This window comes from Solidesulfovibrio fructosivorans JJ], from assembly GCF_000179555.1.
GTDB classification, from domain to species: domain Bacteria; phylum Desulfobacterota; class Desulfovibrionia; order Desulfovibrionales; family Desulfovibrionaceae; genus Solidesulfovibrio; species Solidesulfovibrio fructosivorans.
Genome location: NZ_AECZ01000014.1, coordinates 1 through 55,708, shown reverse-complemented (window position 1 = coordinate 55,708; position 55,708 = coordinate 1). Strand labels below are relative to the sequence as shown.

General features: G+C 62.3%; 50 protein-coding genes, 1 tRNA gene and 1 riboswitch (1 of these 52 cut by a window edge). Of the genes, 17 read left to right on the top strand and 34 right to left on the bottom strand.

Annotated features, from left to right (window positions below):
* From DESFRDRAFT_RS11360 to DESFRDRAFT_RS11350, 3 genes are all read right to left on the bottom strand, one after another.
* Nucleotides 1-37 carry the 5' portion of a hypothetical protein gene (locus DESFRDRAFT_RS11360; protein ID WP_005994011.1) on the bottom strand. The gene continues 182 nt to the left of window position 1, outside the view, so only the first 37 of its 219 coding nucleotides appear in the window; it begins with the start codon at nt 35-37; its stop codon lies off the left edge, out of view.
* Nucleotides 38-300: 263 nt separating this feature from the next.
* Complete coding sequence (locus tag DESFRDRAFT_RS11355) at nt 301-858, bottom strand: SH3 domain-containing protein (RefSeq protein ID WP_005994010.1); 558 nt, start codon at nt 856-858, stop codon at nt 301-303.
* A gap of 13 nt (nt 859-871) precedes the next feature.
* Complete coding sequence (locus tag DESFRDRAFT_RS11350) at nt 872-1,411, bottom strand: hypothetical protein (protein WP_005994009.1); 540 nt, start codon at nt 1,409-1,411, stop codon at nt 872-874.
* Nucleotides 1,412-1,501: 90 nt separating this feature from the next.
* Between DESFRDRAFT_RS11350 and DESFRDRAFT_RS11345 the strand changes: the two genes are divergently transcribed.
* Complete coding sequence (locus DESFRDRAFT_RS11345; RefSeq protein ID WP_043794619.1) at nt 1,502-2,605, top strand: radical SAM protein; 1,104 nt, start codon at nt 1,502-1,504, stop codon at nt 2,603-2,605.
* A gap of 522 nt (nt 2,606-3,127) precedes the next feature.
* Here DESFRDRAFT_RS11345 and DESFRDRAFT_RS11340 read toward each other — a convergent pair.
* Both DESFRDRAFT_RS11340 and DESFRDRAFT_RS11335 read right to left on the bottom strand, forming a co-directional pair.
* Nucleotides 3,128-3,610, bottom strand: a complete 483-nt coding sequence (locus tag DESFRDRAFT_RS11340) for a GNAT family N-acetyltransferase (RefSeq protein ID WP_005994007.1) — start codon at nt 3,608-3,610, stop codon at nt 3,128-3,130.
* Nucleotides 3,607-5,139 (bottom strand): SDR family oxidoreductase, encoded by a 1,533-nt coding sequence (locus DESFRDRAFT_RS11335; RefSeq protein ID WP_005994006.1) that lies wholly within the window; start codon nt 5,137-5,139, stop codon nt 3,607-3,609. The genes DESFRDRAFT_RS11340 and DESFRDRAFT_RS11335 overlap by 4 nt, the downstream gene beginning before the upstream one ends.
* Before the next feature lie 141 nt (nt 5,140-5,280).
* Between DESFRDRAFT_RS11335 and DESFRDRAFT_RS11330 the strand changes: the two genes are divergently transcribed.
* Nucleotides 5,281-5,357, top strand: a tRNA-Pro gene (locus DESFRDRAFT_RS11330).
* 170 nt (nt 5,358-5,527) lie between these two features.
* Here DESFRDRAFT_RS11330 and DESFRDRAFT_RS11325 read toward each other — a convergent pair.
* The 11 genes from DESFRDRAFT_RS11325 to DESFRDRAFT_RS11280 all read right to left on the bottom strand — a co-directional run bounded on the left by DESFRDRAFT_RS11325 (nt 5,528) and on the right by DESFRDRAFT_RS11280 (nt 18,314).
* Nucleotides 5,528-5,953 (bottom strand): hypothetical protein, encoded by a 426-nt coding sequence (locus DESFRDRAFT_RS11325; protein WP_005994005.1) that lies wholly within the window; start codon nt 5,951-5,953, stop codon nt 5,528-5,530.
* 1 nt (nt 5,954) lies between these two features.
* Nucleotides 5,955-9,356 carry a CHAT domain-containing protein gene (locus tag DESFRDRAFT_RS11320; protein ID WP_005994003.1) on the bottom strand — a complete coding sequence of 1,134 codons (3,402 nt, stop codon included), beginning with the start codon at nt 9,354-9,356 and terminating at the stop codon, nt 5,955-5,957.
* A gap of 249 nt (nt 9,357-9,605) precedes the next feature.
* Complete coding sequence (locus DESFRDRAFT_RS11315) at nt 9,606-9,908, bottom strand: hypothetical protein (protein ID WP_043794617.1); 303 nt, start codon at nt 9,906-9,908, stop codon at nt 9,606-9,608.
* 307 nt (nt 9,909-10,215) lie between these two features.
* Nucleotides 10,216-10,602, bottom strand: a complete 387-nt coding sequence (locus DESFRDRAFT_RS11305) for a helix-turn-helix domain-containing protein (RefSeq protein WP_005994001.1) — start codon at nt 10,600-10,602, stop codon at nt 10,216-10,218.
* A gap of 1 nt (nt 10,603) precedes the next feature.
* Nucleotides 10,604-10,933: a hypothetical protein gene (locus tag DESFRDRAFT_RS22190; RefSeq protein WP_005994000.1), complete on the bottom strand. Its 330-nt coding sequence runs from the start codon at nt 10,931-10,933 to the stop codon at nt 10,604-10,606.
* Nucleotides 10,934-10,942: 9 nt separating this feature from the next.
* Nucleotides 10,943-12,478 carry a toprim domain-containing protein gene (locus tag DESFRDRAFT_RS11300; RefSeq protein WP_005993999.1) on the bottom strand — a complete coding sequence of 512 codons (1,536 nt, stop codon included), beginning with the start codon at nt 12,476-12,478 and terminating at the stop codon, nt 10,943-10,945.
* A 314-nt stretch (nt 12,479-12,792) separates the two neighbouring features.
* Nucleotides 12,793-14,226 carry a DNA primase family protein gene (locus DESFRDRAFT_RS11295; protein ID WP_233489603.1) on the bottom strand — a complete coding sequence of 478 codons (1,434 nt, stop codon included), beginning with the start codon at nt 14,224-14,226 and terminating at the stop codon, nt 12,793-12,795.
* A gap of 226 nt (nt 14,227-14,452) precedes the next feature.
* Nucleotides 14,453-14,686, bottom strand: a complete 234-nt coding sequence (locus tag DESFRDRAFT_RS11290) for a hypothetical protein (protein WP_005993997.1) — start codon at nt 14,684-14,686, stop codon at nt 14,453-14,455.
* 488 nt (nt 14,687-15,174) lie between these two features.
* A complete protein-coding gene (locus DESFRDRAFT_RS22185; protein ID WP_144005017.1) occupies nt 15,175-15,702 on the bottom strand; it encodes a hypothetical protein in 528 nt (175 codons plus the stop codon).
* Nucleotides 15,703-15,852: 150 nt separating this feature from the next.
* Nucleotides 15,853-17,076, bottom strand: a complete 1,224-nt coding sequence (locus DESFRDRAFT_RS11285) for a Fic family protein (RefSeq protein WP_005993995.1) — start codon at nt 17,074-17,076, stop codon at nt 15,853-15,855.
* The gene (locus DESFRDRAFT_RS11280) at nt 17,073-18,314 is read right to left on the bottom strand and encodes a tyrosine-type recombinase/integrase (RefSeq protein WP_005993994.1); all 1,242 of its coding nucleotides are present in this window, start codon (nt 18,312-18,314) and stop codon (nt 17,073-17,075) included. Before DESFRDRAFT_RS11280 ends, DESFRDRAFT_RS11285 begins: the two co-directional genes overlap by 4 nt.
* A gap of 695 nt (nt 18,315-19,009) precedes the next feature.
* On the opposite strand from DESFRDRAFT_RS11280, the gene DESFRDRAFT_RS11275 reads away from it, so the two are divergent.
* Entirely contained in the window at nt 19,010-20,104 is a 1,095-nt protein-coding gene (locus DESFRDRAFT_RS11275) for a lipase family protein (RefSeq protein ID WP_005993991.1), read from the top strand.
* A 35-nt stretch (nt 20,105-20,139) separates the two neighbouring features.
* Here the strand turns inward: DESFRDRAFT_RS11275 and DESFRDRAFT_RS21320 are convergent, their stop codons facing one another.
* From DESFRDRAFT_RS21320 to DESFRDRAFT_RS22540, 4 genes are all read right to left on the bottom strand, one after another.
* Nucleotides 20,140-20,292, bottom strand: coding sequence for a hypothetical protein (locus DESFRDRAFT_RS21320; RefSeq protein WP_336884666.1), 153 nt, complete (start codon nt 20,290-20,292; stop codon nt 20,140-20,142).
* Between the two features lie 209 nt (nt 20,293-20,501).
* On the bottom strand, nt 20,502-20,873 hold the full coding sequence (locus DESFRDRAFT_RS11270; RefSeq protein WP_005993986.1) for a DUF423 domain-containing protein: 372 nt from the start codon (nt 20,871-20,873) through the stop codon (nt 20,502-20,504).
* A 26-nt stretch (nt 20,874-20,899) separates the two neighbouring features.
* Nucleotides 20,900-21,220, bottom strand: coding sequence for a pyroglutamyl-peptidase I family protein (locus tag DESFRDRAFT_RS11265; RefSeq protein ID WP_272913127.1), 321 nt, complete (start codon nt 21,218-21,220; stop codon nt 20,900-20,902).
* A 364-nt stretch (nt 21,221-21,584) separates the two neighbouring features.
* Nucleotides 21,585-21,875 (bottom strand): energy transducer TonB, encoded by a 291-nt coding sequence (locus DESFRDRAFT_RS22540; protein ID WP_005993984.1) that lies wholly within the window; start codon nt 21,873-21,875, stop codon nt 21,585-21,587.
* Between the two features lie 348 nt (nt 21,876-22,223).
* Here DESFRDRAFT_RS22540 and DESFRDRAFT_RS22535 point away from each other — a divergent pair, with 348 nt between their 5' ends.
* The gene (locus DESFRDRAFT_RS22535) at nt 22,224-22,454 is read left to right on the top strand and encodes a hypothetical protein (protein ID WP_005993982.1); all 231 of its coding nucleotides are present in this window, start codon (nt 22,224-22,226) and stop codon (nt 22,452-22,454) included.
* A gap of 68 nt (nt 22,455-22,522) precedes the next feature.
* Here the strand turns inward: DESFRDRAFT_RS22535 and DESFRDRAFT_RS11255 are convergent, their stop codons facing one another.
* The 6 genes from DESFRDRAFT_RS11255 to DESFRDRAFT_RS11230 are packed head-to-tail and all read right to left on the bottom strand — an operon-like array spanning nt 22,523 to nt 28,352.
* Nucleotides 22,523-23,347 (bottom strand): metal ABC transporter permease, encoded by an 825-nt coding sequence (locus DESFRDRAFT_RS11255; protein ID WP_005993980.1) that lies wholly within the window; start codon nt 23,345-23,347, stop codon nt 22,523-22,525.
* A 9-nt stretch (nt 23,348-23,356) separates the two neighbouring features.
* Nucleotides 23,357-24,154: a metal ABC transporter ATP-binding protein gene (locus DESFRDRAFT_RS11250; protein WP_144005016.1), complete on the bottom strand. Its 798-nt coding sequence runs from the start codon at nt 24,152-24,154 to the stop codon at nt 23,357-23,359.
* The gene (locus DESFRDRAFT_RS11245) at nt 24,126-24,980 is read right to left on the bottom strand and encodes a metal ABC transporter substrate-binding protein (RefSeq protein ID WP_005993977.1); all 855 of its coding nucleotides are present in this window, start codon (nt 24,978-24,980) and stop codon (nt 24,126-24,128) included. The genes DESFRDRAFT_RS11250 and DESFRDRAFT_RS11245 overlap by 29 nt, the downstream gene beginning before the upstream one ends.
* Complete coding sequence (locus tag DESFRDRAFT_RS11240) at nt 24,977-25,615, bottom strand: class I SAM-dependent methyltransferase (protein ID WP_005993976.1); 639 nt, start codon at nt 25,613-25,615, stop codon at nt 24,977-24,979. Before DESFRDRAFT_RS11240 ends, DESFRDRAFT_RS11245 begins: the two co-directional genes overlap by 4 nt.
* A gap of 26 nt (nt 25,616-25,641) precedes the next feature.
* On the bottom strand, nt 25,642-26,343 hold the full coding sequence (locus DESFRDRAFT_RS11235) for a class I SAM-dependent methyltransferase (protein ID WP_005993975.1): 702 nt from the start codon (nt 26,341-26,343) through the stop codon (nt 25,642-25,644).
* A gap of 14 nt (nt 26,344-26,357) precedes the next feature.
* Nucleotides 26,358-28,352: a TonB-dependent receptor gene (locus tag DESFRDRAFT_RS11230; protein ID WP_005993974.1), complete on the bottom strand. Its 1,995-nt coding sequence runs from the start codon at nt 28,350-28,352 to the stop codon at nt 26,358-26,360.
* Nucleotides 28,353-28,748: 396 nt separating this feature from the next.
* Here DESFRDRAFT_RS11230 and DESFRDRAFT_RS11225 point away from each other — a divergent pair, with 396 nt between their 5' ends.
* Nucleotides 28,749-29,888 (top strand): double-cubane-cluster-containing anaerobic reductase, encoded by a 1,140-nt coding sequence (locus DESFRDRAFT_RS11225; protein WP_005993973.1) that lies wholly within the window; start codon nt 28,749-28,751, stop codon nt 29,886-29,888.
* Nucleotides 29,889-30,068: 180 nt separating this feature from the next.
* Here DESFRDRAFT_RS11225 and DESFRDRAFT_RS11220 read toward each other — a convergent pair whose 3' ends face one another.
* Nucleotides 30,069-31,097 carry an SAM-dependent methyltransferase gene (locus tag DESFRDRAFT_RS11220; RefSeq protein ID WP_005993972.1) on the bottom strand — a complete coding sequence of 343 codons (1,029 nt, stop codon included), beginning with the start codon at nt 31,095-31,097 and terminating at the stop codon, nt 30,069-30,071.
* Nucleotides 31,094-31,723 (bottom strand): TetR/AcrR family transcriptional regulator, encoded by a 630-nt coding sequence (locus DESFRDRAFT_RS11215; RefSeq protein WP_005993971.1) that lies wholly within the window; start codon nt 31,721-31,723, stop codon nt 31,094-31,096. Before DESFRDRAFT_RS11215 ends, DESFRDRAFT_RS11220 begins: the two co-directional genes overlap by 4 nt.
* 364 nt (nt 31,724-32,087) lie before the next feature.
* Here DESFRDRAFT_RS11215 and pepN point away from each other — a divergent pair, with 364 nt between their 5' ends.
* The 6 genes from pepN (at nt 32,088) to DESFRDRAFT_RS11185 (ending at nt 42,677) form a co-directional block, all read left to right on the top strand.
* Nucleotides 32,088-34,706, top strand: a complete 2,619-nt coding sequence (gene pepN, locus DESFRDRAFT_RS11210) for an aminopeptidase N (protein WP_005993969.1) — start codon at nt 32,088-32,090, stop codon at nt 34,704-34,706.
* 312 nt (nt 34,707-35,018) lie between these two features.
* Complete coding sequence (locus tag DESFRDRAFT_RS11205; RefSeq protein WP_005993966.1) at nt 35,019-37,292, top strand: ATP-binding protein; 2,274 nt, start codon at nt 35,019-35,021, stop codon at nt 37,290-37,292.
* On the top strand, nt 37,289-37,666 hold the full coding sequence (locus DESFRDRAFT_RS11200; RefSeq protein WP_005993964.1) for a response regulator: 378 nt from the start codon (nt 37,289-37,291) through the stop codon (nt 37,664-37,666). Before DESFRDRAFT_RS11205 ends, DESFRDRAFT_RS11200 begins: the two co-directional genes overlap by 4 nt.
* Nucleotides 37,667-37,678: 12 nt before the next feature.
* Nucleotides 37,679-38,800: an HD-GYP domain-containing protein gene (locus DESFRDRAFT_RS11195; protein ID WP_005993962.1), complete on the top strand. Its 1,122-nt coding sequence runs from the start codon at nt 37,679-37,681 to the stop codon at nt 38,798-38,800.
* Nucleotides 38,797-41,181 (top strand): PAS domain S-box protein, encoded by a 2,385-nt coding sequence (locus DESFRDRAFT_RS20770; RefSeq protein WP_005993960.1) that lies wholly within the window; start codon nt 38,797-38,799, stop codon nt 41,179-41,181. Before DESFRDRAFT_RS11195 ends, DESFRDRAFT_RS20770 begins: the two co-directional genes overlap by 4 nt.
* Nucleotides 41,178-42,677, top strand: coding sequence for a response regulator (locus DESFRDRAFT_RS11185; RefSeq protein ID WP_005993958.1), 1,500 nt, complete (start codon nt 41,178-41,180; stop codon nt 42,675-42,677). Before DESFRDRAFT_RS20770 ends, DESFRDRAFT_RS11185 begins: the two co-directional genes overlap by 4 nt.
* A 185-nt stretch (nt 42,678-42,862) precedes the next feature.
* On the opposite strand, the gene DESFRDRAFT_RS11180 is transcribed toward DESFRDRAFT_RS11185, so the two are convergent.
* Nucleotides 42,863-43,906: a sensor histidine kinase gene (locus tag DESFRDRAFT_RS11180; RefSeq protein ID WP_005993956.1), complete on the bottom strand. Its 1,044-nt coding sequence runs from the start codon at nt 43,904-43,906 to the stop codon at nt 42,863-42,865.
* A 107-nt stretch (nt 43,907-44,013) separates the two neighbouring features.
* Nucleotides 44,014-45,249 carry a glutaredoxin domain-containing protein gene (locus DESFRDRAFT_RS11175; protein ID WP_144005014.1) on the bottom strand — a complete coding sequence of 412 codons (1,236 nt, stop codon included), beginning with the start codon at nt 45,247-45,249 and terminating at the stop codon, nt 44,014-44,016.
* Between the two features lie 542 nt (nt 45,250-45,791).
* On the opposite strand from DESFRDRAFT_RS11175, the gene DESFRDRAFT_RS11170 reads away from it, so the two are divergent.
* Nucleotides 45,792-47,300, top strand: coding sequence for a sodium-dependent transporter (locus DESFRDRAFT_RS11170; RefSeq protein ID WP_005993953.1), 1,509 nt, complete (start codon nt 45,792-45,794; stop codon nt 47,298-47,300).
* A gap of 3 nt (nt 47,301-47,303) precedes the next feature.
* A complete protein-coding gene (locus DESFRDRAFT_RS22180; protein WP_005993950.1) occupies nt 47,304-47,399 on the top strand; it encodes a MetS family NSS transporter small subunit in 96 nt (31 codons plus the stop codon).
* A gap of 201 nt (nt 47,400-47,600) precedes the next feature.
* On the opposite strand, the gene DESFRDRAFT_RS11165 is transcribed toward DESFRDRAFT_RS22180, so the two are convergent.
* Nucleotides 47,601-48,419: a TIM barrel protein gene (locus tag DESFRDRAFT_RS11165; RefSeq protein ID WP_005993948.1), complete on the bottom strand. Its 819-nt coding sequence runs from the start codon at nt 48,417-48,419 to the stop codon at nt 47,601-47,603.
* A 157-nt stretch (nt 48,420-48,576) separates the two neighbouring features.
* Nucleotides 48,577-48,808: riboswitch (FMN riboswitch) on the top strand.
* 121 nt (nt 48,809-48,929) lie between these two features.
* On the opposite strand from DESFRDRAFT_RS11165, the gene ribB reads away from it, so the two are divergent.
* Nucleotides 48,930-49,574 (top strand): 3,4-dihydroxy-2-butanone-4-phosphate synthase, encoded by a 645-nt coding sequence (gene ribB / locus DESFRDRAFT_RS11160; RefSeq protein WP_005993945.1) that lies wholly within the window; start codon nt 48,930-48,932, stop codon nt 49,572-49,574.
* Nucleotides 49,575-49,779: 205 nt separating this feature from the next.
* Here the strand turns inward: ribB and DESFRDRAFT_RS11155 are convergent, their stop codons facing one another.
* From DESFRDRAFT_RS11155 to DESFRDRAFT_RS22935, 3 genes are read right to left on the bottom strand one after another with little or no spacing between them, the layout of a single operon-like run.
* Nucleotides 49,780-49,950, bottom strand: a complete 171-nt coding sequence (locus tag DESFRDRAFT_RS11155; RefSeq protein ID WP_005993943.1) for a rubredoxin — start codon at nt 49,948-49,950, stop codon at nt 49,780-49,782.
* Nucleotides 49,951-50,004: 54 nt separating this feature from the next.
* Complete coding sequence (locus DESFRDRAFT_RS20765) at nt 50,005-51,249, bottom strand: GGDEF domain-containing protein (protein WP_005993941.1); 1,245 nt, start codon at nt 51,247-51,249, stop codon at nt 50,005-50,007.
* Nucleotides 51,250-51,258: 9 nt separating this feature from the next.
* Complete coding sequence (locus tag DESFRDRAFT_RS22935; protein WP_233489602.1) at nt 51,259-51,510, bottom strand: hypothetical protein; 252 nt, start codon at nt 51,508-51,510, stop codon at nt 51,259-51,261.
* A 293-nt stretch (nt 51,511-51,803) separates the two neighbouring features.
* On the opposite strand from DESFRDRAFT_RS22935, the gene DESFRDRAFT_RS11140 reads away from it, so the two are divergent.
* From DESFRDRAFT_RS11140 to DESFRDRAFT_RS11130, 3 genes are read left to right on the top strand one after another with little or no spacing between them, the layout of a single operon-like run.
* Entirely contained in the window at nt 51,804-52,679 is an 876-nt protein-coding gene (locus DESFRDRAFT_RS11140) for a c-type cytochrome (protein ID WP_005993939.1), read from the top strand.
* A 3-nt stretch (nt 52,680-52,682) separates the two neighbouring features.
* Complete coding sequence (locus tag DESFRDRAFT_RS11135) at nt 52,683-54,035, top strand: c-type cytochrome (protein WP_005993936.1); 1,353 nt, start codon at nt 52,683-52,685, stop codon at nt 54,033-54,035.
* 2 nt (nt 54,036-54,037) lie between these two features.
* On the top strand, nt 54,038-55,588 hold the full coding sequence (locus tag DESFRDRAFT_RS11130) for a cytochrome c (protein ID WP_005993933.1): 1,551 nt from the start codon (nt 54,038-54,040) through the stop codon (nt 55,586-55,588).
* Nucleotides 55,589-55,708: the final 120 nt, after the last annotated feature.

Below are 55,708 nucleotides of genomic sequence, written 5' to 3'. Positions count from 1 at the left end.
GGCACAGGGCGCAGGTCAAGGTCAATACCAGCTTCATGCGAGGATCCTCCGGCAAGGAAGTATGCGGCCCCTGTACGCCCTGCCCGGCCACGGCGCAATGGGGGCGAAGAGGGAAGAGAGGAGAAGATAATGCGAGAGGGGAAACCCTTTAAAAAGGGCAGTAGCCCCCTCTCGCGCGCTCCCTTTCCTAAAGTTTTCAAAATATGGCGTGTACCGCATCAAAATTATTTTATGAAAAGTCTTTGGAAGGGGGTCTGGGGGGAACTTTTCTACAGAAAAGTTCCCCCCAGCTCTTCCTCACTACTCGGAAAACAATGCGCCCCAAAGTTTGGTGTTGGCGTCGGGGACGGCGATGAGGCTGGTGTCGCGGAGTTCCACCTTGCGGGCAGCGCCCTGGCCGAGCAGCGCAATGATTTCCACCGGGGTGGGCCAGCCGGTCGGGCGGTGCCGGTCGGACATGAGGATGTCGGCCCCGGGGATGCAGATGACATGGTCCATGGGCGCGGCGGTGACGGCCGCGATTTCGGCCAGAAGCGGGATCTCGCCGCCCTGGCGCATGGAGAGGTGGGAGCCGAGCCAGAAGGCGGCCGGACCGGCGAGGCGGTCCATGAGCTGGGGTAAAAGCTCCCGGGTGTCGCCGGTCAAGGGCAAGAGTCCCTTGCGGCCGCTTAAACGCTCATGGGCGGCGTCGTAGAGGGCCTTGTCGGATTCGAAGGTGATGACGGTGTCGAAGATGTCCCCGGCGGCGAAGGAGAGGTCGCCCCGGCCGGTGCCGGTCTCCACCAGGACCCGGATGCCGCCGGCGTCGCGCAGGGTGGTGAGCAGGGCCGTCAGCTCGGGCGTCACGGTCTGGTCCATGGGATATCCTTGGTTATTTGAATTTCAGTTGCAGATGGATGGTGGCCGTGCCGTCGTCGAAGGTCAGGTTTTTGAGCATGGTTTCCCGGTCCAGCGTGTAGGTGTCCGTGGAATGGATGTTCACCCGCAGCAGCTCCTTGCGTCCGAGGGGCAGGGTGACCTTCTTGTCGCCGACCTTGAAAATGATGCGCTTACCGTTTTGGTACCAGAAATAATAGGTCCGTTTTTCGGTGAAGAAATAGGGCTGCTCGAACGTGGGTATATCGCGGGGCAGGGGCTTTTCCAGCTCCAGGTCCAGGCGGTAGATGTCCGGGGCGACGCGGGCCACGTTGATGGAGGTCATGGCGTAGCGGCCGGAGCTGTCGGGTTTGCCGGTGCGCAGCACGGCATAGCCGGCGGTGATATGGAAGTCGATGTCCGGCGAGGGCAGGGAGCGGGTGGTGCCCTTGAAAAACCTGGTCAGCGACTGGGCGGTGTTGTCCGCCGCGAATGCCGGGCCTGTCCCGAGCGCCAGCAGAAGGGTGAGAAGGGCGCAGATTCTGGCTTGCGGCATGGCCGGCCTCCGGTTGTTTTCCGCCCTGGCGGGCGGCGGGGAAAAGGGGTACAGGGTTTGCCAACCCTTAATTTCTACCGCGCCACAGCAATGAATGCAATGATACCGCTTATCCCCGCAAAGGTCGCCGGCGAGCCGGCCGTGATCCTGGAAAAAGCCCGGTCCGGCGAGCGCCTGACCCCTGACGACGCGCTGGTGCTGGCCCTGGCCGCGCCGTTGCACGACCTGTGCGCCGCCGCCATGGAAGCCCGCATCGCCCGGCACGGCAAGAACGCCTACTACGTCCACAACGTGCACATCAATTTCACCAACGTGTGCGTCAACGCCTGCCGGTTCTGCGCCTTTTTCAAGGTCAAGGGCGCGGCCGGGGCGCGCACGCTGTCCGTGGACGACATCGTGGCGGAGCTTGCCGCCCGCGAGAACGCGCCGATCCGGGAGATTCACGTGGTCGGCGGGCTCAACCCCGACCTGCCGCTTTCCTATTATGTGGACATGCTGCGGGCCATTTCCCGGGTCCGGCCGGACGCGGGCATCAAGGCGTTTACCGCCGTGGAAGTGGCCCATCTGGCCGACACCATGGGCGTCTCGGAATTCGAGATCCTTTCCACGCTCAAGGAAGCGGGGCTCATGATGCTGCCCGGTGGCGGGGCGGAGGTTTTTGCCCCGTCGCTGCGCGAGAAGCTGTGCCCGGAGAAGATTTCCGGCGAGCGCTGGCTGCAGGTGCACGCCACGGCCCACGGCATGGGATTGCCCACCAACGCCACCATGCTGTTCGGCCACATCGAGAGCTGGTCCGACCGGGTGGCCCATCTCTCGGCCCTGCGCGACTTGCAGGACCTGACCCACGGTTTCGCCTGCTTCATTCCCCTGGCCTACCAGCCGGCCAACAACAGGCTCGGGGCCAAGGGCCCGGACGGCGTGACCGTGCTGCGGCTGATCGCCCTGTCCCGGCTTTTCCTGGACAATATCCCGCACCTCAAGGCCTACTGGGCCATGCTCGGCATCAAGGCGGCCCAGATGGCGCTTTGGGCCGGAGCCGACGATTTCGACGGCACCATCGTGGAGGAGCGCATCGGCCATGCCGCCGGCGCGGACAGCCCCAAGGGCATGACCCTGGCCCAATTGCGCCACGCCATCACCTCCGCCGGCATGGTTCCGGTCGAACGCACGCCCGATTTCCAACCGATCGGTTGAGGGAAGAGCCGGGGGAAACCTTTCTGGAGAAAGGTTTCCCCCGGACCCCCTTCCAAAGACTTTTAATGATGCTGGCATGTTGTTGTAACATGGCAGCATGGTTATAAAGTTTAGGAAGGGGAGAGCGCGAGAGGGGAGAACCCTTTGCAAAAGGGTTTCCCCTCTCGCACAGTCCTCTCTTTTACTGCGCAATAAAAAAGGCGAAGGCCGTTTCCCTCGGGGTAAGGAAACGGCCTTCTATGCATCGGCGGGAACTGTGTCCGGGAGGGGTGCGCATGGCGGCTGACTTGGGCGCGCCCGTCTCCTTGCCGTTTGGCGACTTGGCGTGATGCAAAGGTCTTTTGGGGCCATGCATCCGCCATGCCTGTGTCACCCTGTCGTTCGAAACGAAGGGTGGCCCTGTCAACAGGCCGGAATTTCGCGCAAAACGGGGTCTGCCAGGGGCCGTCCGTGTCCACGCGTTCCAGGGAAGCTGGACCGGGGCGCCACAAGCCGTGGAACGGTTCCAGAAATCGTGGGGAGTCAGGCGCCGAGGGCCTTGGCCATCAGGCACACGACCAGGGAGATGCCGTTGCCGAGATCGCGCCGGGCCGGGCTTACGATGGCGTAGCCGTGGCGCAGGTAGAAGGAGAGGGCGTTGCGCGAGGCGGTCAGGGTCAGGCCGGTGAGGCCCGAAGCGCGGGCGAGCTCTTCCACGGCGGCCAGCAGTTTTCCCCCTGTTCCCGGCGCGGCTTCCGGCGCGGCGTAGAGCAGGCTCACTTCGCTGCCGGTCAGGCTGCCGACGCCCACGATGCCGGACGGCATGGCGGCCACGAGCAGGCTGTTTCGGGAGTCGGCCAGCATGGACGCGAATTTGGCCGGTGTTCCCCGGGCCGCCCAGGCCGCGCGTTCGTGCGGGCCGTAGCTGTCCCGGGCTTTGGCTTCGATGGCCGTGGCGAAGATACGGGACAGCCGGGGCGCGTCCCCGGGCAGCGCCGGCCGGATGGCGATGGCGTCCAGGCTCATTGTCGTGTGCCCAGACGGCAGGCGGCCGGCAGGTGCGGTGTGAAGCGTCGGGGCGGGGTGAGGAGCCGCGCCCCGAGCGAGGCGGCAATGCCGCGCAACAGCCCGGCGAAAACCAGATTGTGCGGCACGAGCAGCGCATACCAGTACGCCAGTCCGGCGAGGCCCCGGGGCAGGAATTTGGAGTGCACGACCAGTTCCGTGGCCCCGTCGCCGGCCGGGCGCAGGCGAAATTCCAGCAGGGCTTCGCCCGGGGTGCGCATCTCGGCCAAAAGCTGGAGCCGTTTTTCGGGCGTTACGGCCACGACGCGCCAGAAATCCAGGGCGTCGCCCACCCTGGGTCCGTCGCGCCGGATGGTCACCCGCCGCAGTCCCACGCCGCCGACCAGCTGGTCGAGAAAACCCCGCAGCCGCCACAGGAAATTTCCCCAATACCAGCCCGTATCGCCGCCGATGCGGGCCACGGCCCGCCAGACGTCTTGCGGCGGTGCGGCGATGACGGCCCGCCAGCCGCATTCGTGCACCGTGCCGCCGGCATAGGGGGCGTCGCCGCAGGCCGTCCATTCGGGCGGTGCGGCATAGCCGGCGTCGGCGCAGGTGCTTTCCACCGCGTTCTGGCGGATTTTTTCCAGAGCCAGGGCGATGGCCTCGCGGCAGGTCAGGCGCTTTCGGGGCAGGATGTCCAGGATGCGCGTGTCGCGGCAGACCACTTCGTTGCGCAGCCCCTCGACCAGCGGCACGATAAGCGCCCGGGGCAGGGGCGTTATGAGCTGCATCCAGTAGGTGGAAAGGCGCGGGGTCAGGACCGGCACCGGGATGATGATGCGTTTTCGCAGCCCGGCCACGGCGGCGTAGAGTTGGAAGATTGCGGCATAGGTGAGCACGTCCGGGCCGCCGATGTCGAAGGTCTGGCCGATGGTTTCGGGCGCGTCCATACAGCCTATGAGGTAGCCGAGCACGTCGGAGATGGCGATGGGTTGGCAGCGGCCCCGCACCCAGCGCGGGGCGATCATGACCGGCAGGCGGTCGACGAGGTAGCGCATGATCTCGAAGGAGGCGCTGCCGGAACCGAGGATCATGGCGGCGCGCAGGTGGGTGACGGGTACGGGGCCGGAGCCGAGAATTTTGGCCACTTCATGGCGCGAACGCAGGTGCGGGCTGAGATTGTCGTCGGCGTCGCCCAGGCCGCCGAGGTAGATGATGCGGGCGATGCCGGCATCATGGGCGGCCTGGGCCATGACGGTTGCGGCCTGACGGTCGGCGGCGGCGAAGTCGCTGTTGGCCGGGTGCATGGAATGGACGAGGTAGTAGGCGGCTTGGCAGCCCATGGCGGCCTGGCGCATGGCGGTCAGGTCTCGGATGTCGGCCTGGGCCAGTTCCAGATCGGGATGGCCGGCAAAGGGGCGGCAGCGCAGTTTTTCCAGGGAGCGTCCGACGGCGCGTACGCGGTATCCGGCGGCGAGGAGCCTTGGCACAAGGCGGCCGCCCACGTATCCCGTGGCGCCGGTGACGAGGATGGGGGCTTGGCGCATGGCGATTGTCCGTTCTCCTGGCATTGCCCTGGATAGCAGTCCGGGGCGGGGCCGGCAACGCACGGAGGGGGGATTTGGAAAAAAATGCGATTTTGGATTGACAAACGGGCGGATGGCTCCTAAGTTCCGATTCCTTCGCGTCGGGATGTAGCGCAGTCTGGGAGCGCACCTGAATGGGGTTCAGGGGGTCGGAGGTTCAAATCCTCTCATCCCGACCAGTTATTTCAAGGGCTTACGGTGACCACCGTAAGCCCTTTTTCTGTTGGAATGAAATCTGTCCCCACCCTGTCCCCACTTTTTGGGCGCTGCGTCTAAACAATTGGGGAACAAGTGTGTTGTTAACGTCGGGTAAAACGGGGGGCGGAGAACCTGCCGGGTGGCTGGGCGATTATTTTCTGGGATGGCTTGGCTTTTTGTGGGCGACTGGACCGGCCTTGTTCACCAGTTCGAGGAGTTTGTCCGCTGTCAGGGATTGCAGCGGTACAGGAACGGCGCTGCCATTTATGGTGACGGTGATGGAGACGTTGCCGTTGACCGTGATTTGTTTGGCCTGGGTGATGATTTCTTCGGCCTTTGGGCGCTTGGTGATACGCTCGGCAAGGTCCACAGTCGCAAGGATGGCTGGTGGGATGGCCAGGATCATGGTCGCGATGGCTACCGTTACGGCGTTAAGGGCCTTCTCGTCGCTCTTTTTCTCTGTTGGAGCTGGGCGACGTTCAGGGCGGATGCTTAATATCTTCTCCAGAATAGCTTCCAGAGCGTCGGCGGCCTGGGCGGCGTCCGGGCCGGTGACGGCAAATTCCAGCATGGGCATATCAGTCCTCCTTGGGGATATCGGCGATGAATTTCCGAGCCTGAGCTAATAAAGCTTCGGTCTTCTGAGCCTCCTCTTCTCGCCCTAGATGCCGGAATCCAGCGATACTGCGTTGTAGCACATCAATGCCTTCTTCGTGTTTGCCGCCTCTGACAAGTAATTCACCTAATGTATATCCAATGGTGGCAATACCATCTGTTGTGCCCATGTCTGTGGCTATTTTGTAGGCCTTGGAGATAATATATAAAACAGCTTTTTTTTGGTCCTTCTCAAGGAGAATCTTGGCAATAGACCACAATGATGCAGAAATGCCTATTTTGTCGTTAAGCTTTCTATTTATTTTAAGGCGTTTGATTTGCAGTTTCATAGCTTCGTCGAGTTGGCAGAACGCCACTTTAATATTAGCAATCTTGCCAAGACATAAAGATATTTCGCGAGAGTCATCGAATTTAGTATAGATTGGTAGTTGCTGTTGTTGGCGAATGTCCATAGCATCTTTGAGCTGGTTGTTGGCTTCGTAAATATCGGCAATTTGACCATAGCACGCTGCGATGGATCTTGTGTCACGATGCTTCTCAAAAATTGGAAGCGCTTGATGTTGAATGTTGTTGAGTGCTTCGTCGTATTGCCTTCTGGCTATGAGGATGCTTGTTATCTGGATCAGGGCAATAGCTTTCTCACGGTCCATGCTGGCGTCATTGGCAAGGGTATACATATGACGGTACTTAACCTCAGCTTCTGTAAGGTTGCCCTGTTGAAGTAAGATGTTGCCATATTCAAAGTATGGTGCCATCATGTCGGATATAGACACTCTTTCGCCATGTATCAGTGTGTGTTCCAGTTGTTTTTCCAGTTGCGACAGTAATGCTTTAGCATTGTCTACTTGCCCAGCAGCGAAGCATGCTTGAGCGGTACGGCGTAGCAGGATGACAGGAGTTTCGATGGCCTTTTCCTGGCATAAAGCCAAGGCGGCTTGTCCCATTTGTGCTGTTGCAAGATTGCCGACCTTGTGGATGAGACCTGCCATGGCACCCCGACTGCAAGCAGCCACGATAGGAGCGTTTCCCGCTAGCAGCCCCAACCGGAAAAGTTCGATGTCTGTGGGTACAGGCGTGTTGTTGCGATCCTCGCTACCCCAGGCTTGGAAAAGTGGTTCTAGCACGAGTTTTACTAAGAGCCTGGCTTCTGCTTCCTGCAATGGGTCAATTCGCGCGGTCGCCAGGGCGTTGCCCGCCAGTGCTGTGACTGCCGGATTGGCAAGGTCCTCATACGGCTCCAGCAGGCCCAGGCCGCGAAGATGCCCCACGTTGCCGCCGACCGCTTTGGCCAGGATCGCAATAATGGCTTCGGGCACGGGCGTTTTAAAGAGCATGGCCGCCCGCAGGAGCGCCCGCCCGCAATCCCCGGCCAGATCGAGCAGCGTCTGCACTGCCAGATTCTCCAAAAAGAGCCGCATCTCTTCCTGCTCGGGCAGCTTGCCGCCGTCAAGGTAGGCTTCCATCTGATCCAGAGCGCTTTCGGCCTTCGCGACCGGCACGTCGGCCTTTAGCACGAATTTGCCGACCAGCAGATCTTGCAAGCCGGGGTTGCCCCGGGAAGCGGCAAGGGCGCGTTTTGCCAGGATGCCCCTGGCGGCTTCCTCGGCTTCGGCCATGGTGGCGGCATTGCGCTGATGCAGCAAAAGTTTGTGCTGCTCCTTGGTCTTAAAGGCCGCAAGTTGGATGGAATGGAGTTTCGTTTCAAGGCCGCCCAGGCCAAAAGCGAACCGACTGGTGAAGAGCAGACGGCTTTTGGTCAAGTTCGGATTGCATGCGGTCAGAAGGGCTTGCAGGATACCGCTGTACGCTGTCTTGACCCGGTGCGGGCTGAGGTCGTCGGCTGGCGCATCCAAAATTTGTTCGAGGTCGTCGAGAACCAGCAGCACCGGCTTGTCCTTGCAACACGGGGCGTTGTCGCCACAAAGCAGTTGTTGCAGGACTTCTCCCAGCGATTCGGGCTCTCGGGCCACAGTGGCTTTTGCGGAGGCGATGATTCTCCGGGCATCCGGACTGTCACCTAATGCTTCCTCCAAGGCCTGCAAGATGGCCAACGCACCGCCGAATTCGCCATGCACGACGGCAAGCGCCAGATCCGGGCGGCGGTTTGCCAATCGAGCCGCCAGACTCGACTTGCCCAGGCGACCCATGCCCAAGAGCAGCAAGCCGGCATTGTCCTGCCCGGCCAATACGCGCAAGCCTTCCTTGAGCTCGCGCCGACGGCCCACAAACATTTCATGCGCGGCCACCGGCACGTCCTGCTTCTTGCCGAGCAATTCCTTGTGTCCGTGGGTTGCCGGCAGCAGCGAGCGTTCCTTCGTGCCGCCAACCAACACGCCGCCGCCGCGCTCTCCCACCCACAGACGGGCCAGATGCCAGTCGTTGCGCTTGAGCTCGGTATTTTCAAGCAAGCGGAACCGGGCCACAAAGAGGGCATCTTCCAGGGGGTGGCCGTCGGAAAGTGATTTGTAGAGTTCCGTGGCGAAAAGAGTTGCGGCACTATCGCCGACAGAGCCGTTCCAGCCGAGGACGGCCGGCTGTCCGGCGCGAGCCAATTCGGCGGCAAGGGATTGGGCCGGTCCCGTTTCCGATTGTCCCGGCAGGGCGGACGTCAGGCAGGCGGATAAAAAGAGCAGACGAGGAGTGGTCGCTCGCAGCGTCAAGGCCAAATCGGAAGCTTTGGCCGGTTTGCAATCCCCTTTTTCGTCTTCCAAAGCGAGCAGAGGATACGGCTCATTGCTGCCGTGACACGACAGATGCAGCACGGTCATAGGCTGCAAGGCCGCAAGTTTATGCCCGAGTTGGTCCAGTTCGCCGCTTTCCTCCACCACAAGGTCAATGCGCTGCTCTCCCACGGCCTGGAGAATGGCGGCCTCCTCGGCTTCGTAATCGAGCATATCCGCTCCACGCGGCGAGGCGGCCATAAACACCAAGCCCAGGCGGAGATTGTCGGCGAGGTTCGGCTTTTGTGCTCGTTGCACGCGTCGCACGGGCGAAAAGCCCAGACTGAAGCTTTCAGCCAGAAAACCGGAGTCATCAGCTAGTATCTCCCATGGAGCGTCGAGAACGGCCGATTCCGCCGCATTGGGCTTGTGGCTGCTGCAGATAACCTCCAGGACACAGGGCGGCTGGTATTGCTCCAGCGAAGTCCTTAAACGTCGATCATCACCGTCGAGCCACTCGAACAGCCTACGGCCAAGGGCCAACAACCCGTCCCGGTTGTTCTCCTTGGGAACGAGATCGCTATAGCTTGCGGCAAATCCGGACAGTGCGGCGACGGCGGTTTCGTCAAGCTGGCGGGGAGGATAGGTCTTGCCACCTGCGAGAAGGGTTATGTGCTGGCCTGCGATCATCAACTCGAGCGGCATGGAGAACCTCCCCGGGTGATTGCGTATTGGATATGTGATGGTCTTCGAAAAATGGCAAATGGGCAAGAGGGGGAGTGAAGGTCAAGGATCAGTGCGAGCGGGTGCAGGACATGCGCAACGCCTGGATAAAGGCGTATCAGTCATGGCCTGCACCTGACACGTTGTGTGGGTTATGATGGCGAACTAGCGGTCAGCCCTGACGTTATCCAGTGGCGAACGCATGGACCTGGGCGTGAACAAGTCGCCACGTTACAACCTTTCCAGGTGCCGCAGGGACCGTCTGTGCTCCTTGGCCGTCTCCAATCTGCCCGTTGCATATTTGGGCCAAAGCGACGGGGCATAGCGTCCGTGGACATGATAGATGAAGCCTCCGTCTTCGGTGCGGTAAAGGCCGATGGTGGCCCTAATGACGCTATCGCCAGCCTGTAGTTGGTCATTACTGTCAAGATAGCACTCCAGAATGAATGCTGAAGTGAAGGCCTGCTCCACGATCAATTCCCCACGAAATTTCAATGGGGTGTCTCCCGTTCTCGGCAAGCTGTAGTCCTGCATATTCAGTCCCCTGTTCCTTTATTCCAGCACCTCCGCGCCTCCCTCCTTTAGGATCTCATCGCAAAGAACGAAAAGGGGTGCACCGGCTCGGCTATGTCGCGGGTCCTTCCTGGAGCCGATTCGTCAGGGGTCATAAGCAGCCCTACGGCCGGCGCTATGAGATGGAAAAAATCCCGTGGAAAAATGGAAACCCATATCAGCCTCCGCATGTTGCACCACTCGGCCCGCTCGCCGTAGCGCCGGAAGCCATGACGGACGCGACCGGGGAGGTGCCCAGCCCCTATCCTTGCCGGGGAGTGCTGCCGGATCATAACGCCGCGCCGTGCTCGTTGAGGGTTCGCCGCCAGCGGCTGACGGTGGCGCGGTGAAGGTCGAGGGCGGACGCGATGTCCGCGTCTCGCTGCCCCATTCCGAAGAGCACGAGCATGGCCGCGAGGTCCTCCGCGAACATTTGCGTGCCGGAAAAGATGGTTCCCGTGATTGGGCCGAAGCGCGTGTCGCAGGCATCACATGAGATGATGCGCCCGGCAAAGAATCGGCGAACTGCTCGCGAGTCCTCGATAGTGCGGTTGCAGCTCGGGCAAGCTGGGCCGGTCGGGTGAAGCTGGCGAAAAAGCCAATCTCGGCAGGCCTGGGGGTTCAAGAGGCCGGGGATTTCCTCGACCGAGGGGGGCAGCGCCACCTTTGTTGCCATATCATATCCCTCCCCGTGGGCAGGATGCGCACTTGGGCGATTCAATAAGGGGGGTTGTTGCATGAGCAATCTTGAACAATTCCAGAGTACCAACCCCCGCAGTCAACGCTTTTTCAAAGTGTTCTTTGTCGTCGAACACACATACGTCCCTTGTGTCGCTGCAAAGTCGGCGCTCTCGTATGGCCAGGACATAGCAATTCACCGGGGTAAGCGAGACATAGCCGTGAAGCTCGAAATGAGAGCAAGCTACGTCTACTGTTTCAAACAGAATGCGCTCTCCATGGAAAGCGACGGACTCCTTGCCTGTGCGTTCCAATACAAATCGTTTCATAGGCACTCCTTACCGTGGCCGTGCGGTCTGCCGCACCACGCGGCCGGTTTCGTTAAGCTCGAAAACAACGGTTCCGTCCTCGGCCATAGTCACGCCGCCAAGCAGCGTATTGATCCATGCCGAAGCCCAGGCAAGGCCCCACTCGCCGCAGGGGTAGCGGAATCGGCCGGCACGAAAGAGCCCGGGGCGCGTCCAGCCATGGGCCAGGAGTTCGTCCAGGTGGGGCAGAATCCAGCGGCGGCCGGCTTTATAGGCTCGGACCATGTCGGGGGTCGGTTTTGAGTTTCGAGGCCGGGAAAGCCGTTTGCGCGGCTCGTGGCGGGATGTTGTGGGCAAGGCCGGTGGCGCTATGACGACCATGTCGTCGTCCTTGCTCGTGGCGATGGTGGGTGGCGCTTCGGCCGAGTCCGGAACGTGCGCGTTCCCATCTTGCCCGGTGGGCTCGAGTCCTGGCGCGGGGGCTGCGTTTTTGACCGGGTGCGCCGGCAGACAGGCGGGAGGAAGGCCACCTTCGATCCAGGCGCGCAAATCCCAGCCAGCCCGCCATGCGTCCGTGGGGTCCTTGCCTTCGGGCACGGGCCAGACGCGGATTTTTTCGGGCGGGTAATGCGTGGCCCACCACGTCCAGGCCGCCTTGTCCCCGGCGTCGTCGGCATCAAGGGCCACCAGGATGAAGGGCGCGGACTCCAGACGGGCGTGGGCCTCGGCATCCGGCCGCAGCGAGGCCGATCCCAGGGCCAGGACGTTTACCATATCCCCCGCTTCCTGGGCTAAAAGAAGCCCGTCCAATTCGCTTTCAACCACGATCCAGGCGGCGGCCGTTCCGGTGATGACAAGGGGCGCGGTGTTTTTCGGCTCGCTCGGTAGGTAAAGGTATTTCGGCTCGTTCTCCCGGGGGCTTGGCCGGCGGAATTTGATGCGCGCCGGACGCCCCGCATCGTCGAGGACCGGCAGCACAAGACCATGGGGAAGCCACAGCATGCGGCGTTTGCCGTTTGGCTTGAACTCCTGGGGCAGCCCCCAGGCTGTGCGGTCGCGGTAAAGATCCTCGGGAAGCCAGCCGACATGGAAGCGGGCAGCCGTTGTGGCTTTCAGGCCGCGTTCAGCGGCCAGCCAAGCGAGAACATCCGGGGAATTTTGAAGTTGGTGTTCTGCCCAGCGGATGAGCTTTTGCGCCTGTGCTTGCCATTTCGCGTTGGGCCGCTCGCTGGTCTTGGGCGTCCATGCCGGCGCGGTCGGCTCCACTACGGGCTGGCATACGGGTGTCCGTGCGCCGGAAGGCGCGGCCGGTGTCAAGCCAAGTTCGTGGCAGGCCTCGCCGTAGCCGAGGTTTTGAAAGTCGCGCAAGAACTGGATGGCGTCGCCGCTTCGGCCGCAGCCCCGGCAAAAGTAACGGCCCAACCCGTGCTTGCCCTGGCCTCCACCCCAGATGCAGAAGCGATCATTTCCACCGCAGGACGGACAAGACCCGGCCCATTCGGTCGCGGTCTTCTGTTTCGCCGCAAGTCCCATGTCCTGGTACAGACTTAAAATGTCGTGTGACATAAGCCTGTTACCTCAAATTCCGGGCAAAATGAGGCCGCGACGGCAAACGCGACTGTTGAAAGCCCGAGGGCTTAACCTACTGTTTTTTATGAATCTGCGACATTCGAGAGTTGCGCACCCCTTTCTTATATATATACCACCCCCTTTTTCCTCTTTATTTCTCCTATAGGAGAAATAAGAGAAAGACGAAGTCTCGATGTATTTGATTTTCTTGAGCGACTTTTTGCGAGACTTCGAGAGTCGAAGTCCGATATTCTGTGTCCTTTTTTTCTCTGCATGTATGGTAATTATATGATATTTTATTGGATTCTCCATCAAAATGAGCTTTTCAGCTGAAGCCCGAGGTAGTAGTGGTACCGGCCGTCGTCGTCTTTCTCGAACTTTCCGGCCATGGCTTCGCAAAATTTACGTCTTCCCAATGGCTTGGAGTTTGAACCGAACTCCTCAACATGCCATTGCGAGTAGGCTTCATGCAGCGGCTTGGCTTGCTCGCGGTGTTCCTTGCCGATCAGACAGCGGGCGCGGACAAAACTTTCCACGTAATCTTCGTTAAGCCGGTAAGTTTCCAAGGCTTCGCGGGACGACAGCGGCGGGTTGAATTTCTGCCCGTTCTTTTGCCAGGCAAGGCATCCCCGGACGGCCCAGGCCAGGATGGCGCTTTTGACCTCCTCCTGGCGCAACTGGTCCTTGAGGTCTGGGTTGATGGGCCTTTCGTGCGGCTTGGCGGGGTTGTCCTTGAAGGCGTAGGGGAACTTGAAGACGTGAATGCGCCCCCATAGGGCGTCTTCATCAATGCCGATCCGGGCCAAGTGGTTGCTCGCCAAAAAGAGCGTGTGCATGGGCTCGAAGCTGACGGGCTTGGCGAAAAGGCCCCTAGCCACAAGGGTGTCGCCGCCGGATAGCCACTTCAACCGGGCCACATTAAAACTATCCGCCTTGCCCGACTCGGACAGGAAGGCCAGCCGCAGCCCTTGCAGTTCGGCCAGTTCGGGCGTGGGGCCAAGCCCCTTGCCTTTTTTGTCTTCCATAAGCAGCGCGGCGGGGAGCATCCCCGCATAGTTGCCGAAGACGCTTTTGAACGTCTCCAGAAGGAGCGTCTTCCCCGAGTCACTAAATTTGCTGTAGAAGAGGGCAAAGGCTTTCCGCTGGATACCCGTGATGGCGTAGCCGACGAAGTGCTGTAGGTACTCGGCCATGTCGGCGGGAAGCAGACTCGCCATGTAGGCGTTCCAAGCGGGATGCTCATATTGCAGGCCGCGCCATACGGTCTGGCAATACTTGGTGCTCATGTCCCCAAGTTGGCCTTCGCGGTCTTGGCCGGTTCGAAGGTCTATGCGGCAATTGAGGCAGTGCAGCGCCCACGGGTTACGGTCGAAGTCGGCGTTGTCCCTGGCCAGGGAGTCCCGACCTGTGCGCATCAAGGCCGTGATATTGTCCAGGCTGTGCTTGTTGGACAGACGCTTGAGCGCGGAAACGTACTTTTTCCGGGAGGCTTCGGCTTGGCCCCGCGTCTCTTTGGAGTTGTCCGTTCGATAGGCCTCTTGGGCGAGGGCTTCCCTTTGTTGCTCAAGCTGAGGCCGCAAGACCTGTTGCAGCGCCACCTTGATTTGCCCGGCATGGTCCTCGGCAAAGTAGCCGCCGCCCGGAGTCAGTTCGAGGAATACGCCGCGTTGCATGTCGTAGGCGAAGTGCTGCTTCAGGGCCTTCACCCCGAGAGTGGCCAGCCCCACTTCCTCTTCCTCGGACACGGCGCGCCATAGCTCTTTGGGCGTGAAGACTACGGCTTTCGGCTTGGTTGGTGGTTTGGCGTGCTTCGCTTTCCCCGCGTCGGCCCGCGCCGAGGCCCGGCGGGCCGCTTCCTGGGGGTCTTTCTTTGATGGTCCGGCCATTAGCCATGCTCCAGGGCTTGCGAGAATTGCAGGTTTTGCCCCTGCCGTGCGTATTGAGAGGGCGGGGTTTCCTTCCGGTCAGTGGCTATAAAGCCCTGGTGGTGCGTTCCTTGAGGAACTGGACAAGGTCCGCGCGGCGGTAGCAGGCACGGCCGGCGACTTTGAAGAGTGGGGGGCCTTGCTTTAAGGCCGCGAGATTGGCGAGGGTCTGAGGCGTGAGCGGGAAGCCGTACTGTTTCAGTTCGGTGCGGCGCACCAGGGGCGGGCATTCCCGTTCGAAGTCGGCAAGGAAGTCAGTGACGGTGGAGTCGTGTGACATGGGACAACCTCCAATCATCAGGTTGTCCCTGGGAAAACATAGAAGTGCAGGGTTGAAAATTTACTGCGCGCCTATTGCACTTAGTGCTCTGTGAGCGCGGTAAGTAATGTTTTTACGTACTTTGTCTGTTATTCCAGCGTTCTATTAGTTCAAAAAGGTCCGAGTAATTTTTTTCATTGTCGATTAAAGGTGTGCCGGGAAGGTCGAGCTCTGGCGAATGTCGCCATGCTTCACCTTGAGCAAAGTAATTTTTTTGCGAGTAGGAATTTCTCCTGCGAAACTGAAATGTCTCTCCAAAACTCCTATAATATTCAGCGATTTTTAAAAATTTTAGGTAGTTTCCTTTGCGCATGAGGCCAGAAAATGGAAAATTGTATGTTGAAGATTCTGTGTGGTGTTTTATTTCTTCTCTCAGAATATACTCTGCCAGCCATAGGTGAGAGACGGACTTGTATTGATTCCAATGCTTCCATATACTTTTATCGTTTTCAGGGTACTGTTTTTTTATCTTCAGATGTGTCAATCTGCTCCTCCTTGATTTTTTCCTGTGCAAAAAAAATTGCGCTATTTATGCTTGGCTCATGTTTCGTTAAGTTTTTACGGTGTGCTTCATTCATTTCGTGAAGATAAAAAAGAGTAAGCCCAGATATAATACCTCGCCTTGAAAGCTTTGTTATGATTCTATAAAGCTCGTCTATACTTAGTGGCGGTTCATCTAGAAGTGATCTTAAAGTTTCTATATCCATTATGATGTTGTTGATGTTTGTTGCTTTCGTGAGCATCTCAAGGGTCATGAGGGTGGCAGCCTTTCTTCTTAATGAGACTTGGTCTATTTTTGGAAATGACGCAGTTGATATGAGGCAGCTTTTGGCCATTATATGCGCTATGTGATTGCCATTTTCTGAGGAAAATTTATTCAATAGTGTGGGTATCTGCGGGAATACAAAGCTGATTCCTTTGAATGAAAGAGAAAAAGTGTCTTTTAGTATGGTTTCAAAGTTTACCTCAATATCCATTCAAGCCTCCTGTCGCTTGCTCCTGTAATGATCCCCCGGCCAAGCCGTCCAGGAAAACGGCTTTTCGACCCGGTTCGCGAGGCCGGGTCTAGGCCGGGGAACAGTCGGGCGATGTCTGGTTAAAGGCCTCTTTAATGTATTCGGATTTGATTAAAGTTTTTGGCCGATTTCTTTAATCTGCATAGCGTCCTCGGATTCGTCCTCGCCCGTGACGATGTCCAGGATTCTCGCAGCTTCATAGGTTTTGGCCGTTCCTTCGGCAGCCACTTGGCGCAACGCGCCGATGGCCTCCAGTTTGGCAACGGCCGCCTTAGCCGAGGGATAGGACGTGCTCAGGACCTCGGCGGCTACAGGGATGGTCAGGATCGGGCGTTCAAAGAGGGCATCGGCCAGACGAAGGACCAGGGCCGAGGCTCTCTTCCTTTGCAGGGCGTCCCGCCAGTCGGCTTGCAGGTCCTGCAACCGCTTGGCTCGGGCAACGGCGTCCCGAGCCTGGGCGGCTACACCTTGCAGGAAAAAGGAGGTCCAGGCCCGCCAATCGCCATGGGTGCTGACAGCCATGAGTAGCCGGTAATAGTCTTCCCGACGGCGCTCGAAGTAGACGCTCAGATACAAAAGCGGATGTGGCAGGAGCCCCCACGAGACCATAAGCAGGGGCACGAGCAACCGGCCCACGCGCCCGTTGCCGTCAATAAACGGGTGGATGGCCTCGAACTGGTAGTGAATGCAGGCCAGCCGCACCAGGGGCGGATAAGCGCTTCCTTCGTGAAGGTATTTTTCAAGGGCGTCCAGGGCTTCGGCCATCTCGGGAACGGGCGGCGGCACATAACTCGCTTGGGCAAGCAGACAGCCGGGCGGGCCTATCCAGTTTTGCGAGCGGCGAAACTCGCCGGGCGTGGCCGTGTCCCCGCGCACGCCGTCCATGAGTCTGGCGTGGACCTCGCGGATAAGCCGCTGACTGAGTGGCAAGGTCTCCAAGCGTTCCAGGCCATATTCCATGGCCTGGACATAGTTGAACACCTCCCGCACGTCAGACGCCTGTTTGCGCGGGCGCACGCCCGGCAACAGAAGTTGTCCGGCCTCATACCCGTAGAGGTCGGCCAGGTCGGCTTGCGTGCCCTCGATACGGGAAGACAGGACGGCTTCCTGGCGCATGAACGGGCGGACAAGCAAGGACGGATTGGCGATTGCCCGGCCAAGCCCTGCCAGTTCACCCAAAGCCCGATCCGCATCGGAAAGGGTCAAAATCAAATCCGGATCCAAGGTAAGCGCCGGCGGCAATGGGGCGGGGACGAAAGCGTGATAGGCGACTTCGCCTTGACCGACGCGGATGACCCGGCCGGCGGCTTGTTCCGTGAATGCCTCGGGCTTCATGAGGTCTTCCGCCTTTTGGGCGCATCACCCATGGTCAGCACCTGGGGTTCTTCGCTCTTGGCCGCAATGCCGGCCTCAAGCCCTTTGACGGCCCGGCGCAGGCTGTCCGGGGAAAGGTGGCTGTAACGTTCCGTCATGGACAGGGTGCGGTGTCCCATAAGCTCCTTGACGCTGTAGAGGTCCGTTCCCTGTTCGACCAGCCAAGACGCGAAGGTGTGGCGCAAGGAATGGAAGACCACTTTTTGGCGGGAATCCGTGATGCCCTCGTTGAAGCCGAGGTCCTTGACCGCGCGTTCGAAGGCGTTGGAGACGTAGGAGCGGCGAACGCCTCCCCGGCCGGGAAAGACCGGGTCCCCTGGTCCGCCCTTGACCCTGGCCGCGAGCATTCCCCGGACTTGACCCGTCATGTAGGCGATGCGGGTCCGGCCGTTTTTGGTATCCCGAAGGGTGAGCGTTTCGCGGTCGAAGTCCACGTCCGACCATGTGAGGTTGAAGATTTCCCCGGCTCGAAGGCCGCAGTGCAGCGAGACCAGAGAAATGGCGTGTAGCTCGTGACTCCGCTTGGCCACGTGCTCTAGCAGTTTGTCCGCTTCTTCATGGGTCAGGAATCGAAGACGTCGGTTGTCGGTCTTTGGAGCCTTGACCTTGCAGGTGGGGGAGACGCAATCGGTCATGTCGTGGTCACGGGCGAAGTTGAAGACTTGGCGCACGACGCAAAGGGCATAATGCGCGCTTCTGGCCGATAGGCCGGCGGCGGCAATGTTTTTCCTGATCCGCTCCAGATGGAACGGGGAAATGTCTTTCAGGGGCACGTCGCCAATGACCGGCCCGAGCCACTTCCGAAAAAGGCCCTGTTCGGTCTGGACGGTGTTCGGCTTTTTGTTCTGCCGGGCGTGTTCCAGGTAGACGCCTTCGAAGATGAAACCGAAGGTGACGGCTTCGGCTTCCTGAACAGCCTTTTCCCGGGCCTCGGCTTCCTCCCGGGCCTTTTCGATGTCCCGCTTGGCTTGAAGTGTCTTCGGCCCCTCGCCGGTCACATGGGCCTTTTTGAGGCCGGCCAGGACCACGGCGGCTTTTTGAGCGGTCCAACCCTCGGAGCCCCAGCCTAGGCCTTCCTCGCGGCGTTTCCCGTCCGCCTGGTAGCGAATGGCGAAATACCGATCCGGCTTGATACCGTGCTTGCGTTCAGGGTGTTCCCGATAGCGCACGCCCGGGAAACTGGTTTTGGTCCATTGCATGATTGTGCTCGCCCCTGGGCTTGTAATTTATCCTATGAATTTGGATCGGCCCCCGTTTTGGCCCTATTTCCCAGTGTGCTCGACCAGATTAAGAAACAATTTCAACGCGGTCCCCACTCCGCGATTCCTGCCCGGGGGGGCGGTCCCTGATTTGGTGTTCGACAATCAGGGGGTCGATTTCTCTCTCATTCTGTCCCCACTCTGTCCCCACTTTTTATGTGAAAGGGGGGTATTTCGAGGGAAAGACCGGTAAGAGTGGATCGCCCAAGAAGGCAGTGATGTCAACATGTTTGGGATGATTTGGGAAACTGCGGGAAAGGCGCTTGAACTGAATGGGGTTCAGGGGGTCGGAGGTTCAAATCCTCTCATCCCGACCAGTTATTTCAAGGGCTTGCGGTGAACAACCGTAGGCCCTTTTTCTGTTGGATAACCGGGGGGATAACCTCTTGGCCTGGGATTGCTGGGGAATGGTTATCCGGGACGACCCATTACCCTGCGGTCAGGGGGCGCCCTAGGTGCGGTGACCTCACTGCTCCCTCCCGATGTCGCCGCCCCGCGCGGAAGCGTGGTAGCGTGGAAGTCTCGGATATCGTATAAAACCGCCGGAGGAGGTGCGGCCGGCCTCTTCTTTTCGTTCCTCGAAGCCGCCCATCGATCTCAAAATCAGGCACTCTGCCGGGGAAATGGACTCACTGATGGCAAAATCACATCCGTCCCTGCTTCGTCCACTGGCCTTGTTGCTCATCATGGGGGGACCGGCCCTCTTGCTCGCCGCCTGCGCCAAGCCGAACGTGACCGCCGTGGCCCATGCCTCGCCCGCGGCTGTCCTGACTCCCGCCGACAAGGCGGGAATTCGCGATGGCCGCGCCCGTTTTCGCGAAATAATGACCGCTGTGATCGCTGACCATGGGGCGGGGCTGCCCGGCAACCGTCCCGCTGACGGTGACAGCGTCCTATGGCGCTTGGCGGGAGAGCCCGCGTCATCCGGCCTGCCTGTGCCGATGTCCCCCTCCAAGGCTGGCCTCCGGTTAGTGCTCGTGCCCGGGTTGCTTGCCCAATGCGTTGCCCAAAGTTCGCTCCTTTTTGAGGACGCCCGGGCAAATGTCGAACGCCAGGGCTATGCCACCAGTTTGGTCAACACCGGTGGCCGGCTGAGCTGCGCGCATAATGCCGTCATTATACGCGATGCCGTCGCTTCGTTGCCCATGGAAGACAAGCTCGTCTTCGTGACCCACTCCAAAGGGGCCGTGGATGTCCTGGAGGCCCTGGTCGACTACCCGGAACTGGTCCCACGCACGGCGGCCGTGGTCAGCGTGGCCGGGGCGATAAACGGCTCTCCCCTGGCCGATACCTTCAGTGATGACCTGATCCGCTTCGTCGAATCCATGCCCCTGTCCTCATGCCCGCCCGGCAACGATACGGAGGCCATCGACAGTTTGCGCCGACCGGGGCGGTTACGGTTTTTAGCCGAACATCCCATGCAATCTGGCATCCGGTTCTATTCCTTGGCCGCCTTCGCAACGCGCGAAGAAATGTCCATGGTCCTCAAACCGTTTTACGACATCCTCGCCAAGACCGATCCCCTCAACGACGGTCTGGTCATCGCGTCCGACGCGATTTACCCGGGCGCCACCCTGCTCGGATACCCCAATGCCGACCACCTGGCCGTGGCCATGCCTTTTACGAAAACGGGGCTGCTGCGCGCGCTCAACACCAAGAACGCCTATCCTCGGGCCGCGTTGCTGGAAGCCATTGCCCGGTATGTCGAAGAAGACCTCGCCAAGAAATAAGGCAGAGGCCGGGTGGGTCCGTGGCCGCGGAACCCTCAAGGAAGTTCCGCGACAGACGTAGTCTGCATATTCTCCGACTTCGTCAGACTCGGCAGCTTGGCGATGGTGCGCCGTTTCTCGCCGCCGAGCAGGTGGTAATACTGGTCGACGGTCATTTTGACGCTGGCGTGGCCCATGGGCTTGCTCACGGCCGCGACGTCGCCGCCTTCGCACAGATGGTCGGCAACAACTCAAACCCAGGAGCCACCCTCAAGAATGAACTGGTCCGAAGAAAACCGGCAGGTCAGTGGCGCCTTGTCCAGGTGCCGCGGCATGTTCTTCGTGACAGCGCTCTGCAACGACCACACGCCGTAACCCCTCTTTTTCCCGATCAGGCCGGCCAAGCCAGCCAGCCAGCTCACTTCGCCCGCAACGCTCCCAAGGCGATCGACACCCATCCGATCATCCAGATGGCACCGCCGATGGGCGTGACGATGCCGAGGAACTTGGTGTTCGTGAGGCTCAATTGGTAGATGCTCCCGGAAAACAAAAAGGTTCCGATGATGAAGCACCAGCCGCCGACGGCCATGTATGCACCGCCCCACCTGGCGGATGCGAGCCCCACCCCGAGCAGGGCCAGGGCGTGATACATCTGGTAGCGCACGCCGATCTCGAACACGGCCAGCATGTCCGGGGCCAGTCGGTGCTTCAAGGCATGGGAGCCGAGCGCCCCCGCGATCACGGCCATGCACGCCGAGAGCGCGCCGAGGGCAAAAAAAAGCCTGTCCACGATAATCCTCCGATTGTTTGGGCGCATCACGAAGCGACAGGGGCGAACGCCTGTCCCGCACCGACCGGACCGGCGCTGCGTGCATCACCAGCTGGCCGTGGCCTCAGGATGCGCCTTTGAAACCGCCCCTCACAACTGCCAACGGGATCAACATCCTTCTCGTGCTCCATGGCGGCCACCTCGTGCAGGGAGGGCAGGTGGATCCACCCGGCCCGGATGGGCAGCCCGTTTGCCGCGATGTGGTGCAGCACTCCGCACATCAGGTGGTTGCACATGAGCGTGCCTGGCGCGTCGGAGATGTCCGCCGGGAAACCGGCCCTGCGCATGGCCAGCACCATGGCCCGCAGGGGCGCGTGGAATAAGGGCCAAAGCCCGTCACGAGGACTGTGTTCATGTCATGGCTCCCAGTGAAACAGGGACGGGTTTGAGATAACGTGACGTTAACCCTCCCCCTAAAATAGGGCCAACAAATAATTCAGTAACTGAAGGGCCCATTTGAAAGAAGTCCGGGCAGGTCATCCGGTCTGGCCCGGGCTGCTTGTCTCGCTGGGGACCTTCTTCCCTTTTTCCTCCTCGGGGAAAAGGGGGCGCTTCGGAGGCGGTTTCGGTGGGGCATGTGTGTCAGAGTCTGTTCCTGGCTCCGGACCGGGGTTGGCGATTGCGAAACGGGTCGTTGAAAATCATGGCGGTGTTCTGTCGCCTTGCCCTGCGTCAGTTCTTCAAATCGAACTTGACCGGCAGCATGACCCAGGTCGCCACCTCGCGCCCTTTGTAGCGGGCCGGGTGAAAACGCCATTGTCCAAGAGCCGCGATGACGGCGTGCTCGAAGACCTGCGGCGGTTTTGCGGAAACGATGCTGATACTTCGTACGCCGCCATCGGCTGTGACCAGGAGCCGCGCGACGACCCGGCCTTCGATGCCGCGACGGCGCGCATCGGCAGGGTAATCGGGCGTGACTTGGCGGAGGATTCTCGGTTTTGCATCCACCGCCGCCAGGCTCATGCCGCCTTCCTCACCCGCGCCCCGTCCGGCGCCGACAGCCGGTCCTTCCCCGCCGCCGCTGCCTCCGCCTTTCCCGCCGCCCTGGCCGGACGCGCCTCCGGTCATACCCGGGCCGGTTCCCTCCGGCCCCGCTTGGGGCGCGTCGTGCGAACCGGAACCCGCCGGCCTTTGTCCTGATACGGATGCGGGGGCCTGCGTAGCCTCGGGCGCGCGGCGACGCCGGCTTTTCGGTGGACGGCGCGGTTTCGGCTTGGTTTTTTCCGTGGATGCGGCGGATGCCGCCAGGACAGGCAGCGCCTTTTTCTGGTCGCGCGCCGGGGGCTCTTGCTTGGGGGGGGCGGAGGCGGTTTGCCCGGCCGGGCGCATCACGCTTTCGGTCGCTTCCGCTTCCGGGCCGGGAAGCGGACCGGCATCCCCCGGTCCCAATCCGGCAAGGTCCACAGCCAGGACAGACCCGCCACCGCCACCGCCCTTGCCACCCCCGCCGCCTCCCGGGTGGGCTACAAGAAAGCGGTGGCAGGCGAGAAGGCCGAGGATGAGGACCGCATGGAACGCCAGGGACAAGAGCCATCCCTGTGATGCATGGCGGCGGGACGTCGTGGTTTGCCGCCTCTCGGGCATGACATGCGGGACGCCTGGCATGCGCGCTATGCCTCGGCCCGGGAACCGGCCTTTCTTTTGGGGGAGCAGGCCACGGCGACCAGGAAGATCAGGCTGGACACGAGGACGATGGACGCGCCGGCCGGCACGTCGAGTTTCCAGGCGATGAACAGGCCGCCCTCGCAGGAGACGACCCCGAACAGCGCCGCCAAAAAGAAAAGGCGTCCCAGGCGGTAGGTGAGCTGGTAGGCCGCCGCCGCCGGATTGATGAGCAGGCTGTAAACGAGAAGCCCGCCGATGCTCGGCAGGCAGGCCGTGACGGTCAGGCCCGTGAAAAAGAGGATGCCGTAGAAAATGGCCGTGGCCGGCAGGCCGCAGGCCCGGGCTATCCAGCGATGGCAGGCGACGGCTTGGATCTCCTTGAAGAAGGCGACGATGAGCAGGGTCGCTGTCACGGCCACCCCGCCGAGGAGCCAAAGGTCGCGCGGGCTGACCGTCAGGATATTGCCCCAAAAGAGGTTGAGGCCGGCCGTCTTGGGACCAGGGAGCAGGCCCAGGCAGAAAATGGCCAGGCCGAGCATGGCCGAGAACACGACGCCCACGGCGGTATCCGGGGAAAGCTCACCCCGGTCGGCCACAGGGCCGATGATCGCGGCCGCCGCCAGGCTGGCTACCAACGCGCCCGTGAGCGGGTCCAAGCCGAAAAGCAGCCCCATGAGCCCGCCGGCAAAGGCGGCGTGGGCCAGACAGACGCCGATGAACGTCAGGCGCATGAGCACGGCGAAGACGCCGGCCACGGCGCAGGCCACGCCGGCGAACAACCCGGCCAGAACGGCATGGCGCATGAACGCCGCATCCAAAAAAGTTTCCATGGCGAATCCTCAAAAAAGCACCACGCGCCGGCCCGCGTGGGACACCACGGCCACCTCGGCCCGGTAGAGTCGGCCGAGCCGGTCGGCGTCGAGGGCTTCCCGGGCCGGACCGCGCCAGAGGGGACGGCCGGATTCCAGGCACAGCACCTCGTCGCACAGGCTCTCCAGACTGTTGAGGTCGTGGGTGGCCAGCAGCACGGTCAGTCCGAGCCGGTCGCGCAGCCCGGCGATGCAGCCGAGGATGTCGCGCTGGGCGCGCCAGTCCAGCGCCGACGTGGGCTCGTCAAGCAGCAGGACCTGCGGCTCCTGGGCCAATGCCCTGGCAATGGCCGCGCGTTGTTGTTCGCCCCCGGAAAGCTGCCCCAGGGGACGGCCGGCCAAGTGGCCGATGCCCACAAGCTCCAGCATTTGCGATGCCCGGCGGGCGAGTTCCCGGCCCGGCGTCCTGAACCAGCCGCGCTTGGCATAGCCGCCGGACATGACGGATTCCTGGACGCTTATGGGCAGACGCGGGTCCGCATCCCGGGCCTGCATGACCAGGGCGATATCCCTTCTTGCCTTGCTTGCGCCGGGGCCGGTCAACCTGTTCCCGAAGAGCCGCACCGCGCCGGATGTCAGGCGCAACATCCCGCAGATGGCGGTAAGCAGCGTGCTTTTGCCGGCCCCGTTCGGGCCGATGAGGCCGAGCACCCCGCCTTTGGCCACATCCAGGGCCTCGATGCGCAAGACGACGCGACCGCGCCTTTTGACCACGACGTCGCGCAGGGAAAGGGCGGCATCATTTTCCATGACGCTTGAGCGCGGCAAGGCAGCGGTCCGTGTTGGCGGCCACGGCTGCGGCCCAGGTCGGGGTGTCGGGGAATCCTCCCGGGAAGTTGCTCAGCACGACAAATGCCGCGCCCAGGTCCCCGGCGAACGTCTTGCCCGAACCTCCCGAGCTTTGCAGGTTGTCGACCACGAGCCGGACGTTCGCGTTCCTGGCCTTGGCCACGGCCTGGGCCAGCTGTTGCGGGCCGCTTTCCTCGAATCGGCCGTATTGGGCGGCCACATCGCAATCCAGCCATTGGAGAAAAGGCGCCTGCTGGCAGTCGGCCATCACCGGCATTCCCGCCAGCGGCTTGGCTTTGGCCGAGAGCGCGGCCGCGATCCTGTCCACCTCGGCCACCCGCGTCTTGGCCCGTTTCTCGTAGAGGGCGGCATGCGGCGGATCAATCGCGGCCAGTATCCCGGCCACGGCCAGGGTAGCGGCTTTTTGGCGGTCGGGCACCATCCAGTTGCCGGGGGCCGCGACCACACGCACTTTGGGGATGAGGGCCGGGTCGTTTCGGATCGGCCCCATGACGCTGTCAAAGTGGGTTTGCCAGTCGTGGAGGATGATGGCCTTGGCGTTTGCGAGCGTGCGCATATCCGAGGCGCGCAGGTCGGTGTGCCCCGGACAGGAAGCGGCGGGCACGATGGGGGCGGCGGTGAGGAATCCCCGGCCCAGGTCGCCGACGATGTCCGCCACCAGCGTGGTGCCGGCGGCGATGACGATGGGCGTTGCTTGCGTTTGCGCCAGAGCCGAAGCCGTGAGCGGGGCTAAGCAGAGGCAGGCGAACGCGAGACAGCGCAAGGCGTGCGAAAGCCGTGTCATGCCCGGCCTCCCGGTGTGCCGGCCGGCTTGCGGCAGACGGCGTGGTAATGGCCGGGGGCGTCGATGATGGCGGGATCGGGCAGGCCGGCGAGCAGGAAAAGTTGCCGCATGTCCGTTTCCTCCGGCAGGGCGTCGCCGGCCACGGCGCTGTGCGTGCCGTGGTGGGCCAACAACTCGGCGCGGCTCAGCAAATGGCTGATGATGACCGTCGCTCCCGGCTTGGCCACCCGGGCCATTTCCGACAGGGCCCGGCCCTTGTCCTCGAAATGGGGGAATGCGGCGAAGCAAACCACGGCGTCGAAGCTCTCGTCGCGAAAGGGCAGGCGCATGGCCGTGGCCAAAACCGGCGGCGGATCGGCCGGTCCGAGCTTGGACCGGACCTGCCGCAGCATCTCCAGGGAGAGGTCGAAGGGAAAGACCCTGCCGGAGGGGCCAAGGGCCTTGCGGAGATAGGGCACCAGCGTTCCCGGGCCGGTGCCCATGTCGAGAACCGTTGCTCCGGGCGGCAGGTGGAAGGACGCGACCAGGGAGGGCAGCCTTTCCCGCACCGGCGGCGGATAGCAGTTGGCTTCCCAGTTCACGGCCCGGGCATTGAAGAAGGCGGCCCGGGGATCAGGCTCGTTTTGCGTTCGCATGGTGTTCTCTCCTCGTTTGCGCCCGCTCAGACGGCGAAGCGCAACAACGCGTAGAAGCCGTCGGGGTCCAGGCGGCGGCGGACCACCTTGGAAAATCCCGCTTCCCGGGCCAGCCGCTCCACGACATCGATCGAATCGTGCCGCCCGTGGCGACTCCAATGCGCGACAAGGACGCGCCGTTCCTCGGGCGTCAGTTCGGTCCAGCCGGCTTCGATCACCCTGTTGTAGCGCGCCAGAAAGGCCTCGGCGCTTTCGCCGTCGCCGGGCATGGGATCGTGGGTGAGGAGCTCCCCGCCTGGGCGCAGGGCGTTTTTGGCCATGGCAAAAAGCCGGGCTTTCTCCTCCCGGGGGAAGTGGTGCAGCAAAAGCCCCATCCAGATGACGTCCACGGCCTCGCGCAAGCCGGCCAGGATCTCCCGGCCGTCGGCGGCGACGAGGTCCGCGGCGGCCGGGCTGTCGGCGAGGTTTTTCCACGCGGCGGCAAGGCAATCCGTGTCCGTGTCCACGCCCGTGTAGGCGGTCACGTCGCCGGCGGACAGGACGCGGACCATGTCGCGGGCATCGTTGCAACCGAGGTCGAGCAGGCGCAGCCCGTCGCCGTTTTGCCCCCGCCCGGCCAGAAATCCTTCCAGCCAGGCGTAGGCCGCCACATGGCACATGCGGTCATGCGCCCGGAGCTTGGTAAAGACCTCGCGGCGGTCGAAGGCTGTGGAAACGGCTCCTTCCATATGTCCTCCCGAGGTTAGAAGGTCAGGGCCACGCCGGCCGAAACGCCGGTTGCGGGCATGGGGTAGCCCGGCTTGTATTTGTAGAAGGTGTTGGTCAGGTTCTGCACGGCCACGAAGAGTTCGGTTTCGACCTTGGGTTTGGGGATGGTGAAGAAATAGGAAAACTTGGCGTTGGCCAGCCAGTAGCCGTCCACCTTTTCCGTGTTGCGCGTGCCCACGCGCCGGGTTTCGGAAAGCACGTACATCTCGTCCACGTACTGGGCGTCGGCGGCGATCTTGAAATGCTCGAGGAAGCGGTAGTTCGCGCCGAGGCTGACGCTCAGGTTCGGCACGTAGGGGAGGTATTTCGGCGTGTGCCCCATGGCGTTTAAGCCGGCGAAGAAAGACAGATCCTTGACCGGGGTGTAGGTCGCCGTGGTTTCCAGGCCCCAAATGGAGTAGGAGCCGTAATTTTCAAACCCGGTCGGTCTCCCGGAGGAGGGATACATCACGTAGCGGTCGTGTCCGTTGTCGGAAAAGGCCGTCACGTCGAACCTGAGCAGGTTTTCGTATTTGTAGGACGCGCCCGCCTCGAAGTGGTCCATGGTCTCGGCCTTGAGGCTGCGCCAGTTCTGGCCCAGGGAGGAGATCACGTTTTGGGAGAAGACCGCCACGTTGAGTCCCGGATAGTTGACGCCCCGGGAATAGGTGCCGTGCAGCTCCAGGTCCTTGTAACCGAGCAGCAAGCCGGCCTGGGGCGACCATTCCGACTGGAACTGGCTGTGGCCGTAGTAGCGAAGCCCGGCCGAGGGCGTGGCGTAAAAGCCTTCCTTGGAGCCGATCATCTGGGAGACGCCGAGAAAGGGCGAGAAGATGGACCAGGTCATGCGGTCGAAGTGCGTCACCCCGCCCGGCGTGAACGACCAGTCCGTCAGGGAATTGATGGTCAGCTCGGGGTCGGTGGTGAATTCCGCCTGGCCGCTGATCCAGTCCATGTCCGCGCCGAAAGCGATCTCGCCGCCCTGCCAGAGACGGAGTTTTTCCTTGGCCCGCACGCCGTACAGGTCCGAATCGTTCGTGTTGTCGTTATCCTTGCCGGACTGGTTGAACCAGTTGCCTTCGCCCCTGTTCCAATAGCCTTTGAGGGTCCCCTCCGCGCAATCGTAGGTGTTGGCGAGCGTAGCCACCATGTGCCAATCGCGGGTGACGTATTTCCCGTCGCGCTCCTCCGGCTGTCCTTCCGGCCCCGGATCCATGGCGTAGTTGTCCGTGCGGATCACCGTGGCGTGGGCGTTCCAGTTGTCGGTCAGGCCGTAGCCCAGGCGGCCGTAATAGCTTGTCAGCATGCCGTCGGACATGGCCCGCGAGCCCGAGGAATAGCGGTAGCTCTGGGCTGCGTAGTAGTCGAAGCGGCCGATCTTGCCGCCCGTTTCCGCCGTTTCCTGCGAGGTGTTGTAGGAGCCGTACTGGGCCGTGACCCGGGAGGAGAATCCTTCGTGGTCCATACGTTTGGGGGTCATGTCCACGGCGGCCAGACCGTTGCCGAAGTTCATGGGCTGCGGGCTCTTGTACACGGTGACGGCGGCGGCCGGGTCCACGGACAGATAGTCCAGCAGCGGATGGTCCCAGACCGAAATATAGGCCGGCGCGCCGTCGATCATGACCGAAATTTCCGCGCCGGGCCGGCTGGCCCCCTTGCCCCGGATGAAAATCGCGCCGCCTTCCGCCCCTCCGAAGGAACCGATGTTGTCAAAGCGGGAGATCGTCACGCCGGGGGTGCGGCGCAGGGCCGAGGTCAGGTCGGGCGCATTGAGGTCCCATATCTGCTCTTTGGTGACGGTCGTCGTTTCATTGGCGAAGCTGTCCACCCTGTTGCCTTCGATGATGGGCGAGGAGACGACATTGACTTCCTCGAGCATGGCCTCGCCTGAATTCTCCGTTGTTTGGGGATCGGCTGCAAGCGATGGCGAGGCGGCGAAGGCGAGGCCAAGTGCAAGAAGGGCGGCTCGGGAGAAACGACGGGGAATCATGCTCGCTCCTTTCGGGTAATAGAGTGGGAAATTACAACTATGGAAAGTGACATCAGTGGCCTGTTTTGTATTGAAAATTTAAAAAAGTAACACCGTTGGTTATGGAAATAAAATTCGTATGTCAAGAATCAATAAAACATATGGAATTAGGTGGCGGAAGGTTGGCCCGCCGGCATCCCTTTGACCCCGCCGATGCCGCTTCCTCCCGAAACGGGGTGCCGGACATCCCGATTTGGCGCTGGCCTGTTTTGGAGAGGGGGACAAGCGGCATGGCTTCCCGGATCGCCCTTGCCGTTGGGACGGATTTAAAATTGTACAGCGCCTCCCATCCGGCATAAACTCGGCGGCCTAGGCGCGTGGCGCTTTGCCACGATGCGACTTTTTCCCGGAGGCGGCATGCGGGCGGAAATCATGGAGCGGTTCGACGGTTTGGCGGACAAGTTCCTGGCGGACATCGAGCCCCTCAAGGACGCGGGGACCCTCGTGGTCGGCATCTACTGCACCTATGCCCCGGTGGAGCTGGTGCGCGCCGCCGGGGCCATCCCGGTGGGCCTTTGCGGCAAGAAGCAGGCCCCCATCCCCGCCGCCGAACGGGTCCTCCCGGCCAATCTCTGCCCGCTCATCAAGTCCAGCTACGGCTATGCGGCAACGGACACCTGCCCCTATTTCGCCGCGTCCGATCTGCTCGTCGGCGAAACCACCTGCGACGGCAAAAAAAAGATGTACGAGCACCTGGGGAAGATAAAGCCCCTGCACCTGATCCACCTGCCGGCCACCGTGGGCGAAGCCCAGGAGGCCTACTGGCTTCACGAGGTGCGCCGGTTCAAGGCGTTTTTGGAGGAGGCGACCGGCCGCGTCATCACGGATGAGGCGTTGCGGGAGGAAATCGCCACCCAGAACGAGGTGCGCCGCCTGCTTTTCCGGGTGCTTTCCTCGTCGCGCGGGGACCGCGTGCCGCTTGGCGGCCTGGACATGCTGCTTGTCAGCGAAGCCGGAGGCTTCAGCGCCGATCCCCACGCCTACGCCGCGACCTTGCGGGAGCTTTTGGCGGAGTTGGACGGTCTGGCCGCCTCCGGCGCGTCGTGCGCGCCCCCGGGGGCCAGGCGGATCCTTTTGACGGGGTGCCCGGCGGGACGCGGTTCGGAAAAGCTCGTGCGCCTGATCGAGGAAAGCGGCGGGGTGGTGGTCGCCGCCGAGAACTGTTCGGGCGTCAAGAGTTTCGACCGCCTCGTGGAGGAAGAAGGCGATCCGCTCGCGGCCATTGCCCGGCGTTACCTGCGCGTTCCCTGTTCGGTCATGACGCCGAACGCGGGCAGGCTGGAACTGCTCGACCGCCTGACCCGGGAGATGCGGCCCCACGGCGTGGTCGACCTCACCTGGCACTGTTGCCACACCTACAACGTGGAAGCGCCGATCGTCGCCGCGCACATGCGGGACACGCACGACCTGCCCACGCTGCATATCGAGACGGACTACGCCGACGCCGACACCGAGCAACTGCGCACGCGCGTCGAAGCCTTCCTGGAAATGCTGTAGCCGAAAAGCGAGGGCTTGCGGCCCGATTTCCCGGGACGTCTGCGGCCGGGCACGCCCGGGAACATCGTCGCGGCCCGTTGCCCCGCACCGCCGGGACGGCCCGGCGCAAAAGCGTGTTTTCCCGGAAAACCAGGCGCCCGACTGTCCCGAGCGCCGGGTTGGGGGCGCCGGCCACGGTGGTCAGGCGGGTTTTTGGCCGACAAAGACTTTCATGGCCGAATCGAGCCTGGACGGCGTCACCGTCTTGGCCAGGTAGCCCGACTTCGACATGAGCGCTGTGAACGCGCCGGGCTCCGGCAAAAGCGAAGCGCCCGGCGTCATCACCGACCACATATGCATGATGGCGTCGATGGAATGCTTGCCGTCGCGGCATAAGGTGGCGATCGCCAGACGTCCGCCCGGCTTGAGCCAACGATACAGTTTTTCCAAGAGTTTCGGGTGGTCGGACTCGGGGAAGTAGTAGATGTTGTTGAAAAGTGTGATGCAATCGAACTGTTCTTGGTAATCGAGCGTCCACATGTCGCCGGCGAGCATTTCGGCCCGCCCCGCCTGCCCCGCGTCCATGATCTTCCTGCGTATGTTCCGCGCGAGTTCTTCCACGAGCTCCACACCCGTGGCGGAGAGTTCGGGATTTCGCGACAACGCGTGCAGCAGGTACACACCGGAGCCGCTCCCGACTTCCAGGAACGCGCAAGGACCGGATTCGGGAAGGAGGTCATCCAAAACGCTTTTGAGAACAGGTTCGGCTATTTTCGACGAACGCGCGATGACTTCCGAGTGCCGGTCGCTCAAGGCGCGGAGGCTTTCCCCCTCAACCTCCTCGGACAAGGCGGCGGCGATATACGGCGCGTGCAGGCCGCTTGCCTCCTCGGCCAAGGACAAAAGGGCGTCGAACTCGGGCTTGGCCATGGCCTTGGCCAGGTTTCCCTTGAGGGCGTAGCGGTTACGGCGCGGGTCGATTTCTCCCAGCGTGACCCCGAGATGCAAAAAGGCCTTCAGGCTGGCGGCGTGTTTTTCCGGCGAAAGCGCAAGGGCGTCGAGCGCCTCCTCCAGGCGAAGCGGGCTGGCGGCAAGCGCTTGCAACAAACCCATTTTGCCGGCTTTCGCCAGAAAGCATATCCGGTAAAAGCCCTTGAGGTTGGACGAAAGACGCAAAAACGCGCCGGCCTGGCCGTTTCCGATCCATTTGAGGTAATCGCTCGCTTTCATTCTCCCATCTCCCTTGATGTCAGCAATCCACGCTCGAATTGGCAAAGACCCATCTCGAAGCGATGCGCCGTTGCGTCAGGGTCAAAGGCGTCATCGCTGAGGCCGCTGAGAAGCTCGATGAAGTACAGGCCGAAAAAGCCGCGCGCGGCGATCCGGCAATCCACGTCCCGCCGGTACTCGTTCCGTCTTTTCGCCGTCTCCATGAGTTCGGCCACCTGGGCGACGAAATGAAGCGTGAACTCCATCACCTTTCGGCCCCATTCGCCTTGGAGAAACAGCGACTCCTTGACCAGGACGCGGTAGAGCGCCGGACGCTTGGCGTAGAACGCGTAAAGCGGCCGCACCAGCCCCATAAGCTTGTCCCGGCACGGCGCTTCCGGGGCAATGGCGGCCCAGGCTTGCGCCAGGACCCGCTCTATCTCGTCCTGAAACGCGGCGGCCAGAAGCGACGGCTTGTCTGGGAAATGCGCGAACACCGTGCCTTCGGCCACGCCCGCCCGACGCGCCACACGGCTGATGGGCGTGTCCGCGTTTTCCGGTTCGGCATAAATCTCCTTCGCCGCTTCCAAAATTTTCCGCCGCGTTTGTTCGGCGGCCTCCTTGCGCGTCATCCCGCTTGGGCTCATGGCTAGGACTCCTTTTTAATGAGTGCACTCAATGAGTATGCTCATCAAGAGAAACCGTCAAGGCCGCCCCGGACGGAAACCCCGCTTTTCGACGCCAGCCGCGTCACACGCGCGCCCGGACAGTGGCGCTTGCGGGCCAAGAGGGAGAGCGTTTCGTTTGAAGGGCATGGCGGACAGGCGTCGAATGTCGTACAGGCTTTCCCGGAGTTCTTCCCGGCTCGCCCGGGGGGGGGCAGTCCGATTTCGGGACGGAGCGCCGCGTCGCGCGCCATGGGCCGCGAAAAGCGGAGCGGGATTTTCCCGCGTCCGGCATCGACCGGCCGCCCGGGGGCTGGCAACGCATATTCAAAAGACAGGATTGAAAATGGACAACACGACCACCCGGCCCGAGCAGGCCGAAATACGTCTGGCCGAGTACAAGCCGCCGGTTTTCCTCGTGGACACGGTGGAGCTGGATTTCGATATCCGCGACGATCGCACCCGCGTCTCCTCGCGCCTGGCGATCCGCCGCAACCCGGAGAGCGCCGAGCGAAACGCGCCGCTGGTGTTAAACGGCCAGGGACAGAAGCTCGTTGCCGTGCGCGTCGACGGCCGGGAGCTCGCGGCCGGGGACTATGTTCTGACCGACAAGACCCTGACCATACGCGCCGTGCCGGACGAAGGCGTCGTGGCCATCGAAAGCGACAACGATCCGGCGGCCAACACCGCGCTCATGGGGCTTTACGCCGCCGGGCCCATGCTGTGCACCCAGTGCGAAGCCGAGGGCTTTCGTCGCATCACCTATTTCCCGGACCGCCCCGACGTCCAATCCCGCTACCGGGTCGCCATCCATGCCGATGAGGACCGCTATCCGGTGCTCTTGGCCAACGGCAACCTGGTCGAAAACGGAAAGGAAGCGGGCGGCCGCCACTACGCGGTGTGGGAAGATCCCTTCCGCAAGCCCTGCTACCTGTTCGCCCTGGTCGCGGGCAGGCTGGACAAGGTGGCGGACCGTTTCCTCACCCGGTCGGGACGCGAGGTGCTGCTCGAGATCTACACCGAGCCCGGCAGGTCGAGCGAAACGGGCTTCGCCATGGCGGCGCTCAAAAAGGCCATGCGCTGGGACGAGGAACGTTTCGGCCGCGAGTACGACCTGGACCGGTTCATGATCGTGGCCGTCAGCTTTTTCAATTTCGGCGCGATGGAAAACAAGGGCCTCAACATCTTCAACGACGCCCGGGTCCTCGGCCGGGCCGATACCGCCACCGACGCGGATATCGCCTTTTTCGAGCGCGTGGTCGGGCACGAATACTTCCATAACTGGTCGGGCGACCGCGTGACCTGCCGGGACTGGTTCCAGATCACCCTCAAGGAGGGGCTCACCGTCTTTCGTGAGCAGGAGTTCGTGGGGGACATGAACAGCCCGGCCCAGGAACGGCTGCGCACGGTTTCGGTCCTGCGCCGCGTCCAATTCCCCGAGGACGCCGGGGCCATGGCCCACCCGATCCGCCCGGCCAGCTATCAGGCGGTGGAGAACTTCTACACGGCCACCGTGTACAGCAAGGGCGCGGAAGTCATTCGCATGATCCAGACCCTGGTCGGCCGCGAGGGCTTTCGCAAGGGGCTCGACCTCTATTTCGAGCGCCACGATGGCCACAGCGCCACCTGCGAGGATTTCGTCCGGGCCATGGCCGACGCCAACGCCATCGACCTCGGCCAGTTCATGCGCTGGTACGCCCAGGCCGGAACGCCGGTGCTGGACGTGACGTCGCGCTATGACGCCGACAGCCGCGCCTATACGCTCGAGGTGGAGCAGCGCTGCCCGGCGACGCCCGGACAGGACACGAAGGAACCCTTTCACATGCCGCTTCGCCTGGGGCTTTTGGACGCGCGCGGCGGCGACATGAAGGGCGACATGGTCCTTAAGCTGCGCCGGCCCCGGGAAACCTTCGTGATCGAGGACGTGCCGGAAAAGCCGATCCCGTCCCTGCTGCGCGATTTTTCGGCTCCGGTCCGCCTCAATTACGACTATACCGATGCGGAACTGCTCGTCATCCTGGCCCACGACAGCGACGGGTTCAATCGCTGGGACGCCGGGCAGAAGCTTTTCGCCAAATACGCCCTGTCGGGCGAGGCGCTTCCGGACGCGTTCGTTACGGCCCTGCGCACGGTGCTCATGGACAAGGACCTGGAGGCGGGGACCAAGGCCATGACCCTGACCCTGCCCGGAGAGGAGGAGCTTGGCCTCGCCTTGATCGCGCGGGGGGAACGGATCGATCCCGTGGCGGTGTGCGAAAAGCGCCGCCGGGTCATCAAGGCCCTGGCCGGGGCGCTGTCCGGCGAGCTGTGGGCGACCTACCGGGAGATCGCGGCCGGACTGGACGAGGAGGCCAGCGACGGGGTTGCGCGCGGCCAGAGAAGCCTCAAGAACCTCTGCCTGGCCTACCTGCACCGGGCCGAGCCCGGGAAGGTGGCCCCCGTCGCGGCCCGGGTCGTTTCCGGGGCGCGCAACATGACCGACAAGATCGCCTGCCTCGATATCCTGGTGGACGGGGACGCGGCGCTTGCGGCCCGGGCCCTGGCGGAATTCGCTGAAACCTTCGCCGGCCAGCCGTCGATCATGGACAAGTGGCTTGGCGTGCAGGCCGCCGAGCGTCATGCCGGCGTGCTGGAGAAGGTCAGGCGGCTGATGGCGCACAAGGCCTTCAGCCTGAACAACCCGAACCGCGTCGCCGCTCTGGTCGGCGTGTTCGCCGGCAACCCTTTCGGCTTCCACGCCGAGGACGGCTCGGGCTACCGGTTCGTCGCGGATGTGGTGGAGCGGCTCGACCGGCTCAATCCCCAGGCGGCGGCGCGCTACGCGAAGCCTTTTTTGCGGTGGCGCGATTTCGACGCCGGTCGTCAGGCGCTCATGCAAGAGGCGTTGCGAAAGCTCGCCGCGCTCGAGTCGCTTTCGATAAACGTGCGCGAAGTGGTGACCAAGGCCCTCGGGGCGGACGCCTGACGAAATCGCGACGCGGCCGCGCCGCCTGCGCGGGGAGCGTTTCCCGGGCGCGGCCGCTCCCCGGCAACGGGGAAGTTTCTGGAATCCGTGCCGGCGTCTTGAAGGGGGCGACCGGCCAAAGCGCCGGAAAAGCGTTGTCGCATGGACAACTTCCTTGCCGCTATGGTAGTTCCCATATCGTAGCCCCGCTTTTTTGGGGGAAGGCAGGAGGGCGGCTGGAACATCTGGAACGCCGCCAGAAAACGACGGAGATGGGGCGACCGCGACACAGCCGCGCCTGTCGCGTTGCAGGCCGTAATGAGGATAGCACCCATGAAAGCCTTTTTTTCCGGCTCCATCCACAAAAACCTGACCCTCCTCGTCCTGCTGGTCGCCCTGCCGGCCATGGCGCTTGGCGCCTACACCATGCTCGAAAGCCGCCTGCACGCCGAGCGGGACGCCAGGCAAAGCACGCTCAACCTCCTGCGCAGCCTTACGTCCATGCAGACCGGCATCGTCAGCGAGGCCAAGCTCCTGCTCACGACCCTGGGGCATCTCCCCGAAGTGGAAATCGGCTACCGGGCGGCCTGCAACGAGCGTTTCACCGTGCTGCTCGGTGAGCATCCCGAGTTGTCCAACATCTTTCTGACCAACAAGGCCGGCATCGTCATCGCTTCGGGCCGGCCTGCCTTTCTCGGCAAGGACCTCTCGGACCGGCTTTATTTCAAGGAGGCCATGTCCACCCGTGACTTCAGCGCCGGGGTTTTCAATGTCGGACGGGCCTCGGGCCTGCCCATCCTGGTCTTCGCCCTTCCGGTCGGGGACGGGGCCTCGCGGTATGTCGGCGTCATAGGCGATTCCTTCAAGCTGCATTTCTATCACAAGTTTCTCGACAAGCTGGATTTGCCGCACCAGGCCCGCGTGGGCCTTTACGACCGCAACGGCCTGCGCATGCTGGCTTATCCGGAGGACAAGGCTCTGCCCCTGGGGGCTCCAGGCGATCCGGATTTGTGGAAACGCATTGGCGAGGCCGCCGCGGACGAAGGGATGCTCGACGACCGCGGGCAGGACGGGGCGCGCATCCTGGTGGCCTATGCCCGGCTGCGTTTGCGGCCGTCGGAACCGCCGTACGCGACCTTCGTCGTTTCCATGGACTGGCAGGACGCCTTTCGCGAGGCGCGAAGCCGCTTTGCCCGCTCCATGGCCTTGTTGGTTCTGGTGGTGGCGGTGACCCTGCTTGTCGCTCGTCACATGGGCCGGGTGGCCGTATTGGCCGGCCTCGACAGCCTCATGGACGCCTCGGACCGCCTGGGCAAGGGGGATCTGGCCGCCCGGGCCTCGGCCGGTTCCGGCAGCCTGGAGATCCGGCGGCTTGCCGCGACGTTTAACGACATGGCCAAGGGCCTCGAGACGCGGGCGGAAGAGCTGCGGCTGCGTGACCGGGAACTGGCCAGGATGCGCAACCTGTTAAACAACATCCTCGAATCCATGCCGTCGGCCATCATCGCCCTGGACGAAGACGGGCTCGTGACTCATTTCAACGGCAGCGCCCAGGCCATGTGCGCCTTGACGCCGGAAAAGGCCCTGGGCCGCCCGCCGGCCGAGGTCCTGCCGTTGCTGTCGGCCCATCTGGACAAGCTGCAACGGGCCCTGCGCCAGCGTCAGGTCCAGCGCGTGGAGCACGAGCGTCTGCGCCTCGACGGCGTGGAGCGCCTTTTCGACCTCCAGTTTTATCCGCTCGTGGCCAATGGCATAAACGGCGCGGTCATCCGCCTTGACGACGTCACGGAGCGGGAGCGCCTGCGCGAAATGATGATCCAATCGGAAAAGATGGCCTCGGTCGGAGGCTTGGCCGCCGGCATGGCCCACGAGATCAACAATCCGCTCAGCTCCATCCTGCAGGCGGCGCAAGTCTGCCTCATGCAGTGCGACCCGGCCATCGAAGGCAACCGCAAGGCGGCCGAGGAGTGCGAGTGCACCATCGAGGCCGTGCATTGCTATATCGAGCGGCGACGCATCGCGAAATTCCTGGAGGGCATTCGGGATGCGGGCAAGCGGGCGGCCCAGATCGTGTCCAGCATGCTGGAGTTTTCCCGCAAAAGCGAATCCCGACGGGCTCCCGCGGACATAAACGAGCTTCTGGAGCACAGCCTCGCCCTGGCCGCCACGGATTACGATTTGAAAAAGAAGTACGACTTTCGGCATATCGAGATCATCCGGGACTATGCCTCCGACCTCCCGGAAGTCATGTGCACCCGGACCGAGGTCGAGCAGGTGCTGCTCAACCTGTTCAAAAACGCCGCCCAGGCCATGGCCGCCAACCCCGATCCCGCCCGCAAACCGGCCATCACCGTGCGGACCCGGCTGCGGGACGGCCATGCGCGCATCGAGGTGGGCGACAACGGCCCGGGCATGGAAGAGCAGGTGCGCACGCGGATTTTCGAACCCTTCTTCACCACCAAGGAACCCGGCGAAGGCACCGGACTCGGGCTTTCCGTCTCCTATTTCATCATCACCACCAACCATGGCGGCACGATCCGAGTGGACTCCCGGCCCGGACAGGGGACGACCTTCGTCATCGAGCTGCCGCTTGGGGAGCGCGCATGACCGGCCCGCCCGTAACGATCCTCGTCGTCGACGACGAGGAGACCATCCGCGACAGCCTGCAGTTTTTTTTCGAGGCCCGGGGGTGGAACGTGCTGACGGCGGCAAGCGCGGAGCAGGCCCTGGAGATACTGGCCCGCCAGCCCCTGGACGGGGCCGTGGTGGACATCCGCCTGCCGGGGCAAAGCGGCGATGCCATGATCCTCGCCGCCGCGCCGCGCTATCCCGCCGTGAAGTGGCTGATCTGCACCGGCTCCATGGAATTCGCCCCCGGACCCGAACTGGCCGCCGTCGGCGTGACGGCGCAGGACGTTTTCACCAAACCCGTCGCCGATATGGGGCTGCTCGCGGACCGGCTCGAGCAGCTGATCCGATAAAGGACTTCGCTCATGACCGCCGCTTCCGTCCGCATCCTGACCATCGACGACGAGGACATGATCCGGGAGACCATCGCCGTCTACCTGGAGAACAAGGGGTTCACCGTTTTCGAGGCCGCCAACGGGAGGGAAGGGCTGGAACGCTTTCTCGCCGAGCGTCCCGATCTGGTTCTGGTGGACCTGCGCATGCCGGAGATGGACGGCCTGGACGTCCTGGCCAGGATACGGGACATCGCCCCGGATACGCCGACCATCGTGGTTTCCGGCACGGGGGTGCTGCGCGACGCCATCGAGGCCATCAAGCGCGGGGCCTGGGATTATGTGACAAAGCCCATCCAGGACATGGACGTCCTGGGCTTGGCCGTGGACAAGGCCCTGGAACGGGCCAGGCTGTTGCGCGAAAACAAGGCCTACCAGGAAAATCTCGAGGCCTTGGTGCACGAGCGGACGACCGAAGTGGAAAACACCCGTCGCCAGATCATGCAGCGCCTCAGCCGCGCCGCCGAATTCAAGGACAACGAGACCGGGCGGCATGTCGTGCGCGTGGGAGAGATCAGCGCCCTGATCGGGCGGGCCGTCGGGCTTGCCGCCGAGGAATGCGACATGCTGCGGGAGTGCGCCCCCCTGCACGACCTCGGCAAGATCGGCATCCCCGACGCCATCCTGCTCAAGCCCGGCCCGCTGACGGCCGGGGAGTGGGAAATCATGAAGCGCCATTGCCTGTTCGGCTGCGAAATCCTCGGTCCGCTCGGCAGCCTCGAGGACGCCAAGGCCTGGTGCTCGGACCCCCTGGCGCCGACCCGGGGCAAGGACCACAACCCGCTCCTCAACCTGGCCAGGACCCTGGCCCTGCTGCACCACGAACGCTGGGACGGCCAGGGGTATCCCTTCGGCCTGCAAGGGGAGAACATCCCCCTGGAGGCGCGCATCGTGAGCGTGGTGGACGTCTACGACGCCTTGCGCAGTTCCAGGTCCTACAAAAAGCCCTTTTCGGAAGAAGAGAGTCTGGAAATCATGCGCGAGGGGGCCGGGACCCGGTTCGATCCGGAGATCATGGCGGTGTTTTTCGCCCATCTCGACGCCATCCGGGCCATCCGGGAGAAGTGGAAGGACGAGGAGGATAAGGGGTCATGACCGAAGAAAAAAACGCCGGCCAAAGCCAGTCCCCCGACGTCTCGTCAGGCCGGAAGACGGACGCTCCCGCCGCTTCGCAGCCCTATGTGCGCGACGAACTGCGGCTTTTCCATGCCCTGCTGGATCGCGCCAACGATCCCATCTTCCTGGTGGATACCCATTCCGGGGTGCTGCTCGAGGCCAACCAGGCCGCCATCGACCTCCTCGGGCTCAGCAAGGTGGACCAGGCCTGGAAATCCCTTCTGCAAAATTTCAGCGTTGTCCGCCATGCCCCGCTGTCCGGGTGCCTCGACGACGTGCCCGAAGGGGAAACCCATGAAGTCGCCTACACCGACCGCTCGGGCGTGCGGCGGTTGTTCGAACTGACGCTCAGCACCATGCGCATCGACGACCACCGGTACACCGTGGGCGTGGCCCGCGACATCACCACGCGCAAGGAGACCGAATGCGCCCTGCGCCACCGGGAACAACAGCTGCGGACGTTTTTCGAGACCGCGCCGGTGGGCATCTTCACCACCACGACCTCGGGACGCCACCTGTTTTCCAATGAGGCCAACGCGCGCATCCATGGCTACGCCTCCCCGGAGGAATTTCAGCAGGTGATCGGGGAGAAGGTGGTCAGCCTCTACGTCGATGCCGCCGAGCGCCGGGAATTGCTGCAACGCCTGGCGCGGGACGGCGCGGTGGAAAGTTTCGAAACCCGGCACAGGACAAAAGACGGCTCCGTCATTTGGATCGCCGTCTGGGCCAAGTTGCGCCGGGCTGCGGATGGCACGCAGGATCTCATCGAAGGATTCTGCATCGACATCACCGAACGCAAGAAGGCGGTGCAGGAAATCCGGGAGGCCAGGGAATACCTCAACAGCATCGTCAACACCATCGGCGATCCGATTTTCGTCAAAAACGAGCAGCATCGCTTCATGCTGGCCAACGACGCCCTGTGCGCGCTCATGGGGCGCCCCCGGGAGGAAATCCTGGGCCGTACGGACGCGGATTTTTTCCCCAAGGAGCAGGTGAACGCGTTCTGGAAGGTGGACGATATGCTGCTCGCCACCGGCCTGCAAAACGTCAGCGAAGAGAGCCTGACCGACGGGCGTGGGGAACTGCGCACCATCGTGACCAAGAAAACCCGCTATGTCGATGCGTTGGGAAGAAAGAGCGTGGTCGGCGTCATCCGCGACATCACCGAACGCAAACGGATGGAGCGCAACCTGGAAGCCTCCGAGGAGAAGTTTCGCAGCATCGTGGAATCGTCGCCCACGGCCATGTTTTTTTACCACCTGGAGCCGGACGGCGGCTTGCTTTTGACCGGAGCCAACCCGGCGGCGGACGTTCTTGTGGGGTTCGACCGCAGCACCCTGGTCGGCCGGCCGTTGGAAGCGGTGTTCCCGGGCCTGGCCGATACGCGCTACCCCGACCTGTACCGGCAGGTGGCCCGGGGGGATGTCGGCGCCCAGTCCTACGAGGCCCCCTACCAGGACGAGCGCCTCTCGGGGCACCATGACGTCCGCGTGTTTCGCACCGGGCCGGACGCCATCGTGGTGGACATCCTCGACGTCACCGAACGCCTGCGGCTCCAGGAGATGATGGTCCAGTCGGAAAAGATGGCCTCTGTCGGGGGGCTTGCCGCCGGCATGGCCCATGAGATCAACAATCCTTTAAGCTCCATCCTCCAGGCGGCCCAGGTCTGCCTGATGCAGCTCGATCCCGCCTTGCCCGCCAACCAGGAGGGCGCGGACGCCTGCGGTTGCAGCGTCGAGGCCGTGCGCTGCTACCTGGAGAAGCGCCGCGTGTTCAAGTTCCTGGCTGGCATCCAGGAGGCGGGCAAGCGCGCGGCGGGCATCGTTTCCAGCATGCTGGAGTTTTCCCGCAAGAGCGAATCCCGGCGGGCCCCGGTCGACATCAACGCCGTCCTGGACCGGAGCGTGGAGCTGGCCTCCACGGATTACGATCTGAAAAAGAATTACGACTTCCGCCACATCAACATCATCCGCCGCTACGCCGAGGACCTGCCCGAAGTCACCTGCACGCGCACCGAGATCGAGCAGGTGGTCCTGAACCTGCTTAAAAACGCCGCCCAGGCCATGGCCGGGTATCCGCCGGCCGCGGGCGCGCCGACCATCGTGCTCGGCACGTCGCGCACCCCGACCGGGGTGCGCATCGAGGTGACCGACAACGGCCCGGGTATGGTCGACCCGGTGCGCCGTCGGGTGTTCGAGCCGTTTTTCACCACCAAGGAGCCGGGACTCGGCACCGGGCTGGGGCTGGCCGTGTCCTACTTCATCATTACCGCCAACCACGGCGGGACTATCAGCGTGGAATCCGAGCCGGGGGGGGGCGCCACCTTCATCGTCGAACTGCCCGTGGAGCGGCGGCCATGAGCGCGCATAAGCCGACCCTTCTGACCATCGACGACGAGGCCATGATCCGGGAGACGATCGCCGCCTATATGGAGAACCGGGGGTTCGTCGTGTACGAGGCTCCGGACGGCCGCCGCGGGCTGGAAGTGTTCCGGGACAAGCGGCCCGATCTGGTCCTGGTCGATCTGCGCATGCCGGAGATGGACGGCCTGGAAGTCCTGGCCTGTCTGCACGAAATAGCCCCGGATACGCCGGCCATCGTGGTGTCCGGCACCGGGGTGCTGCGGGACGCCGTCGAAGCCGTCCGGCGCGGGGCCTGGGATTACATCACCAAGCCCATCCAGGACATGGCCGTCCTGGCGCTCGCCGTGGACAAGGCCCTAGAGCGGGCCGACCTGAAGCGGGCCGTGCGCCAGGCCGAGCAGCGCTACACCAGCCTGGTGCAAAACATCCCGTTGCTCATTTTCGGCCTGACCAGGGGACTGCGCCTGGAATTCGTCAACCGGGGCTGCCGCACTCTTTTGGGCTACACCCGGGAAGAGGCCCTGGCCGAACCGGACTGGCTGCTCGGGCGCATCGATCCCGAACTGCGCGACTGGGTGCGCGGGGAGTTCGAAGCCTGCCTGGACGACTGTTCCCTGTCCTTTTCCCGCCAGTGCAAGCTGCTCCACAAGGACGGCCGGGTCGTCTACGGCGTGCTCAAGTCCATCCCCGTTTCGGACTGCGCCGGCCACGGGCCCCGGCAGCGGGTCGAAGGCTGCATCATGGACATCGGCGACCGCATGCTTCTGGAGAAGGTGCTCGTCCAAAAGGAGAAGATCCACACCCTGGGGGCCATTGCCGCCGAAGTGGCCCATGAGATCCGCAATCCCCTCATGGCCATCGGCGGGTTCGCCAAGCGCCTGACGCGAAAAATGCCGGAGCTGACGGAGGCCGGGATCATCCTGGAGGAAGCGGGGCGGCTGGAGCGGTTCCTCAACCGCATCCGGGATTACCTCAATCCGGTGCGTCAGCATCCTGAAGCGGTGGTCATGGCCGACGTGGTGCGCGACTGCCTGGCCCTGCTCGCGCCGGAACTGACAGGGGTGGGCGTGACGCCGAGCCTCGACCTGGCGGCGGCGGAAGTCGTGGTCCGGGAGGACCCGGATATCCTGTCCCAGGTGGTCATAAACCTCATCCGCTTCACCCTCGCCGCCTTGCCCCCCCGGGGAGGGATGTGGCTGACCGCCCGCAGCGGCGACGGCTTCGTCCATCTGGAAATCGGCGGGGACCAGGCCCACCCCGTGGCGGACGCGGAAAAGGTGTTTTTGCCGTTCGACGCGGGTGGGGAGACGATCGGGCTCCCGGTCTGCTTCCGGCTCATGCGCAGCATGGGCGGAGCGCTGCGGTTCGAGCAGCAGGGCGGCAAGGGACGGTTCGTCATGTCGGTGCTGACGGCCGAGGCCCGGCAGGCGGCGGGGAATGGACGCGGCGCGGCCGATGGGGACGAGGGCGACGCCGTCACGTCCGGGCAATAGGCCGGGGCCTATCGCGGCGCGGCTTCCCTTCTGTTTTATTTCCCCGGCGCGCCCCTCACCAAGGAGGACCTTGTTTTGAGGAATATAAGAAATGACCGTGGGTTATTTGAAATGCTTGAGGCCCCGCAGCGTGGAATTCAGACTTTTGGACATGTATGGCGTGATGATAAAAAATCGTTAGCATCCTAGGTCATACTCGTAAGGGCTGAAGGCAACTCAATTGTAATACTGGTTGAGCCCCCTTTCTCCTCCGTGGTGTACATTGTGATAGTTCCACCTTGTGCCTCGATCATCTTACGCGCCGACCAAGCTCCCAGACCTGTTCCCCCTTTTTTGCCAAATGTAACGAACTTATTAAAGAATTGACTGCGAATGGCTGCCGGAATCGCGCCTTTGTTCATAATGCTGATCAACGGTGGCGGCCCAGGAATGGCTCGTACGATGACTCGTTCTCCGGTCGGAGAAGCCTCGACCGCGTTTTTAAGGAGGTTGATTATGGCTGTGCGTAGAAGGGATGGCTCAGATTGAATCATAAATTCCTCTTTCGATTTCGTTTTTAGTTCTATATCAATCGGTATTCCTGCGGATTGAGATAGCGCCGCAACCATATCCCTTGCCTCTCCCACTATGGTTTCTAACTTCACAGTCTCAATGCGCGGTTTGTAATTTCCTTTTTCTATACGGTACAGGGTGAGTGTGCCATTTATTATTTCCAACATTGAACGGCCGGCTGACTCCAACTCGGAAATAAGCTCATGTTGCTCGTCCGTCAGATTGTCGGCCCTGGCAAGAAGCTGGGCTACATGGACAGCATTGATGGCCGGAGACTTCAGATCGTGGCTGGTAATAGCCTGTATTTCCTCCTCTAGTTCCTTGACCCGTTTACGTTCGGTGATATCTTGTCCGTATTCATAAATCATAAGCAACTGGCCATCGGCATCGGTCTCTGGGAACGCGTAAAGAAGCCATGTCCTGCCATCCGGTGTGGCAATCTCAGCAGTCTGAGGCGTGCCGCTCTCCTTGGCTTGAACCATATGGCAACGCATGAAGGGTTGCTTGCACTTTTGCCAGATTTGGCAGCAATTGCGACCCAGTAGTTCCGAGGCAGGTTTCCCAATTATGGAGGCTGCGTAACTATTGATCCAAATGAGACGTAATTCCTTATCGTAGCAAGCAAGACGAATTGGAATGATGTCCACGATATGAGAAGGAAAATATGCTTTGCCCATAGGTCCTTCCTCGATTGATTTGTCAGTGACGCTGCGAAAATTGCTTCTTCATAACTGCATGCCAACCCAGGTGTTTGCTCTCCTGGTACCTCATCTCTCTCGTTATTTTATTGCCGCCAGCGAAGAAAGGCCCGTCCCAGGCTGGCTACCACAAACGCCACGGCCAGCGATCCTGCCACGAGACCAATGGCCACCAGGGGACGTGTCAGCCAAGGGGGATACACCAGGAGAACCGTCCCAAGGGCCAACATCATCATTCCGGATACAAGTTTTAGAAATCTGCCTTCGCCCTCCTGCAGCTTGCGCGAGGTCATGGTGAAGGCGAAGGCCAACACGATTGCCAGGAGCGGCAGGACATAGACGATGTTGTAGAGTAAGAGGTAGCCGTAATATTCTGTCATGCTTAAGGCATGGAGCGTCAGTACGCGCGTGAAGACCATGGGCAGGCCCACCGTGCAAAGGATTTCGTAGGCGCTCGCAACCAAGGCAAGGAAGATCGTGCTCCCGAAAAGGACCGGAAGGGACGCGGCGGCGGTCAGGTTCCGCATCCTTCGGAACAGGCCGGGCTTGACTCCCTCGGGAATACTGAGGGACAGGCCGCGTCGGAACCAGAAGTAGTCCTTTGCATGGACCGCTCCCACCACAATCGCGAGGACGCCGGCTGCTCGCGTAAGCATGCTCATTTCTCCGAAGAGCAGGAAGGCGTTAAACCAAGCCGCCATGAAACCGAAATAGACGACCCCGGAAGTCGCGACAAAAACGCCGCCAATGAGAAGAATCCGTCCCCGGCTCCTGGCGTGGCCCACCAAACTCAACAGGAAGAGAAGCACGAAAAAGGCACACGGATTGAAAGCGTCGAGGAAACCGATGAGCAGTGTCAGGGCCGGGAGCGAAAGTCTTTGAGCGTCCAGCCGGCCGAGGATGGGCACATCGAGAAAAGTTTCGGTCGACGGTTCTTCGCCATCGTCCCCGCGCGCTCGACGGATTGCCCTGATGATCTCCGCTCCTTTCCCTGCCTCGTTGTCGTAACCGACGATCATCTCGTTTCCGACGAAGAAAGCCGGAACGGCCATGGGCTCCTGGCCGAAGCCCGCGGCCATCTCCCGGTAGCGTTCGAAATACTGCGGGTCTTCATTCAAGTTGTAGGACCGGATCGTGAGACCTGTGTCCTCTCGCGCCAACTTCTCCAGGAACGGGAGCGCGTTATGACAATGCGGGCATTCGCTGCTCCAAAAAAAAGTCAATTCGATGCGCTGGGCAGCACTCTTTGTGGCCATGGCGAGGGAGGTCGAAACAAGCAAAGCCAGGAGGAGAAGCAAACGGCCTGAAACGAGGCGTTTCATTTTTTGGTCCCCCATCACGGTGTTCCTGGATTGCCGCGCCAGGAATCGCGGAGGCCTCGTCCAGGAGTGTGCCCTTGATCCAAGCCATGCCCCGTGCCCGGCCTGGATACATGAAGAGGGTTGTGCGCGACATGAAGGGCTTTTTCCGTTCTTTATCTTGTTCCACACGCCTGGTCCTTCGTCAATTGCGGCCGCCTGGCCGGGCGGTCTTCGGGCTGGACTTTTTCCCTTGAAAATGGTTTGCGTGTGGCCCCTTGTCTTCGAAGTCGTCTCTTGCATTGCCTGGAGTTGCGCGTCGTGCGGCTTCGCCGTTCACGACCCTTGCCCCATGCGTCAGCGGCCGGCGAAACGACCGGGTAGTGGCCGCGGCCATGCCGGTAGGCTCCATCCGCCATGCCCCCTTGAGCCAAGACGTCTTGCAAGGCGGGAAACTGCGCAATGTCCCGGGTGAACCGGGGCTATGGGAAAGTGTTTCCACCGTGTCGCATGGTCACATGGAATGATCATGCAATGGGCTGACTTTTCAATGGAGTTGTGACGACATGCAAAAAAGAGAGATGTGGGGTTCGCGCACCGGATTCGTCATGGCCGCCGTAGGTTCGGCAATCGGTCTCGGCAATATATGGCGCTTTCCGTACATGGTTTACGATAACGGCGGCGGCGCGTTTCTCATCCCGTATTTCGCGGCCATGCTCATTGCCGGCATTCCCTTCATGATCCTCGAATTCGGCCTTGGGAAAAAATTCATCGGCTCCGCGCCGAAAGTTTTTTCCTCCATCTCCAGGAAGTGGGAATGGCTGGGCTGGTGGCAGGTCATGGTGTCGTTTATCATCACGACCTATTATGCCGTTGTCGTTGCCTGGGCGCTCAACTACTTCGTGCTCGCCTTTTTTCAGGGCTGGGGCACGGCGCCGAAGGACTTTTTCTTTACGAAATTCCTGGCCGCCACTGATTCGCCCCTGCATTGGGGCAGCGTGCGGCCGGAAATCCTCATCGCCACGGCCGCGGCATGGTTTCTCACCATTTTCGCCGTCTTCACCGGCGTGAAAAGCGGCATCGAACGCACGAACAAGATCTTCATGCCGCTGCTTTTCCTGCTGGTGTTCGTCTTCATCGGCCGGGGCCTTATGCTCCCCGGCGCGGTCGACGGCCTCAACTGGCTTTTTACGCCGGACTTTTCCGCAATCAAGGAGGGCAAGGTCTGGGCCGACGCCTTCGGGCAGATTTTCTACAGCCTGTCCATCGGCTTCGCCATCATGCTGTCCTACGCCAGCTACCTGCCCGAGGAGTCGGACATCAGCAACAACGCCTGCATGACCGTCTTCATCAACTGCGGCTTCAGCATCATTTCCGGCATCATGATCTTCAGCGTGCTCGGCTACATGGCCCAGCAGCAGGGCGTTCCCATCAGCAAGATCGCCACCTCCGGCGTCGGGCTGGCCTTTATCACCCTGCCCACGGCCATCAACCTGATGCCCGCGCCCATCTTCTTCGGCACCCTGTTCTTCCTGGCCCTTTCCGTGGCCGGGTTGTCCTCCATGATTTCCCTCAATGAAGTCGTGGTGGCCGCGCTCATGGAAAAGATGAACATTTCCCGCAAGAAGGCGGCCGTCATCTTCTGTTCCGTCGGCTTTTTGATCAGCATTGTCTTCACCACGGGCGGCGGGCTGCTGCTGCTCGACATCGTCGACCACTTCATCAACAATTTCGGCGTGCTCATCGGCGGCGTCATCGAGATCATCTTCGTCGCCTGGTTCTGCCGAGTCGACGACCTGCGCGCCTACATCAACAGCTCCTCGGAAATCAAAATCGGCGGCCTCTGGTCCCTCAGCATCCGGTTCGTCGCCCCGGCCATGCTCTGCTTCATGCTGGTGTCGAATTTCGTGGGCGATGTGTCCAAGAATTACGGCGGCTACTCCGGCACGGCGACGCTGGCCTTCGGCTGGTCCACGCTTTTTGTCTGCATCGCCTTCGCCGCCTTTTGCTCGCGGCATAACCATGCCTTTGCCCTCATCGAAAATACGAACAGGAACTTTCTGAAAAGGAGCTAGGCCATGTCCACCAGCGCCATTGTCATGATGCTTTTCGGCCTCGGCATCACCTGGGGCGGCGCGATCGCCTGTTTCCGCATCGCCTTCAAGGGGAAATAAGAAGCGTCAGGGACGCGAAACCCGCGACGGGTCTTCCGCCTGGGGCCACACAGTGGAAAGCGCCCCGGTTTGTCGGTATCGCGCCGGAAACCGGGGCGCTTTTTGCGTGGCGCGGACGGCGGGTTGGCCGTGGAGCCTCGGCGGGAAGAAGGCCGGCGGAAGAGGGCGGCTTGCCGGCGCGGCCTTGCCCATGGCCGCCGGCTACAGGGCGTTGTACGTCTTTTTGAGCAGCAGGGCGTCGTATTCGAGCAGCGAATCCTCGCAGATGACGCAGCCTTTCACGGCATATTCCCGCAGGGCGCGCAGGCAGGCCTTGTAGTTGAAGTCGCTTTCCCGCAGGCCCAGATGGCGCTTCTCGCCTTTCGGGCCGTATTCGATGCCGCTTATGTGGATGTGCATGTCGTTAAGCGCCTCAGGGCCCAGGGCGTCGGCCACGGCGCGAAGCACCTTGCCGAAATCCGCCGTGCGCGTAAGCGCCCCGTTGCCCCGGGCGTGGATGTGGGAAAAGTCGATGCACGGCTTGCAGGTGGGCACGTCCCGGCTGAGGTCCAGCAACTCCGCCACAGTGCCGAACTGCGTGCCCTTGCCGGTTGTCTCCAGCCGGTAATCGACGCCCATGTCCGGCAAGGCGCGCAGGTTGTCGCGGATGGTCGCGTAGGCCTGCTCCGGCGGCTGGCCGAGGTAAAAGCCGGGATGAAAGACCAGGCTGCGCCCGCCGACCATGGCCAGGGCCCGGGCCCCCTGGCGGATGCGGTCCAGGGACGCTTCCCGCTTGTCCGGCGAGGCGGCGTTGAGGTTGATGTAGTAGGAGGCGTGGGCCGAGAGATAGAAGTCGTTTTCTTCCTTGCTGCGCAGGATCGCGTCCCGGTTTTTCTCCGTGACGTTGACGGAGCGCACGAACGGCAGCTCCATGGCGTCGAGGCCGAGCCGGCGCAGATAGGGAATGGCCGTGGGGTAGGCGAATTTTTGCTTGCCGTCGCCGCGCGGCAGGCCTGAGATGCCGAAAAGAAGCGTGTCCATGGTAGGACCCTACACGTTTTCCCAATCCCCCGCGAGTCTTCCCCGGCCGTCCTCCCTCCCGGGCGGCCGGGGAGAATCCTTTTGTAAGACAAGGTTTCCCCCGGTTCGCTTTTTCGCTCCCCCTTGCCAAGCGCACGCGGCGGGGCTATCAAAGCCCCGTTGTCCTCAGGGCGGGGTGAAAGTCCCCACCGGCGGTATCCCGGAAATCCGGGGAGCCCGCGAGCGCTTCGCGACGACGCGACACGGACCGGGAAAAACCGGCTCCGGACGGAGGCATCCCTCCAGATCGCAACGCAAGGACCGCCTGCCGGTCCTTCACGACGCGAAGGTCAGCAGACCTGGTGCGAGGCCAGGGCCGACGGTTACAGTCCGGATGCAAGAGGAGCAGACGGCGTTCCCCTCGCCGGCATCGGGCCGGCGCGAGGCCGACGGGCCGCCTTGCGCGGTCCATCCGGTCGTCTCCATTTCCGCCCTGATTCTGGCAAGCCAAGACCGCGTACGGAGCACGCCATGAATCAGATCTATTCCGGTGTCCAAAACGAGTATCAGAGTGTGGTGCGGGCCATCGAGGCCATGCGCCAGGGCAAAGGCGTCGTCGTCACCGACGATGCGGACCGCGAGGACGAGGGGGACCTCATTTTCGCGGCCGAAACGCTGACCATCCCGCAAATGGCCATGCTGATCCGCGAATGCAGCGGCATCGTGTGCCTGTGCCTGACCGGGGAAAAGGCCGAGCAGCTCGAATTGACCCCCATGGTCACGGTCAACACCTGCAAGAACCGCACGGCCTTCACCATCACCATCGAGGCGGCCGAGGGCGTCACCACCGGCGTTTCGGCCTCGGACCGGGTGACCACCGTCAAGACCGCCATCGCGCCGAACGCCAAGCCCTGCGACCTGGCCCATCCGGGCCACGTGTTTCCGCTTGTCGCCAAGCCCGGCGGCGTGCTCGAACGCCGGGGCCATACCGAGGCCACGGTGGATCTGGCCCGCTTGGCGGGATTCTCGCCCTGCGGCGTCCTGTGCGAGCTGACCAACCCCGACGGCACCATGGCCAAGGGCGCGCAGATCCAACGCTTCGCCGAAGCCAACGGCTTCCCGCTGGTCACCGTCGCCGCCCTGGCCGCCTACCGCCAGGCCGTGGGCGATATGTAAGATTAGAGAAGAGAAGAAAAGCGCGAGAGGGGAAACCCTTTAAAAAGGGTTCTCCCCTCTCGCGCTCTCCCCTTCCTAAACTTTTCAACAGGGCGTGTTGTGAAGGTAACACAGCGCCATTATTAAAAGTCTTTGGAAAGGGGGTGCCGGGGGGAGAACCTTTCTTCAGAAAGGTTTCCCCCCGGCATTCGTTTTTTCATTCCCCTTAATCATCACGGCGGGCGAATTGCCGCTGGTCGGCCTGGCAGACGGGGCAGCGCCAGTCCTCGGGCAGTTTTTCACCGGGCGTACCGGGTTCGATCCCGCCTTTGGGATCGCCGCGTTTGGGATCGTAGGTGTAGCCGCACTGCAGGCAGATGTAGCGATCGAGCGCCATGGCAAGCTCCCTTTGTTGCGTTCGGACATGCGCTAGCGCCGCGTCCGGACTTGGTCAAGCCGTGTCGGCGCAGGTGGGGGCCAGCCGCGTCTTTTGCTCTGGCGCGTAGTTGCGGATTTGGTTTCGACCGTTCGATTTGCTGGCATAGAGCGCCTGGTCGGCCATTTCGACCAGCGTTTTGGGCCGCATCGACCGGGCCGGCATGATCGTGGCCACGCCCATGCTGAGGGTCACGATGGGAGCCGCGACCGACGTGGCGTGCGCAATGGCTTTCGCTGTCACCCGTTCGCTTATTTCCCGCGCCACGGTATTGGCCCCGCGCGTGTCCGTGTTGGGCAAGAGCATCACGAATTCCTCTCCGCCGTAGCGGGCGGCGATGTCCGACACGCGGCCGCCCGACTGTTTGAAAGCGTCGGCGATGGCGCGGATGCAATCGTCCCCGGCCTGATGCCCATACGTGTCGTTGAAGTTCTTGAAACAGTCGATGTCGGCCATGATGAGGGATAGCGGCTGGGCGCTGCGTTGCAGCCGTTTGAATTCCTGTACGAGCTTCTTGTCGAAATATCTTCTGTTGAAAAGACTCGTCAGCCCGTCCTGATTGGCGAGGATTTCGATTTTGCGATTGGCTTCCTTGAGTTCGAGCTCCAGGCGTTGGGCGTTTAGAATGATTAGGGAGGCCATGATGCCGACCATGCTCAAAATGGTCAGCAAGATTGCTGCGCTTTGCCATGCGCCGCCGTTTCGGAAAAAGGTCAGTGAAGAGCCCATGGAGGCCGCGATGCCGAGCCGTAGCGCCATGGAGACGAGGGAAAAAGCGATCATCGTTACGAGAAGCCAGTTTTGCGCGCCGAGCGCCTCGGGAAGATGTTTGACCGCAATCCGCAGTGCTTCGGCAAAAAATACGAGGAAAACAAGAGAAACACATATAATTCGCCAATACAGGCTCGGTGAGACATACGTCGACCAGGTCAGGGCCAGGAGAAGCGCCACGAAAATGACGATATGAATCGTTCGACGCGTCCATGGAACATCCAGGAAAACGGTCAATCCCCAGGCCAGCGTGAACGGCATCGCGGCGATCAACAGATTGGCCAGTATAATGGAAAGAACATCGGGCAGGTTTCCGCGCAGCGCAACGAGAATGGCTCCCGTGCCCACGCACATGAAGCCGAAGGTCCAGTAGCGGAATCCGGGATAGGTTTTTCTGGCCAGGCAATGATAGGCCATGATCCCGAAAATAGCGAAGCAGACGAGCGCGCCTTCGAAGAGCACCGTCCGTATATCCAACGATTGCAGCATGCTCCGGCCTTACGGTTTCGAGTGCATGAGAAACAATTTTTTTTCATAGCGTGGAATATGCGGTAGATGCAACGCATTTCCTGTTCTTGCCGTTTTAAAAAAGGAAACGCGAGGCGGCCGCGCGTCGCCGATGAGGTCCTCGCGAAACGGGATGAAAAGCCGCGCCCGCCCCTCGACGATCTCCGCCACCCGAATCCCCGGCATTTTCTGAAACGGCAACCCGTTCTCGATCAGATCGGCAACTGCCTCGAAATATATCAAAACACCTCGCGTATAACACAATGGCCTTCGCAACCAGCCGTCCGCCCGTACGTTATTCACCGTCCATTGGCCACGGCGTCGCGAGCCGGATCTCTTCGTTTTATTCCCGCCCAAGTTGACATCCGAAGCGGTGCTGATAAAAACTCCATAGTTCCTAAAATAAAGCGGTTGGATCGTCGCGTTCGCAGGGCCCAAAGCCCCGGGGCATCCTTATTCCCGACGCGCTGTTGGGGTGGCGATTTCCCCGCAGGGCGGATTCGCGTCCGCCACAGTCCCCGCAGTACGGAGCCTTCATGAAAAACCGCAATGTGTATTTCGCGCTGGTGCTGGCAACACTCCTGCTTGTCTTCGGCGTCTGGATCCTGGCTTTTTTCCGGTCCACCCTCGTGACCAAGCGGATGGAGACGCCCCAGGCGCCTCCTCGCCAGAACGCCAAGGCCCCGGCCGTCCCGCAGCTCTTCAATCCGCCCCGTCCCGAGGACGCCCCGGAAAGCATCCGCGCCGAGGTCATGCTCGGCTACAGGATCATGACCGAGACGAAGAAGTACGCCGGAAAATACATCAACAACGACCTGTCCTGCACCAACTGCCACTTCGACGGCGGGCGCAGCATCAACAGCATTTCCCTGGTCGGGGTCGGGGCGCGCTATCCGCTCTTTCGAGCCCGCCGCGACTACACCGCCGACCTGACCCTGCGCACCCAGGGCTGCTTCGAACGCAGCATGAACGGCACCGCCCCGGCCTACAACAGCCAGATCATGCAGTCCCTGCTCGTCTACTTCCAGTGGATATCCAAGGGCATTCCCATTTACGCCGAGCAGCCCTGGACCCTGCCCCACGACCTGGGCAATTCCCATAAGCCGGATGTGGCCAACGGGGCCAAGGTCTACACGGACGTCTGCGCCAGATGTCACGGCGACAACGGCCAGGGCACGCCCATCGCGCCGCCGCTCTGGGGCGACGGCTCCTACAACGACGGGGCCGGCATGCACCGCATCCGCACCTTTTCCGTGTTCACCTGGCGCTACATGCCCAAAAGCGCCCCGACCCTGACCCAGGAGCAGGCCCTGGACGTGGCCGGATTCGTGCACGAAAAACCGCGTCCCAAGCTCGTCAGCACCCACCCCGACAAGGTCGAGCAGATCATCCCCCTGTCCGAGGTGAAGTAAGCCATGATCTTCCCCATCCTGAACATTCCGGGTCTCGGCAATGGCATGACCATCGCCCTCAATGCCGTGCTGCACGTGCTTATAAGCCACGGCGTGGCCATCGGCCTCGTCGCCATGCTGGCGCTGTTCCAGACCATGACGTACCTGGGCAGGGGGGCGTTTTGGGGGCAAATCAGCCGTACGCTCCTGGGGCCGACCGTGGTGATCACGACCTCGATCGGCGCGGTCACGGGCGTCGGCATCTGGTTCATCACCGGGACACTCGCCCCTGAGGGCATCGGGTCGCTCATCCACCTCTTTTTCTGGCCCTGGTTCATCGAATGGGGCGCGTTCACCTCGGAAGTGGTGCTCCTTTTGACCTATTACTATCTCTGGGACCGGCTGGCCGAAGAGCGGCCGAGGACGCTCATGATCCTCGGCTGGGGCTACGTCGGTATGGCGGTTTGTTCCGCCATCCTCATCTCGGGCATCCTGGGCTTCATGCTCACCCCCGACGGCTGGCCCTTTTCCGGCGGCTTCAGGCGGGCCTATTTCAACCCGACCTTCATTCCCCAATGTTTTCTGCGGGTGTCCGAGGGCCTGGCGCTCGGCGCGCTCTTCGTCGTCACCTGGATCGCCTGGCGGTACAAGGGTCCGCGTGAGGAACGCGGCCGGGCGTTGCGCCTTGCCGGCGCAATCTTTCTCGGCGCGGCCCTGGTCGCCACGGCGAGCTGCTTCGTTTACTTCTCCCGGGTGCCCATGACCTACCTCACCCACTGGAAGTTCGCCGTGGCCACCTCGGCCCTGTCGCAACGCCCGGATTTCCTACCCCTGGCCAACGGGTTGGCCGGACTGCTGGTGCTGGCGACGGCCCTGGCGGCGCTTTTGCGGCGGCCGGGACTTTGCCGGGCGCTTTGCGTCCCGACCATCATCCTGTGCGTGGGGCTGGTGACGGAATTCGAGCGCGTGCGCGAGTTCGTGCGCGGCCCGTATCTGCTGCCGGGCTACTTGTACGCCAACCAGATCCCGCTGGTGGAAAGCAAGGGGCTCGCCGCGAAAAACGAGGCGTTTATGCCCACCATGCGCTGGGTCAACGACAACGGGATCCAATCCCCGGCCATGCGCGACGGGGCGGCGCTTTTTGCGGCCAACTGCGGCGTGTGCCACACCGAAGGCGGCATCAACGACATCCGCAAACGCATCGCCGGCCGCACCCTGGACGGCGTTAACGCCATCACCGCCATCACCGAGGGCCTGGCCCCGTTCATGACGCCTTTTACCGGCACCGAACAGGAACGCCTGCTTCTGGCCAATTACCTTTTCACCTTGGCCAACCAGGATGCACGCCTGCAAGGGCCGGCGCCCAAGGAGAAGTAGCCATGTCCCAGGGGACCGATCTGTTTCTTTCGATGCCGGTGCCGGCAAGCTGGCTGCATGGGATGCTTTTCGTCACCTTCGGCCTGCATCTGCTTTTCGTGCTGCTCATGCTCGGCACGGCGCTGCTCGGCTTGCTCTTTTTCATCCAAAAACGGCTGAGCGGCGACCCTGGCCCCCAACTTTGGAACAAACGGGTGGTGCATACGCACCTTGGCCTCAAAAGCCTGGCCGTGGTGCTCGGCGTGGCCCCGTTGCTCATCATCCAGGTGCGTTACCCCCACGCCTTTTTCACCATCACGGGCCTTTTTTCCTATGCCTGGCTGGCCGTGATCCCGCTTTTGATCGTGGCCTTCCTGCTCATCGACGCCTTTGGCCACAAGATCAGCTCCAGTCCGTGGCTGGCTGTCGTCTGCGGCGTGCTCGGCGTCGGCGCGCTCCTGACCGTCCCGGCGATCTTTACCGGAGCCCTGTCGCTGATGGAGCGCCAGGATTTCTGGGCCAGATTCGCGGCCGAGGGCTTTCGCCCGGACGGCGTTTTCGCGCCGCACTGGCTGCTGCGCTACCTGCATATCGTCGGCGCGGCGCTGGTCTTCGGCGCGGCCTTCCACCTCTTTTTTTCGGCCAGGGAACATCCCGAAAAAGCCGCGAAGCTGCGCAACTGGCTTTTCGGCGCAACGCTCGTCCAGGTCGTCATCGGCATCCCGCTGATTTTTTCCGTGGCTTCGGGACTCGACTGGCCCGTGCTCGGCGCGGTGACCGTGGGCGTGGCCGGGACCATGCTGACGCTTTGGGCGTTGCGCCCGGCGCCGGTTCCGACCGGCCCGCGCAGCCTGCTTGTCCTGCTTCCGGTCATCTTCGTCTCCATGCTCATCGCCCGGCAGTTTCTCCAGGACCGGGACCTGGCCCCGGCCCATGCCGCGGCCGTGGCCGTGCGCGAGGCGCGTTCCCAGGCGTACGCCCCGTTCCGCAAGGAAGCACTGGCCGCCTTCACGGCCAAATTGGACACCGTCTACGACAACGGCGACACCATCTATGTCGGGGCCTGCCAGCCCTGCCACGGCAAGGCCGGCCATGGGGACGGCCCGGCCGCCGCCCGGCTGGTGGTCCCGGCCGAGGACCTTGCCGCCATCCGGGCGAACAGGGACTACATCTACGGTATCCTGGTGGGCGGCACCCCGGGCTCGGGCATGCCGTATTTCCGGCTCTTCGACCGGGAAAAACTGGAAAAGCTGCTGGATACCCTTTCCACGCGCTTTTCCATGTTCGACGCCACGCCCAAGCCGGCGCACCATCCGGTCGGCTCCGAGGCCATGCAGGTCTGGAGCAAGACCTGTTCCGTGTGCCACGGCGTGGACGGCGGCATCACGCCCTTCGGCCGCACCCTGCTCCCGGCCTCGCCGGACCTGCGCCGCTTTGCCCTGACCCCCGAACGCGCCCTGGCCATCATTACCGACGGCTACCCCGGAACGGTCATGCAACCCTACCGCGCCCTGCCCGAAACCACGCGCCAGGACCTCGCCACCATCAGTAACACCTTCCGCACCGCGCGTTGACGCGCAAGAAAAAGACCGGGGGGAAACCTTGTCTTACGAAAGGTTCTCCCCCCGGACCCCCTTTCCAAAGACTTTTAACAATGGTGCTGTATTATCTTCATAACACGCCCCATTGAAAAC

Excerpts from the sequence above, each read along its gene's own strand:
- DESFRDRAFT_RS20765 (WP_005993941.1), bottom strand. The coding sequence starts at position 51,249 with ATGCTGCAATCGTTGGATATACGGACGGTGCTCTTCGAAGGCGCGCTC.
- DESFRDRAFT_RS11285 (WP_005993995.1), bottom strand. The coding sequence starts at position 17,076 with ATGAAGCCCGAGGCATTCACGGAACAAGCCGCCGGCCGGGTCATCCGC.
- DESFRDRAFT_RS11340 (WP_005994007.1), bottom strand. The coding sequence starts at position 3,610 with ATGAGCCTGGACGCCATCGCCATCCGGCCGGCGCTGCCCGGGGACGCG.
- DESFRDRAFT_RS11180 (WP_005993956.1), bottom strand. The coding sequence starts at position 43,906 with ATGGGCAAAGCATATTTTCCTTCTCATATCGTGGACATCATTCCAATT.
- DESFRDRAFT_RS22190 (WP_005994000.1), bottom strand. The coding sequence starts at position 10,933 with ATGAAACGATTTGTATTGGAACGCACAGGCAAGGAGTCCGTCGCTTTC.
- DESFRDRAFT_RS11200 (WP_005993964.1), top strand. The coding sequence starts at position 37,289 with ATGACCGGCCCGCCCGTAACGATCCTCGTCGTCGACGACGAGGAGACC.
- DESFRDRAFT_RS11320 (WP_005994003.1), bottom strand. The coding sequence starts at position 9,356 with ATGCCGCTCGAGTTGATGATCGCAGGCCAGCACATAACCCTTCTCGCA.
- DESFRDRAFT_RS11235 (WP_005993975.1), bottom strand. The coding sequence starts at position 26,343 with ATGGAAGGAGCCGTTTCCACAGCCTTCGACCGCCGCGAGGTCTTTACC.
- DESFRDRAFT_RS11230 (WP_005993974.1), bottom strand. The coding sequence starts at position 28,352 with ATGATTCCCCGTCGTTTCTCCCGAGCCGCCCTTCTTGCACTTGGCCTC.
- DESFRDRAFT_RS11275 (WP_005993991.1), top strand. The coding sequence starts at position 19,010 with ATGGCAAAATCACATCCGTCCCTGCTTCGTCCACTGGCCTTGTTGCTC.
- DESFRDRAFT_RS11355 (WP_005994010.1), bottom strand. The coding sequence starts at position 858 with ATGGACCAGACCGTGACGCCCGAGCTGACGGCCCTGCTCACCACCCTG.
- DESFRDRAFT_RS11220 (WP_005993972.1), bottom strand. The coding sequence starts at position 31,097 with ATGAAAGCGAGCGATTACCTCAAATGGATCGGAAACGGCCAGGCCGGC.
- DESFRDRAFT_RS11280 (WP_005993994.1), bottom strand. The coding sequence starts at position 18,314 with ATGCAATGGACCAAAACCAGTTTCCCGGGCGTGCGCTATCGGGAACAC.
- DESFRDRAFT_RS20770 (WP_005993960.1), top strand. The coding sequence starts at position 38,797 with ATGACCGAAGAAAAAAACGCCGGCCAAAGCCAGTCCCCCGACGTCTCG.
- pepN (WP_005993969.1), top strand. The coding sequence starts at position 32,088 with ATGGACAACACGACCACCCGGCCCGAGCAGGCCGAAATACGTCTGGCC.
- DESFRDRAFT_RS11225 (WP_005993973.1), top strand. The coding sequence starts at position 28,749 with ATGCGGGCGGAAATCATGGAGCGGTTCGACGGTTTGGCGGACAAGTTC.
- DESFRDRAFT_RS11205 (WP_005993966.1), top strand. The coding sequence starts at position 35,019 with ATGAAAGCCTTTTTTTCCGGCTCCATCCACAAAAACCTGACCCTCCTC.
- DESFRDRAFT_RS11300 (WP_005993999.1), bottom strand. The coding sequence starts at position 12,478 with ATGTCACACGACATTTTAAGTCTGTACCAGGACATGGGACTTGCGGCG.
- ribB (WP_005993945.1), top strand. The coding sequence starts at position 48,930 with ATGAATCAGATCTATTCCGGTGTCCAAAACGAGTATCAGAGTGTGGTG.
- DESFRDRAFT_RS11245 (WP_005993977.1), bottom strand. The coding sequence starts at position 24,980 with ATGACACGGCTTTCGCACGCCTTGCGCTGTCTCGCGTTCGCCTGCCTC.
- DESFRDRAFT_RS11290 (WP_005993997.1), bottom strand. The coding sequence starts at position 14,686 with ATGTCACACGACTCCACCGTCACTGACTTCCTTGCCGACTTCGAACGG.
- DESFRDRAFT_RS11135 (WP_005993936.1), top strand. The coding sequence starts at position 52,683 with ATGATCTTCCCCATCCTGAACATTCCGGGTCTCGGCAATGGCATGACC.
- DESFRDRAFT_RS11335 (WP_005994006.1), bottom strand. The coding sequence starts at position 5,139 with ATGCGCCAAGCCCCCATCCTCGTCACCGGCGCCACGGGATACGTGGGC.
- DESFRDRAFT_RS11185 (WP_005993958.1), top strand. The coding sequence starts at position 41,178 with ATGAGCGCGCATAAGCCGACCCTTCTGACCATCGACGACGAGGCCATG.
- DESFRDRAFT_RS11315 (WP_043794617.1), bottom strand. The coding sequence starts at position 9,908 with ATGCAGGACTACAGCTTGCCGAGAACGGGAGACACCCCATTGAAATTT.
- DESFRDRAFT_RS11140 (WP_005993939.1), top strand. The coding sequence starts at position 51,804 with ATGAAAAACCGCAATGTGTATTTCGCGCTGGTGCTGGCAACACTCCTG.
- DESFRDRAFT_RS11325 (WP_005994005.1), bottom strand. The coding sequence starts at position 5,953 with ATGCCCATGCTGGAATTTGCCGTCACCGGCCCGGACGCCGCCCAGGCC.
- DESFRDRAFT_RS22180 (WP_005993950.1), top strand. The coding sequence starts at position 47,304 with ATGTCCACCAGCGCCATTGTCATGATGCTTTTCGGCCTCGGCATCACC.
- DESFRDRAFT_RS22185 (WP_144005017.1), bottom strand. The coding sequence starts at position 15,702 with ATGGATATTGAGGTAAACTTTGAAACCATACTAAAAGACACTTTTTCT.
- DESFRDRAFT_RS22540 (WP_005993984.1), bottom strand. The coding sequence starts at position 21,875 with ATGAGCCTGGCGGCGGTGGATGCAAAACCGAGAATCCTCCGCCAAGTC.
- DESFRDRAFT_RS11255 (WP_005993980.1), bottom strand. The coding sequence starts at position 23,347 with ATGGAAACTTTTTTGGATGCGGCGTTCATGCGCCATGCCGTTCTGGCC.
- DESFRDRAFT_RS11345 (WP_043794619.1), top strand. The coding sequence starts at position 1,502 with ATGAATGCAATGATACCGCTTATCCCCGCAAAGGTCGCCGGCGAGCCG.
- DESFRDRAFT_RS11155 (WP_005993943.1), bottom strand. The coding sequence starts at position 49,950 with ATGGCGCTCGATCGCTACATCTGCCTGCAGTGCGGCTACACCTACGAT.
- DESFRDRAFT_RS11170 (WP_005993953.1), top strand. The coding sequence starts at position 45,792 with ATGCAAAAAAGAGAGATGTGGGGTTCGCGCACCGGATTCGTCATGGCC.
- DESFRDRAFT_RS11195 (WP_005993962.1), top strand. The coding sequence starts at position 37,679 with ATGACCGCCGCTTCCGTCCGCATCCTGACCATCGACGACGAGGACATG.
- DESFRDRAFT_RS11215 (WP_005993971.1), bottom strand. The coding sequence starts at position 31,723 with ATGAGCCCAAGCGGGATGACGCGCAAGGAGGCCGCCGAACAAACGCGG.
- DESFRDRAFT_RS11305 (WP_005994001.1), bottom strand. The coding sequence starts at position 10,602 with ATGGCAACAAAGGTGGCGCTGCCCCCCTCGGTCGAGGAAATCCCCGGC.
- DESFRDRAFT_RS11175 (WP_144005014.1), bottom strand. The coding sequence starts at position 45,249 with ATGAAACGCCTCGTTTCAGGCCGTTTGCTTCTCCTCCTGGCTTTGCTT.
- DESFRDRAFT_RS11165 (WP_005993948.1), bottom strand. The coding sequence starts at position 48,419 with ATGGACACGCTTCTTTTCGGCATCTCAGGCCTGCCGCGCGGCGACGGC.
- DESFRDRAFT_RS11130 (WP_005993933.1), top strand. The coding sequence starts at position 54,038 with ATGTCCCAGGGGACCGATCTGTTTCTTTCGATGCCGGTGCCGGCAAGC.
- DESFRDRAFT_RS11240 (WP_005993976.1), bottom strand. The coding sequence starts at position 25,615 with ATGCGAACGCAAAACGAGCCTGATCCCCGGGCCGCCTTCTTCAATGCC.
- DESFRDRAFT_RS11350 (WP_005994009.1), bottom strand. The coding sequence starts at position 1,411 with ATGCCGCAAGCCAGAATCTGCGCCCTTCTCACCCTTCTGCTGGCGCTC.